The 55,700-nt window shown below is 61.6% G+C and carries 54 protein-coding genes and 1 pseudogene (1 of these 55 running past the window's edge); 22 read left to right on the top strand and 33 right to left on the bottom strand.

Translation table 11 applies throughout. The annotated features are described in order from the left end of the window. The 4 genes from NA619_RS21315 to NA619_RS21300 form a co-directional block, all read left to right on the top strand. On the top strand, positions 1–491 hold the end of the coding sequence (locus NA619_RS21315; RefSeq protein WP_255963823.1) for an MFS transporter. Its footprint begins 877 nt before the window's first position; 491 of the gene's 1,368 nt are visible here — the last part of the coding sequence; the start codon falls outside the window, past its left edge; it ends in the stop codon at positions 489–491. Between the two features lie 167 nt (positions 492–658). After that, positions 659–1,153: a single-stranded DNA-binding protein gene (locus NA619_RS21310; protein ID WP_255963822.1), complete on the top strand. Its 495-nt coding sequence runs from the start codon at positions 659–661 to the stop codon at positions 1,151–1,153. A gap of 10 nt (positions 1,154–1,163) precedes the next feature. Beyond that, complete coding sequence (locus NA619_RS21305) at positions 1,164–2,048, top strand: sugar nucleotide-binding protein (RefSeq protein WP_255963821.1); 885 nt, start codon at positions 1,164–1,166, stop codon at positions 2,046–2,048. Further along, positions 2,041–2,970: an NAD-dependent epimerase/dehydratase family protein gene (locus tag NA619_RS21300; protein WP_255963820.1), complete on the top strand. Its 930-nt coding sequence runs from the start codon at positions 2,041–2,043 to the stop codon at positions 2,968–2,970. Before NA619_RS21305 ends, NA619_RS21300 begins: the two co-directional genes overlap by 8 nt. A gap of 73 nt (positions 2,971–3,043) precedes the next feature. Here the strand turns inward: NA619_RS21300 and NA619_RS21295 are convergent, their stop codons facing one another. After that, positions 3,044–3,706, bottom strand: coding sequence for an OmpW family outer membrane protein (locus NA619_RS21295; protein WP_255963819.1), 663 nt, complete (start codon positions 3,704–3,706; stop codon positions 3,044–3,046). 276 nt (positions 3,707–3,982) lie between these two features. On the opposite strand from NA619_RS21295, the gene NA619_RS21290 reads away from it, so the two are divergent. The 6 genes from NA619_RS21290 to NA619_RS21265 are packed head-to-tail and all read left to right on the top strand — an operon-like array spanning position 3,983 to position 8,852. Further along, positions 3,983–4,753: a DUF3450 domain-containing protein gene (locus NA619_RS21290; protein WP_255963818.1), complete on the top strand. Its 771-nt coding sequence runs from the start codon at positions 3,983–3,985 to the stop codon at positions 4,751–4,753. Continuing rightward, positions 4,750–6,096, top strand: a complete 1,347-nt coding sequence (locus NA619_RS21285) for a MotA/TolQ/ExbB proton channel family protein (protein WP_255963817.1) — start codon at positions 4,750–4,752, stop codon at positions 6,094–6,096. Before NA619_RS21290 ends, NA619_RS21285 begins: the two co-directional genes overlap by 4 nt. After that, positions 6,089–6,634: a MotA/TolQ/ExbB proton channel family protein gene (locus NA619_RS21280; protein WP_255963816.1), complete on the top strand. Its 546-nt coding sequence runs from the start codon at positions 6,089–6,091 to the stop codon at positions 6,632–6,634. Before NA619_RS21285 ends, NA619_RS21280 begins: the two co-directional genes overlap by 8 nt. A 10-nt stretch (positions 6,635–6,644) precedes the next feature. Beyond that, complete coding sequence (locus NA619_RS21275) at positions 6,645–7,058, top strand: ExbD/TolR family protein (RefSeq protein WP_255963815.1); 414 nt, start codon at positions 6,645–6,647, stop codon at positions 7,056–7,058. Then, the gene (locus NA619_RS21270; protein ID WP_255963814.1) at positions 7,058–7,759 is read left to right on the top strand and encodes an energy transducer TonB; all 702 of its coding nucleotides are present in this window, start codon (positions 7,058–7,060) and stop codon (positions 7,757–7,759) included. The genes NA619_RS21275 and NA619_RS21270 overlap by 1 nt, the downstream gene beginning before the upstream one ends. 1 nt (position 7,760) lies before the next feature. Continuing rightward, complete coding sequence (locus NA619_RS21265; protein WP_255963813.1) at positions 7,761–8,852, top strand: tetratricopeptide repeat protein; 1,092 nt, start codon at positions 7,761–7,763, stop codon at positions 8,850–8,852. Between the two features lie 308 nt (positions 8,853–9,160). On the opposite strand, the gene NA619_RS21260 is transcribed toward NA619_RS21265, so the two are convergent. The 4 genes from NA619_RS21260 to NA619_RS21245 form a co-directional block, all read right to left on the bottom strand. After that, positions 9,161–9,673, bottom strand: a complete 513-nt coding sequence (locus NA619_RS21260) for a DUF3299 domain-containing protein (RefSeq protein WP_255963812.1) — start codon at positions 9,671–9,673, stop codon at positions 9,161–9,163. 8 nt (positions 9,674–9,681) lie between these two features. Next, complete coding sequence (locus NA619_RS21255) at positions 9,682–10,947, bottom strand: ABC transporter permease (protein ID WP_255963811.1); 1,266 nt, start codon at positions 10,945–10,947, stop codon at positions 9,682–9,684. A 3-nt stretch (positions 10,948–10,950) separates the two neighbouring features. Next, positions 10,951–11,658: an ABC transporter ATP-binding protein gene (locus tag NA619_RS21250; protein WP_255963810.1), complete on the bottom strand. Its 708-nt coding sequence runs from the start codon at positions 11,656–11,658 to the stop codon at positions 10,951–10,953. A gap of 70 nt (positions 11,659–11,728) precedes the next feature. Next, complete coding sequence (locus tag NA619_RS21245) at positions 11,729–12,295, bottom strand: DUF2796 domain-containing protein (RefSeq protein ID WP_255963809.1); 567 nt, start codon at positions 12,293–12,295, stop codon at positions 11,729–11,731. A 111-nt stretch (positions 12,296–12,406) separates the two neighbouring features. Here NA619_RS21245 and NA619_RS21240 point away from each other — a divergent pair, with 111 nt between their 5' ends. Continuing rightward, positions 12,407–12,754, top strand: coding sequence for a hypothetical protein (locus NA619_RS21240; protein ID WP_255963808.1), 348 nt, complete (start codon positions 12,407–12,409; stop codon positions 12,752–12,754). A gap of 3 nt (positions 12,755–12,757) precedes the next feature. Here the strand turns inward: NA619_RS21240 and ypfJ are convergent, their stop codons facing one another. Both ypfJ and NA619_RS21230 read right to left on the bottom strand, forming a co-directional pair. Beyond that, positions 12,758–13,618, bottom strand: a complete 861-nt coding sequence (gene ypfJ, locus NA619_RS21235; protein ID WP_255963807.1) for a KPN_02809 family neutral zinc metallopeptidase — start codon at positions 13,616–13,618, stop codon at positions 12,758–12,760. Between the two features lie 89 nt (positions 13,619–13,707). After that, positions 13,708–14,142 (bottom strand): DUF411 domain-containing protein, encoded by a 435-nt coding sequence (locus NA619_RS21230; RefSeq protein ID WP_255963806.1) that lies wholly within the window; start codon positions 14,140–14,142, stop codon positions 13,708–13,710. 171 nt (positions 14,143–14,313) lie between these two features. Here NA619_RS21230 and NA619_RS21225 point away from each other — a divergent pair, with 171 nt between their 5' ends. Continuing rightward, on the top strand, positions 14,314–14,850 hold the full coding sequence (locus NA619_RS21225) for a DUF4345 domain-containing protein (RefSeq protein ID WP_255963805.1): 537 nt from the start codon (positions 14,314–14,316) through the stop codon (positions 14,848–14,850). A gap of 28 nt (positions 14,851–14,878) precedes the next feature. Here NA619_RS21225 and NA619_RS21220 read toward each other — a convergent pair whose 3' ends face one another. The 3 genes from NA619_RS21220 to NA619_RS21210 all read right to left on the bottom strand — a co-directional run bounded on the left by NA619_RS21220 (position 14,879) and on the right by NA619_RS21210 (position 18,499). After that, on the bottom strand, positions 14,879–15,664 hold the full coding sequence (locus tag NA619_RS21220) for a type IV pili methyl-accepting chemotaxis transducer N-terminal domain-containing protein (protein ID WP_255963804.1): 786 nt from the start codon (positions 15,662–15,664) through the stop codon (positions 14,879–14,881). 342 nt (positions 15,665–16,006) lie between these two features. Beyond that, on the bottom strand, positions 16,007–17,095 hold the full coding sequence (trmA, locus tag NA619_RS21215; protein WP_255963803.1) for a tRNA (uridine(54)-C5)-methyltransferase TrmA: 1,089 nt from the start codon (positions 17,093–17,095) through the stop codon (positions 16,007–16,009). Between the two features lie 108 nt (positions 17,096–17,203). Then, positions 17,204–18,499: an NCS2 family permease gene (locus NA619_RS21210; protein WP_255963802.1), complete on the bottom strand. Its 1,296-nt coding sequence runs from the start codon at positions 18,497–18,499 to the stop codon at positions 17,204–17,206. Positions 18,500–18,832: 333 nt separating this feature from the next. Here NA619_RS21210 and NA619_RS21205 point away from each other — a divergent pair, with 333 nt between their 5' ends. The 4 genes from NA619_RS21205 to NA619_RS21190 all read left to right on the top strand — a co-directional run bounded on the left by NA619_RS21205 (position 18,833) and on the right by NA619_RS21190 (position 23,376). Further along, positions 18,833–19,435: an NTP transferase domain-containing protein gene (locus tag NA619_RS21205; protein WP_255963801.1), complete on the top strand. Its 603-nt coding sequence runs from the start codon at positions 18,833–18,835 to the stop codon at positions 19,433–19,435. Positions 19,436–19,658: 223 nt separating this feature from the next. Further along, the gene (locus NA619_RS21200; RefSeq protein WP_255963800.1) at positions 19,659–20,192 is read left to right on the top strand and encodes a (2Fe-2S)-binding protein; all 534 of its coding nucleotides are present in this window, start codon (positions 19,659–19,661) and stop codon (positions 20,190–20,192) included. Further along, positions 20,189–21,175, top strand: coding sequence for an FAD binding domain-containing protein (locus NA619_RS21195; RefSeq protein ID WP_255963798.1), 987 nt, complete (start codon positions 20,189–20,191; stop codon positions 21,173–21,175). The genes NA619_RS21200 and NA619_RS21195 overlap by 4 nt, the downstream gene beginning before the upstream one ends. Beyond that, entirely contained in the window at positions 21,172–23,376 is a 2,205-nt protein-coding gene (locus NA619_RS21190) for a xanthine dehydrogenase family protein molybdopterin-binding subunit (protein ID WP_255963797.1), read from the top strand. Before NA619_RS21195 ends, NA619_RS21190 begins: the two co-directional genes overlap by 4 nt. A 109-nt stretch (positions 23,377–23,485) precedes the next feature. Here the strand turns inward: NA619_RS21190 and NA619_RS21185 are convergent, their stop codons facing one another. The 4 genes from NA619_RS21185 to NA619_RS21170 form a co-directional block, all read right to left on the bottom strand. Next, positions 23,486–24,712 (bottom strand): MFS transporter, encoded by a 1,227-nt coding sequence (locus NA619_RS21185; RefSeq protein ID WP_255963796.1) that lies wholly within the window; start codon positions 24,710–24,712, stop codon positions 23,486–23,488. Between the two features lie 439 nt (positions 24,713–25,151). Continuing rightward, positions 25,152–25,556 carry a carboxymuconolactone decarboxylase family protein gene (locus tag NA619_RS21180; protein WP_255963795.1) on the bottom strand — a complete coding sequence of 135 codons (405 nt, stop codon included), beginning with the start codon at positions 25,554–25,556 and terminating at the stop codon, positions 25,152–25,154. A 56-nt stretch (positions 25,557–25,612) separates the two neighbouring features. Continuing rightward, on the bottom strand, positions 25,613–25,990 hold the full coding sequence (locus tag NA619_RS21175) for a MerR family transcriptional regulator (protein WP_255963794.1): 378 nt from the start codon (positions 25,988–25,990) through the stop codon (positions 25,613–25,615). After that, a complete protein-coding gene (locus NA619_RS21170; RefSeq protein ID WP_255963793.1) occupies positions 25,987–27,114 on the bottom strand; it encodes a methyltransferase in 1,128 nt (375 codons plus the stop codon). Before NA619_RS21170 ends, NA619_RS21175 begins: the two co-directional genes overlap by 4 nt. 273 nt (positions 27,115–27,387) lie before the next feature. On the opposite strand from NA619_RS21170, the gene NA619_RS21165 reads away from it, so the two are divergent. Next, the gene (locus NA619_RS21165) at positions 27,388–28,164 is read left to right on the top strand and encodes a ferredoxin--NADP reductase (protein WP_255963792.1); all 777 of its coding nucleotides are present in this window, start codon (positions 27,388–27,390) and stop codon (positions 28,162–28,164) included. A gap of 25 nt (positions 28,165–28,189) precedes the next feature. Here the strand turns inward: NA619_RS21165 and NA619_RS21160 are convergent, their stop codons facing one another. Further along, complete coding sequence (locus NA619_RS21160) at positions 28,190–29,110, bottom strand: choline sulfate utilization transcriptional regulator (RefSeq protein ID WP_255963791.1); 921 nt, start codon at positions 29,108–29,110, stop codon at positions 28,190–28,192. Positions 29,111–29,221: 111 nt separating this feature from the next. Here NA619_RS21160 and betC point away from each other — a divergent pair, with 111 nt between their 5' ends. Next, positions 29,222–30,727, top strand: a complete 1,506-nt coding sequence (gene betC / locus NA619_RS21155; RefSeq protein ID WP_255963790.1) for a choline-sulfatase — start codon at positions 29,222–29,224, stop codon at positions 30,725–30,727. Between the two features lie 69 nt (positions 30,728–30,796). After that, positions 30,797–31,732 carry a choline ABC transporter substrate-binding protein gene (gene choX / locus NA619_RS21150; protein ID WP_255963789.1) on the top strand — a complete coding sequence of 312 codons (936 nt, stop codon included), beginning with the start codon at positions 30,797–30,799 and terminating at the stop codon, positions 31,730–31,732. A gap of 429 nt (positions 31,733–32,161) precedes the next feature. Here the strand turns inward: choX (NA619_RS21150) and NA619_RS21145 are convergent. The 10 genes and pseudogenes from NA619_RS21145 to NA619_RS21100 all read right to left on the bottom strand — a co-directional run. Then, positions 32,162–32,245 (bottom strand): annotated as a pseudogene (locus NA619_RS21145) (hypothetical protein); the annotation flags it as partial. A 308-nt stretch (positions 32,246–32,553) separates the two neighbouring features. After that, the gene (locus NA619_RS21140) at positions 32,554–32,727 is read right to left on the bottom strand and encodes a hypothetical protein (RefSeq protein ID WP_255963788.1); all 174 of its coding nucleotides are present in this window, start codon (positions 32,725–32,727) and stop codon (positions 32,554–32,556) included. 39 nt (positions 32,728–32,766) lie between these two features. Continuing rightward, positions 32,767–34,473 (bottom strand): choline dehydrogenase, encoded by a 1,707-nt coding sequence (gene betA, locus NA619_RS21135; protein WP_255963787.1) that lies wholly within the window; start codon positions 34,471–34,473, stop codon positions 32,767–32,769. A 97-nt stretch (positions 34,474–34,570) separates the two neighbouring features. Beyond that, positions 34,571–36,043 (bottom strand): betaine-aldehyde dehydrogenase, encoded by a 1,473-nt coding sequence (gene betB, locus NA619_RS21130; protein WP_255963786.1) that lies wholly within the window; start codon positions 36,041–36,043, stop codon positions 34,571–34,573. A 33-nt stretch (positions 36,044–36,076) separates the two neighbouring features. Continuing rightward, positions 36,077–36,670 (bottom strand): transcriptional regulator BetI, encoded by a 594-nt coding sequence (gene betI / locus NA619_RS21125; protein WP_255963785.1) that lies wholly within the window; start codon positions 36,668–36,670, stop codon positions 36,077–36,079. A gap of 176 nt (positions 36,671–36,846) precedes the next feature. Next, positions 36,847–38,157 carry an OprD family porin gene (locus NA619_RS21120; protein WP_255963784.1) on the bottom strand — a complete coding sequence of 437 codons (1,311 nt, stop codon included), beginning with the start codon at positions 38,155–38,157 and terminating at the stop codon, positions 36,847–36,849. A gap of 74 nt (positions 38,158–38,231) precedes the next feature. Further along, the gene (locus tag NA619_RS21115) at positions 38,232–39,086 is read right to left on the bottom strand and encodes a glycine betaine ABC transporter substrate-binding protein (protein ID WP_255963783.1); all 855 of its coding nucleotides are present in this window, start codon (positions 39,084–39,086) and stop codon (positions 38,232–38,234) included. Between the two features lie 230 nt (positions 39,087–39,316). Next, positions 39,317–40,261, bottom strand: coding sequence for a choline ABC transporter substrate-binding protein (gene choX / locus NA619_RS21110; protein ID WP_255963782.1), 945 nt, complete (start codon positions 40,259–40,261; stop codon positions 39,317–39,319). 34 nt (positions 40,262–40,295) lie between these two features. Next, positions 40,296–41,183 (bottom strand): ABC transporter permease, encoded by an 888-nt coding sequence (locus tag NA619_RS21105; RefSeq protein ID WP_255963781.1) that lies wholly within the window; start codon positions 41,181–41,183, stop codon positions 40,296–40,298. Between the two features lie 2 nt (positions 41,184–41,185). Beyond that, on the bottom strand, positions 41,186–42,382 hold the full coding sequence (locus NA619_RS21100; RefSeq protein WP_255963780.1) for a quaternary amine ABC transporter ATP-binding protein: 1,197 nt from the start codon (positions 42,380–42,382) through the stop codon (positions 41,186–41,188). A 792-nt stretch (positions 42,383–43,174) separates the two neighbouring features. Here NA619_RS21100 and NA619_RS21095 point away from each other — a divergent pair. Both NA619_RS21095 and NA619_RS21090 read left to right on the top strand, forming a co-directional pair. Beyond that, positions 43,175–44,551 (top strand): L-serine ammonia-lyase, encoded by a 1,377-nt coding sequence (locus NA619_RS21095; protein ID WP_255963779.1) that lies wholly within the window; start codon positions 43,175–43,177, stop codon positions 44,549–44,551. A gap of 422 nt (positions 44,552–44,973) precedes the next feature. Then, positions 44,974–46,062, top strand: coding sequence for a GlxA family transcriptional regulator (locus NA619_RS21090; protein ID WP_255963778.1), 1,089 nt, complete (start codon positions 44,974–44,976; stop codon positions 46,060–46,062). A gap of 156 nt (positions 46,063–46,218) precedes the next feature. Here the strand turns inward: NA619_RS21090 and NA619_RS21085 are convergent, their stop codons facing one another. From NA619_RS21085 to NA619_RS25265, 8 genes are all read right to left on the bottom strand, one after another. Further along, the gene (locus NA619_RS21085) at positions 46,219–46,464 is read right to left on the bottom strand and encodes a hypothetical protein (protein ID WP_255963777.1); all 246 of its coding nucleotides are present in this window, start codon (positions 46,462–46,464) and stop codon (positions 46,219–46,221) included. Positions 46,465–46,504: 40 nt separating this feature from the next. After that, positions 46,505–47,278, bottom strand: coding sequence for an electron transfer flavoprotein subunit beta (locus tag NA619_RS21080; protein ID WP_255963776.1), 774 nt, complete (start codon positions 47,276–47,278; stop codon positions 46,505–46,507). A gap of 41 nt (positions 47,279–47,319) precedes the next feature. Continuing rightward, positions 47,320–48,552, bottom strand: coding sequence for an electron transfer flavoprotein subunit alpha/FixB family protein (locus NA619_RS21075; RefSeq protein ID WP_255963775.1), 1,233 nt, complete (start codon positions 48,550–48,552; stop codon positions 47,320–47,322). Continuing rightward, positions 48,552–50,531 carry a dimethylglycine demethylation protein DgcB gene (gene dgcB, locus NA619_RS21070; protein WP_255963774.1) on the bottom strand — a complete coding sequence of 660 codons (1,980 nt, stop codon included), beginning with the start codon at positions 50,529–50,531 and terminating at the stop codon, positions 48,552–48,554. The genes NA619_RS21075 and dgcB overlap by 1 nt, the downstream gene beginning before the upstream one ends. A gap of 163 nt (positions 50,532–50,694) precedes the next feature. Continuing rightward, the gene (gene dgcA / locus NA619_RS21065; RefSeq protein WP_255963773.1) at positions 50,695–52,767 is read right to left on the bottom strand and encodes a dimethylglycine demethylation protein DgcA; all 2,073 of its coding nucleotides are present in this window, start codon (positions 52,765–52,767) and stop codon (positions 50,695–50,697) included. Between the two features lie 154 nt (positions 52,768–52,921). Next, positions 52,922–53,452: a 4-vinyl reductase gene (locus NA619_RS21060; RefSeq protein ID WP_255963772.1), complete on the bottom strand. Its 531-nt coding sequence runs from the start codon at positions 53,450–53,452 to the stop codon at positions 52,922–52,924. A gap of 63 nt (positions 53,453–53,515) precedes the next feature. Further along, positions 53,516–54,493: a dipeptidase gene (locus NA619_RS21055; RefSeq protein ID WP_255963771.1), complete on the bottom strand. Its 978-nt coding sequence runs from the start codon at positions 54,491–54,493 to the stop codon at positions 53,516–53,518. 221 nt (positions 54,494–54,714) lie between these two features. After that, the gene (locus tag NA619_RS25265) at positions 54,715–55,029 is read right to left on the bottom strand and encodes a hypothetical protein (RefSeq protein ID WP_423836858.1); all 315 of its coding nucleotides are present in this window, start codon (positions 55,027–55,029) and stop codon (positions 54,715–54,717) included. A 29-nt stretch (positions 55,030–55,058) separates the two neighbouring features. Here NA619_RS25265 and NA619_RS21045 point away from each other — a divergent pair, with 29 nt between their 5' ends. Further along, entirely contained in the window at positions 55,059–55,526 is a 468-nt protein-coding gene (locus NA619_RS21045; protein WP_255963770.1) for a thioesterase family protein, read from the top strand. Positions 55,527–55,700 lie beyond the last annotated feature (174 nt).

Here is a 55,700-nt window from a genome sequence, read left to right as displayed (position 1 = left end):
TCGCAGAATTGTTCTTCTGGTGGTTTGGTGTCGGGTTATGGCCGCTGGTCGGCGGCATGATCATCTTTTTCGTTGCATTCAATCTGCTTGAAGCATCGCTGCCCTCGCTGATCAGCAAGGTCGCGCCAGCGGGAGGGAAGGGCACGGCGATGGGCGTCTACTCCACCAGCCAGTTTCTCGGTGCCGGCGTAGGCGGTGTGCTTGGTGGGTGGTTCTATCAACAAGGTGGTCTGGCTCTGGTATTTGCAGGCTGTGCCATATTGTGTGTGCTGTGGCTGTTGGTTGCCTGGCGGATGAATGAGCCGCCTTACGTGACAGGCTTGCGATTGCCTCTGTCAGCCAAGGCTGCGCTCGATCCGGCATTGGCCGAACAGATGATGGCTTTGCCCGGTGTCTCGGATGCGGTCGTCATTGCCGAAGAGTCGGCCGCTTACGTCAAGGTCGACATGCAGGTGCTTGATCGGGCGGCGCTAGATCGTCTGGTTGCCTGAGCTCGGTTTGTTCCCATACCGGGCGTCCGCTGTTATCAATCCGAGCCCGCGCCGGTTGGCCGGCATGGGGTGGTAAGGTAAGATTCGCGGTCACCGGCGATTTCCGGTTTTCGGGATGCACTCCAGTGAGCCCACCCAATATTCATGTCTGATTAAAGGAGTTACCCATGGCCAGAGGGGTGAACAAAGTCATCTTGGTCGGCAATGTCGGCGGCGATCCGGAAACCCGCTACATGCCCAATGGCAATGCGGTGACCAACATCACGCTCGCCACCACCGATAGTTGGAAGGACAAGCAAACAGGACAGCAGCAGGAGCGCACCGAGTGGCACCGCGTCGTACTGTTTGGCAAGGTTGCTGAGATTGCTGGTGAGTACCTGCGCAAGGGTTCGCAGTGTTACATCGAAGGGCGCCTGCAGACGCGCGAGTGGGAAAAAGACGGCGTCAAGCGCTACACCACTGAGGTGGTCGTGGACATGGGCGGCACCATGCAGCTGCTCGGCGGCCGTGGTGGAAGCTCAGATGACGCGCCACGTCAGTCCCAGCCGCGCCCTCAGCGTGACTCCCAGCCGCAACAGCAGTCGCGCCCGCAGTCTCAGCCGCAGCCTGCTCAGCAGCCAGCGCCTGACTACGACAGCTTCGACGACGATATTCCGTTCTAGAGTCCACTCCATGCGAATGCGCCTGATGCTGTTGGGCGGCGGTAATGCCCTGGGTCAGGCGCTTATCCGCCTCGGAGCCGAGGAAGACATCGGCTTCCTCGCCCCGCGTCCGCCCGATCAGGGTTGGGATGCGCCAAGTTTGACAAACTTGCTTGACGATAACCGACCGGATGTCGTCATCAACCTTGCTTACTATTTCGACTGGTTCCAGAGCAGTCACGTCGATGACGCCGTGCTTGCCAAACAGGAACGCGCGGTAGAGCGGTTGGCCGAGCTCTGTCAGCACCATCAATTCGTCCTGATGCAGCCATCCAGTTATCGGGTATTCGATGGTGCGCGCACCACTGCCTATAGTGAAAAGGATGAGGTGGCCCCGCTAGACGCGCGCAGCCGCGCGCTCTGGCGAATGGAGCAAAGTGTTCGCGCGCTTTGTCCTCGGCACGTCCTGCTCCGGTTCGGCTGGTTGCTCGACGACAGTTCGGGCGGACTGATGGGGCGTTTCCTTCAGCGCCTTGAGCAAAGCGACGAGATTCCCCTGGCCGACGACCGTCGCGGTAATCCGACGCCTGTCGAAGATGCGGCTCGGGTCATCCTCGCGGTATTGAAACAGCTCGACTGTCAGGCACCGCTCTGGGGGACCTATCACTATGGCGGTCATGAGGCGTCAACTCCGCTCGTGGTGGGGCAGGCATTGATGGCTGAGGCTGCACATCATCGACAGCTGAAAATCGAGACCTTGACGGCCGTTGCCCATGCCGCGTGCACCGATGCGGCCGATGAGCCGCAGCATGGCGTGCTTGCCTGCAAGAAAATATTCAATACCTTTGGCATCAAACCGCGTGCCTGGCGCACCGGCCTGCCCAACCTGCTGGAGCGTTATTACCGTCATGGCTGAATTGCCGATTCTGGTGACTGGGGGCGCAGGCTTCATTGGCTCCAATCTGGTCGATGCACTTGTAGCTCGCGGCTACGCCGTTCGAGTCCTTGATAACCTCTCGACAGGCAAACGCAGCAACCTGCCGGTCGCAGGGAATGTTGAGCTGATCGTTGGTGATGTTGCAGACGCTGACACTGTCCAGCGTGCGGTTCAGGGGTGTCGCGCTGTTGTGCATTTAGCTGCTGTGGCGTCGGTGCAGGCCTCTGTCGATGATCCGGTTGGCACGCACCAGAGCAATCTGGTAGGCACGCTGAACCTCTGTGAGGCGATGCGTGATGCCGGCGTTCGCCGAGTTGTCTTCGCATCGAGTGCGGCGGTATATGGGAATAATGGTGAGGGTGAGCCCATCGGCGAAGATACCCCGAAGGCGCCATTAACTCCGTATGCGGCAGACAAGCTGGCCAGTGAGCACTATCTGGATTTCTATCGGCGTCAGCATGGGCTTGAACCTGCTGTCTTTCGCTTCTTCAATATCTATGGTCCACGCCAGGATCCATCCTCGCCCTATTCGGGGGTGATCAGCATTTTCACCGAGCGTGCTCAGAAGGGCTTGCCTATCGCTGTGTTCGGTGACGGTGAGCAAACCCGAGACTTCGTCTATGTTGGAGATCTCGTCGAGATTCTGGTCCAGGCTCTTGAGTCATCAGAGACACAGGAAGGCGCAGTGAATGTCGGGCTGAATCAGGCGACTTCGTTGAACCAGCTGCTGGAAGCGGTCGGTGATGTGCTCGGCGGATTGCCCGCGGTGAGCTACCAGGCGGCGCGTCAGGGAGATATCCGTCATTCGCGTGCGGATAACGCTCGCCTGCTGCAGCGCTATCGTTTGCCGGAGCCACCTACCGACATGCGCAGCGGTTTGGCGAAATTGCTCGGTATGTAGCCGTTTACCAAGCATAGAAAAGGCGCCGGTTCGGCGCCTTTATCTTTTCTGGATTCCGGCGTATCCGGTGTTCTCAGAACTTGTAGCCCAGGCCGACCATGTAGACGAACGGGTCGACATCTACGTCGACGGACACTTTGGTTGAGCCCGCGTATGTGGTGCCGGTTGTGTCGATGTCGATGTAGCGTACCTGAGCGTTAAGCATGATGTTATCGGTGAGCATGTAATCCATGCCTGCCTGGGCAGCCAGACCCCAGGAATCCTTCATATCCAATCCGCGGAACCCGGCGGCTTCAGCTTCACTGGACAATTCGTCGTCGAAAAACCAGGTGTAGTTGATGCCTGCACCCACATAGGGCTGGAAGGCTGAACTCTTCTCTAACGGGTAATAGACCACGCTAAGAGTCGGCGGCAGGTGCTTAAGCTCGCCTAGTTTCAAGCCGCCCAAGCCCTTCGTGCCTACCTCGTGGCTGAAGGGCGTGGCGGCCAGCAGTTCTATGCCGATGTTATCGCTGACCATGTACGCGAAGTTCAGGCCAAGTTGAGTGTCACTGTTCAGCGTTGCGCCGGTGCCGGATACGCCTGCGCCGCCGATTTTGACGTTACCGCTATCTTCGTGTGGATCAACAGTAATGGCACCAGCGCGGAGGATCACGTCACCAGCCTGATGGGCCTGAGCGAAAGGGGCGGCGAGGGCTACGGCCAGCACTGAAGCGGTAAACAGGGTCTTGCGCATGGTGGAACTCCATTCAGACATGGTGTTGTTGCGTGTGGGGCCTATGGTAGAGCGCTCGCCGGCAGCCATTTTGATCCAGCTCAATAAAGCTTCACCCGCTGCGCAGAGCCGTTGAGTAGGTTGCTTTGTGTCTTGGTTGCGGATGATAATGTTTCTCTTTCTGAATCCGCCGTAGCAAGACTGGTGGTGCCGCATCTCCTCGTGACTGCGACATAGATCAGAAAGTGTTATAACGTAACGCTTTAAAAGCTGCTGTGAACTGAGGGTCCGCTCCGCATGAATCTGTACCCGACTCGCTTGCTGGCAAGCGTGCTTTTGTTGTTATGCCTGCCATTACAAGCTGCTCCACTTGATGCCGCCCTGGATGAAAGCCAGCGACTGGCTGCCGAAGCCAAGGCCTCACAGGCGCGTATCGATCAGCTCGATGACGCAACCAGGCAGATGCTCAATGATTACCGCAATGCAGTGCAGCAGGCAGAGGCGCTTGAAGCCTACAACGAGCAGCTGACCGAGCTCACCGCAGCGCAGCGTAAGGAACTGGATGGTTTTCAGCGTCAGCTGGATAGTATCGAGCGCACCCAGGAAGCTGTTGCGCCCCAGATGGGTCGCATGATCGAAGTGCTTGAAGAGTTCATCGCAGCAGATCTGCCTTTCCTTCCTGATGAAAGAGCTGATCGCCTGGCCAGTCTGCAGGACATGCAGGCGCGCGCTGATGTCAGCCTGGCTGAAAAATATCGTCGCATCCTCGAGGCTTATCAGATCGAGAGTGACTATGGCCGTACCCTGGAAGCCTGGCGCGGTGAGCTTCCCGCTGAGGGGGGCAGCCGCAGCGTCGAATTCCTGCGGCTCGGCCGCACCATGCTCTATTACCAGACCCTCGATGCTCACGAGAGCGGATGGTGGAACCCGCAGGCTAGGACTTGGGAAGTCCTGGACGGCAGTGCCCGTCGTCCAATTACCAAGGCGATCGCGATTGCCCGACAACAGCAGGCGCCTACCTGGCTTGAATTGCCAGTGAAGACTTTGGCCAAGGAGGCTGTCCAATGAATCGTTTGCTGACGTTGCTGCTCATGGGCGTGCTGCCTGCATTCGTCCAGGCGGCCGAACCCTTGAGTCCCGAGCAGTTGCTGCAACGGATCCGCAGCGAACGGGCTGCTGAAGTAGGCGCCATGCAATCGCGGGAGCAGGCATTCATCCAGAACCGCAGTGAACAGGCTCAGCTGCTAGCGCGGGCAAACACCGCGCTTGAGCAGCAGAAGGCCGAAGCCGAACGCCTGAAAGCCGAGTTTGATAGCCAGGAAGCCGAGCTGGCAGAACAGGAGAAGCTCCTGGCGCAACGAGTCGGTCATCTCGGAGAACTCTTCGGCGTAGTTCGCCAGAGTGCCGGCGACATTGCCGGCCAGTGGCAGGACAATCTGCTTAATGCGCAGTATCCGGAGCGGCTTCAGCGCCTCAAAGCGCTGGCCGAAAGCCGCACACTGCCCTCCGCAGAGGATCTGGACAGCTTCTGGATGACGCTGCTGGAAGACCTTACCGCCAGTGGACAAGTCCAGCGCGTCGAGCTGCCGGTAGTGGGTGTCGACGGTCAGCGTAGCGAGCAGTCAGTGCTGCGTGTCGGCAACTTCTCAGTCTTCACCGATGACAACTTCCTTCGCTACGACAGTGATACCCGCCAGTTAGTGACGCCTAGCCGCCAGCCCGCAGGGGTGGGGATGGTCAGCGACTACCTGAGCAGCAATGACGCGCTGTCCACTCTGCCGATCGATCCAAGCCGCGGCTCTTTACTGGCTCAGTTGCAGCGCCAGCCGCAGCTGTGGGATCGGATTCAGCAGGGTGGACTGGTCGGCTGGGTCATTCTTGTCCTGGGTGCCATTGGTCTGCTGCTCGCGATCTGGCGCATGGTGTATCTGGCGGGTGTCAGCCGCGCGGTCAATCGGCAGGTTCGCGAGATCAATCAGCCGCGTGACGATAACCCCCTTGGGCGCATCATCGGTGTGCTTGGTCCCAAGCCTCAACTGTCAGATCTTGAAACCTTGGAGCTGAGGCTCGACGAGGCGATTTTGCAAGAGACGCCGCCACTTGAACGCGGCCAGCCCCTCCTCAAGCTGCTCAGCGCCGTTGCGCCACTGCTAGGCCTGCTGGGTACCGTGACGGGCATGATCGTGACGTTCCAGGCGATCACTCAGAGCGGCGGCGGCGATTCGCGCCTGATGGCGGACGGCATCTCGCAAGCCTTGGTCACCACTGTGCTGGGTCTGGTGGTGGCGATCCCGCTGCTGTTCCTGCACAGCCTGCTGGCCAGCCGTAGCAAGTCGCTAATTCAGCTACTCGAGCAGCAAAGCGCCGGTCTGATCGCTCTTCACCTGTCGGGGACGCCACGTCGTGACTGATCTGCATGTGCGCTGGCTGAGCCTGGTCGACAGCGCCTATGCGCTGCTCGACTTCATGGCCGCGGGTGGCGCCGTTATGTGGGCGCTGGCGGCGCTGTGCGTGCTCTATTGGACAATGGTATTCGAACGGCTCTGGTTCATGCGGCGGGTGTTTCCGCGTTGGGTAGACGCACGTCGCCAGGCGTGGACCCAACTGGGCAGCGACACTGGCAGCTGGCAACGTGCGGTTCGCAGTGCCTGGCTTGCCCAAGCCCAGCAGCAATTGACCGGCCCGCTGCGAATGAGCAAGACGCTGGTGGCGATGTATCCGCTGCTAGGCCTGCTTGGCACCGTCAGCGGCATGATCGCGGTTTTCGATGTGCTGGCGCTCAACGGCACCGGCAACCCCCGTGGCATGGCCGCGGGCGTCTGGCAGGCGACCCTGCCGACCATGGCTGGCATGGTGCTGGCCATTACTGGACTGTTCAGCCTGGCGCGTCTCGAACGTATTTCACGCCAGGCTCTCGACCGGCTGGCTGACCAGCTGCGTCACGATTGAGGATTAACGGATGCGTATGCGTCGTCACCATTACCAGCAGGAAGAAGACACCGGCATCGACCTGACGCCGATGCTTGATGTGGTCTTCATCATGCTGATCTTTTTCATCGTCACCAGCTCCTTTATCAAGGAGTCCGGTGTCGAGGTTCAGCGGCCCCAGGCCGATACTGCTAGCGCCCAGGACAAGGGCAACATCCTGATTGCGGTGACTGCGGATGGACAGGTCTGGATCGACAAGCAGACCGTCGACGTCCGTAGCGTGCGTGCCCATGTCGAACGTATGCGTGTGGATCAGCCCGAGGGGGCTGTCGTGGTTCAGGCCGATGAGGATGCCCGCACCGGGCTCGTGGTCCAGGTCATGGATCAGGCACGCCTGGCCGGCGTCCAGGACGTGGCGCTCGCCGCCAGTTCGGGAGCGCAGTGATGGTTCGTGGACTGACCCGCGTCGGGTTGTCCTTTGTCGCCGCCTGCGTGGTGGCGCTGCTGCTTTTTGCCTTGATGCTGAGCATGGTCAATCCGCCGCGCAGCGAGGTCACCGATGATCCGGTGGCCATCGCCAACTTCGTGCGCATGGACAACAGCCAAGAGAGTACTTCGACACGCTCGCGGCAGCAGGCACCCCAACCGCCACAGCCGAAGACGCCTCAGACACCCACCCCGCCGACGCCCAGCATGGCCAGCCCAAGCGCCAATCTGCCCAAGCTCGATCTTCCGCTACCGAACATCGATACCGGTGTATCGGTCGCCAGTGCGCCAGCGCCCAGCCTCGCCGGCGTGACTGCCGCGTCCGCCCCAGCGGCACCGGCTGCGCCATCGGAAGCCGAGACGGCGTCCCAGTCTGGCCCCGAGCAAGAAGTCATGCCGCTCAATGATGTCCGTCCCGAATATCCCTATCGGGCTCGTCAACGGGGCATCGAGGGTCATATCAAGCTTGCTTTCACCATTACAGCTGCCGGCAAGGTCGAAAACATCCGGGTGATGGAAGCATCACCGTCTAATGTGTTCGACCGCGAAGCTCGCCGCGCTGCCTCTCGCTGGCGCTTTGCGCCGCGTACCGAAAACGGTGCTGCGGTATCACGCGAAGCCGTTAAAACCCTGCACTTCCGCCTGCAAGGAGAACGCTGACATGCCCCGTTTGCTGTTGCTGATCTCGTTGTTGTTCGCTGTATCCGCTCATGCTGCGCAGAGTATCGATCCAGCTGTATTCAAGGCATTGGAGCGCGCCCAAAGCGCTCAGGAAAAAGGCGACTACGGCGCTGCGCACCGGGCACTCAAACAAGCCGAGGCCAAGCCGGGCAGCGCCGAAGAAGCGTTGCTATGGCGCAGCCGCGCTTATCTGGCCTGGGCAGAAGGCAATAATCGACAGGCGCTCGAGCTACTCGATAGAGCGGTAGCCAGCGGCAAGCTGGACGAGTCGATACTGGCGAATGAGCGACTCAATCTGGCCAAGCTCAATCTGATCGAACGCCGATACGCAAAGGTCGTCAGCCTGTTGGGCTCGCCTGCCCAGGCCAGTGAAGAGGTGTTACAGATGCTGGTCCAGGCCTATCAGGGGCTTGGGCAGCACAGCAAGGCGTTGCCACTGGCGGAGCGCTACGTCCAGGCCAACCCCAACGCTGCGGATACCTGGCTGCAATTCCTTGTCGCTGGTAATGCCGAGCTCAAGCGCTACGAGACTGCCGAGCGCTGGCAGAGCAGACTGCTGGCGCGTCATCCGGATCAAGCCAAGAGCTGGCGCCAGTTGGCCGGGCTGCAGCAGATGGCGGGCGACGAAGATAAAGCGCTTGCGACCCTGCGTGCGGCACATGCCAAGGGGCTGAGTTTCAGCGAGGCCGAGCTGGATAATCTGGTGCTGCTGGCTGGTGCTGCTGGTCAGCCCTGGCAGGGCGCAAAGTTGTTGCAGGGCCTGCTCGATTCACGCCTGTTGTCCGGTGACGCCACACGACGTGAGCGCTTGGGCATGCTGTGGTGGCAAGCGCGGGAGCGGTCGGAAGCGGCTCAGATCTACCGGAATCTGGCGACGCAGTCCGGCAACGCCAAGTTCTGGTTGAATGTTGCACAGCTGGAGCTCGAGCAAGCGCATTGGCAGGCTGGTCTTGATGCGCTGCAGCAGGCCGAGCGCGCAGGCGCAGAGCGTCGCAAGGTGCGGGCGTGGCGTGAATGGGCTGAAGGCGAGTTGAGCTTCGAGCGTCAGCGCCAGGTTGCCAGCACTCGTTGAGCGAAATTGCCTTGCTTTAGAAGCCGCACTGCCGCTCGCGATTAGCCATTGAGTAGCGCAGTGTCTGGCTGCACGAACAAAAAAACCCGCCATTACGGCGGGGTTTTTTTGTTTATGGGCCTGCGATCGTAGACCGGCCCGTCAGAGGAGCTAATTCGGCCGGAGACTGTAATCGGATAAACCCACGCGGCTAACTGGCTGAACGCGGGGAACGCAAGGCCTGATCAGGGGGCAAGGTTGGCCGGAGCGGCCGGAAGATGTCGAGCGGGCAGGAGAGCCACGCTCCTGTCTGTCAGCCTTTCCTCAGGCTACTCAAGCTCGTACAGATAGATCTTCTGCGCTTCCATGCTGTAACCCGCTTCAGCCAGCTCGCTGCTGGTGTGCTCGATGGATATCGGGCCTTCGATCCAGAAGGGCTGGTACAGCTCTTCCACTTTGACGCCCAGTTCGCTGGTGGCATGGACGATCTGGTTGGACGGTGGCGGCGGCACATGGATGCAGGCGCCGAAGTAGGGCACGAGCAGGAACTCGGTGACCCGGCCGTCTTCGCTCATGTCCAGCGGCACGATGTAGCCAGGCAGCTTGGCCTGAACGCCGTCGAGTTCTTTGACCACCGGCTCGGCTGGGGATTGCTGAGCGGCGGCAGGGCCTGCTTCGGAGGCGAGCGCGTCTGCCAGTTGCGACATGTCGTGAATCGCCATCGGTGGCGGTGGGGGTGGGGCGTCCGGCGGGATGAGGTCCGACCATTGCAGTTCGCGAACATCGGCAGTTGCGAAAGGCATCGCCAGGGCGAGCAGCGCGGCAAACAACAGGCGAGACATGGCATTCCTCATAATCTGATCGACAGGCCGTCGGCCAGGGACTGCCGGTAAGCGCGCCAGGCCGGCACGCTGCCCATCAGCAACCCGGCAAGCAGTATGCCTCCAAGCAGGGACCACTCATAGGTACTGGGCAGGGCCAGCGGTAGGTAGAGCCCGTAGCCGCTCTGCAGCGGCCCTTGTGCGGCGGCGATGGCAACATACAACAGCAGCAATCCAAACAGGACGCCAGCCAGGGCCAGGCTGAACGCTTCGAGTATCAACAGCCCGGCGATGTGCCAGGGACGAGCGCCAACCGAGCGCAGGATCGCCATTTCACGTCGACGCTCGTTGAGGCTCGTGAGGATCGCGGTCAGCATTCCGATAAGTCCCGTCAGTACGACGAAAAGAGACACTACGAACAGTGCCTTTTCCGCCGTGCCCATCAGGCTCCAGAGTTCCTGCAGTGCAACGCCCGGGAGGATCGCCAGTAGTGGTTCGCCGCGGTACTGATTGATGTCCCGCTGCAGGGAGAAGGTCGCGATCTTGCTGTTCAAACCAAGCAGGAACGCGGTGATCTGTGCGGGTTGCAGGTCCATCTGTCGCGCCTGTTCGGCGTCGATGCGGGCTGCGCCACGGGCTGGCATACCGTTCTGCCAATCGATGTGCAGCGCTTCCATGCCCGCCAGGTTGATGTGCAGCGTGCGATCCACCGGCGTGCCGGTGCGCTTGAGGATGCCCACCACGCGGAAGGGCTTGTCGTCATGCTTGACCAGGCTGACCATGGCAACGCCGTGGGCCAGCACCAGTTCATCGCCCAGCTTGTAACTCAGCGCTTGCGCCACCTCGGCGCCCAGTACCACTTCGAACGGGTCCTCGGCAAAAGGGCGGCCATCAGCCAACTGTAAAGGTTGCTTACGGCCGTAGCGGAAGTGCTCGAAATACGCCTCGCTGGTGCCCATCACGCGATAGCCGCGGTGCGAGTCGCCCAGCGAAATGGGTATGGCCCAACTGACGCGCGGGTGGTTGGAGAAATGTTCGAAACTGTCCCAACGGATATTGTTCGTGGCGTTGCCAATCCTGAAAACCGAGTACAGCAGCAGGTTCACCGAGCCGGAGCGGGCGCCGACGATAAGGTCGGTACCGCTTATCGTGCTGGCGAAGCTGGCTCGGGCTTCGGTTCGCACGCGTTCTACAGCAAGCAACAGGCACACCGATAGCGCTATGGCGAAGACCGTGAGCAGGGCGGTGAAGCGGCGGTTGTTCAGGCTCGCCAAGGCCAGGCGCAACAGATACATGGCCTAAATCTCCGGTGCGCGGGCGGCGCGATTCAGCTCCGCCAGCGAAAGGCTGCGGTCAAAGAGGGGCGCCAGGCTCTGATCGTGGCTCACGAACAGCAGGCTCGAACCTGCCTCGCGACATTCGGCGAACAGCAGTTGCAGGAAGGCCTCCCGACTGTCGGCGTCGAGCGCCGAGGTGGGCTCGTCGGCAATCACCAGCTCTGGCTGGCCGATCAGCGCACGGGCCGCAGCGACGCGTTGTTGCTGGCCGATCGACAGGGCTTCGGCGCGCCGATCAAGCAGTTCGCTGGGTATTCCAAGATGCGCCAGCAGACGCGTCGTTGCCTCGGCAACGCTGCCATGGCGCTGACAAGCGCGCGCTGCGCGGGATTTCGAAAAGTGGCAAGGCAATCCGACGTTCTCGGCCACCGACAAAAAAGGCAGCAGATTGAACTGCTGGAAGATGTAGCCGGTGTGATCGACCCGAAAGCGGTCGCGTGCACCGGCCGAAAGCGCCCCCAGGTCCGTACCCAGCAGGCGAACCGTGCCACGCTGGGCTTTCTGCACACCGCCGATCAGGCCTAGAAGGGTGGTCTTGCCGCTACCGGACGGCCCCTTGAGGAACAGGCTCTGGTTTTGCGCGAGGGCGAAGCTGGGAATGTCGAGCAGCTCGGCCTGGCCGGGCCAGGCGAAACCCAGTTGATGAAGCTCAAGCAGCGGTGCGGTCATCAGTGAATCCGTGTCAGGCGAGCCGGGGAGTTTACTGCGTTGGGCCAGGCGGCGGCAGACAGCGGATAGATCAGAACTCTGCGCTAGGCTGCGTGGCGCTGAGCTGTGCACCGCGTTGACCGTTCGGGCCGATCAGCTGTGCCTGGATTTTCTCGGTGCCTGGAAAGGTCTTGAACAAACCCTGCAGGTCGAGCCCCGTAAGTGCCTGAGGCGTCGCGCAGTCGAAATGGTAGTGCGCATGGATCTCGCTGTGCTGACTGGCATGATCCTCTTCATGTTCATGCTCGTCGCTTTCGAACAGCGGGCTCTCAAGCTCGGTTTCCGCCAATGTGCAGCCTGCCGCGGGTGTCAGTCCGAATAGCCTGTCGGGCTGCTCCAGTTGCTTATGTGCATCGGCAATCTTGCGCTTATCCGCTTCGCTGCTCGGTGCATGTTCGAAGCCCACCAGGTTCATTGCCGGGCTGCGCAGTTCAATTTCCAGCTTTGCGCCATCCAGCGCGGCGTCCAGCTCGGCTGCGCCGTGTTCGTGCGCGTCAAGGCTATCGTGCGAGTGGTCATGATCATGGTCGTGGTGTTCGGCGGCTTGGACGAAGCCTGGAAGCAAAGCAAAGGGTAGAGCGAGCAGCAGACTGCGCATGGTGAACTCCGGCGTGCTTTAAGTTAGTTACGTTATAACAAAGGTTGCGGGGCGCTGGCCAGTCTGCGGGCAGCATGGGAGCATTGCTGATGGCATTTCAGGAGGGTGACGATGATTCGAATTCGTGGGCAGATCGGTGAATGGCCAGTCGATCTCAGTATCAAAATGGACGACCAAGACTGGGCGCAGCTGGCGAAACAGCTACCGTTGAGTGCTAGCGCGCAGGCCGCCCCGGCAACCGTTGCTGAAAGCGCGGACTCGCTATGGGTCGGTGCCCAGGAGGTACTGAAGGACGCGGGAAGCATGGACGGCCCGCAGCTGCTCGCCGAGCTGGAAACACTGAGCGGCAGCGCTGCGGCCGGCAAACGGCTTTTGGTACGCCTGCGCCACAGCGCCCAAGTCAAGGTACGGAGCGACGCTGACGCGCCAATCTACAGCTGGATCGCAGAAACGAGCTAAGCGCTAAAGACTACTGGCCTGGAAGGTGTCGCAACGTGCGGGCTCACCACTTTCGAAGCCGGTACGGAACCACTTTACCCGCTGCGCTGAGGTGCCGTGGGTGAAAGCGTCCGGTACTACGCGGCCCTGGCTCTGCTTCTGCAGATGATCATCGCCGATGGCATTAGCCGCCTTGAGCGCCTGTTCCAGATCGCCTTCTTCGAGCCAGTCGTGGCGCTGCTGCGCGTGATAGGCCCAGACGCCGGCGAAGCAGTCGGCTTGCAATTCCTGGCGAACCAGCAGGCCGTTATCTCCTTCCATCTTGGCGCCGCGCTGACGCGCTGACTGCATTTGCTGAGAGACACCGAGCAGGGTTTGGACATGATGACCCACTTCATGAGCGATGACGTAGGCCTGGGCAAAGTCCCCGGCGACCGAGAAGCGGTTGGCCATTTCATCGAAGAACTGGAGGTCGAGATAGACCTGGCGATCGCCCGGACAGTAGAACGGGCCCGTTGCGGAGCTGGCGAATCCGCAGGCTGAATTGACGCCACCGCGGAACAACACCAGTTTCGGGTCCCGGTATTGCTCGCCCGACTGCTGAAACAATGCACGCCAGGTGTCTTCGGTATCACCGAGAATCGACTGTACGAAAGCCACCTGCGGGTCGTCCCCGTTCGCGGGTGCGCTGCTCTGTTGCGTCGGTGCCTGTCCGGATTGGTTAGCCAGCTGACCCAGGATCTGCATCGGGTCCTGCCCGGACAGCAGCCCGATCACTACCACAATGGCAACGCCCGCCAGGCTCAGGCGCCCGCCGCCAATGCCGCCGCTACGTCCGCGGGCATCCACCACATTGTCACTGCGACGACCCTTCTTCCAACGCATGCCTGAATCCTTCTGCCAGTTATCGTTCTGGTCAGACCTGCGCTACGGGATGCAAATTCAAAGCGGTATCGGGCGTTTCGTCTGTTGCATCAATCCGCCGGATATTCCGTCATGACGGACTGCTTGCCCTCACGACCTACGGCGATCACGTTATAGGCATCCTTGCGGTCACCCATTTCCATTCCCGGCGAGCCCATCGGCATGCCCGGAACGGCTGCACCGATCAGGTCAGGTTGAGCGCGCAACTTGAGGATGTCCGATGCCGGCACGTGGCCTTCGACAAACTTTCCGTCAATGACGCCGGTGTGGCAGGACCCCAGACTGTGGGGGACGCCAAGCCGTGTCTTGACGGCAGCCATGTCGGCTTCGACGTGGTCATTCACCTGGAAGCCGTTGGTTTCCAGATGCTCGATCCAGGCCTTGCAGCAGCCGCAGTTGGCGTCGCGATGTACATCGATGGCAATGGGCTCGGCGGCTTGGGCGAGTCCGGCGAACAAGGCAGTGGCGATTAACAGACGGCGCATGGCGGTTCCTCCGAGTGATGCGCGCAGCATATCCCCATGGCTGTACCGGCCCAAGCGCCGCGATGTGAACGGATGTCACAAGCGCTCTCACGATGGTGGGAAGCGAACCAATGGCAGTTGGTTCGGTCGCATATCCATGGTGGTGCGGAGCCGCAATCAGGGGAGCTTTCGATGCGTTTTGCCCGTTTCGTTCTGGTCTTACAGGCCGTAATCATGATCGGCTTCAGCCTTGCCTACTGGCTACGCCCCTACGAGATGGCCAACCTGAACGGGATGCTGTTGATGGAAACGGCTTCGGTCAGCCATATGCGCGTCTATTACGGTGGATTACAGCTGGGGCTGGCGCTATTTCTGATATGGGCAGTAAGGGCTCCGGATCGAGCAAGGGCGGCACTGGTGATGCTGGTTATCACCATGTTGGCTCTCGTCGCCGGTCGGCTTGGCTCAATGTGGCTCGACGGCGGTGAACTGATCGGATTCGATCTGGTTTCGCTGGCCTACCGAATCCTGGCTGCCGTGCTGGCCGGCGCCGCATTGATGATGATCCGCGAGCGTCCCGCGCCTGAGCCCGAACGGATCGAGCCCGCCGCCCGCCGCTTGGTCAGCGAACCGCCGAAGCCGTTCCAGGTCGGTAATACCCCACCGGATGCCGAGCCATCGGTGGATGCCGTGCCGCAACCTTTCCGTCGCGGCGACCCTGGCGCCTGACTCGAAGATCGCAATCGCCCTCTGCCCGTTAGTGGGTCTCGTCTGCCAAGCGCTTATAGTCCTCAGTCAGTTGCTCCATCTTGCGCAGCAGCGAGTCGCTGGTCGTGACGATGACGGTGGGGACGTACTGTGAGTTCTCTGCCAGATCGAAACCTGCCCGGGCGAAACGCCATTGTGCGGTGACCTGCTCGAGCTGACGTACCACCGACTCGGTGTTTTGCGGCGCCTTGCGTAGCTCATCCAGGCCGCGCTCGAATTCGGCCACGGCTTCATCGAATTGACTGTGCAGCTGAGCATCCGGCAGCTTCCACGCCATGGCCAGATAAAGCATGGCGATGCGTTGGCTGAGCATACGTTGACGCCCGCTGCGGTTTACCAGGCCAGCGGCCTGATTGCCGCTATGGCGCTCGATTGCCTGGACCAGGGCTTCGCTCTGAGCCAGAAAGCGCTCGGACAGGCGCAGCACTTCGATGGAATGCTCGGCATCGGGCTTGCTCAACGCCAAATGACGGTATTGGTGCCATGTCTCGCTGGCGCTGTTCAGTAACTTACGAACACTGTCGTTCGGCGCGTAGCCCTCAAGCAGCTGGGTGTTTTCCTCAACGCTCGCGATGCTGCTGTCCAACTGACTGGCCGCCTGCTCGACACGCGTGTCGGTGCCGATCATCAGGTAGCTTCTGGCGATTCGCTGGCCAAGCATGCGCTGCATACCGGCACGGTTGATGGCCTCTGCATCGCTGATGGCAGCGTGACCGCTGATGCTGGTCATGAGCAGCGCTAACAGCAGCGAAGCGCAAATGGGGGTTCTGGACATGGTCGCTCCTCGTCTGAGTTGACCATCCGGTCAACGGGCGGGGCGACGATAGTGCGCATCCCGCTGCGACCCTTGATGATGGTCAAAGTCGAGCCGGGAAATTTTGCGGTTGGGCGTTCGCGCACAGAAACCGTGGGTGTCGATAGGCTTCAAGGCGCCCGGACCGACACGTGAGCGGCGGGCTAGAGCTTCTGAGGTTGCCGCCGACGCCAAAGAGTCCTAACCCACCGATCTGGGCATGGCGAGATCGAGCAGGCTTATTGTTCGACGTGATTGCCGTCGTGAAAGGGCTTCATCGCTGCGCCGGCACGCTGGTAGAAGCCGGCGACAGCACAGCACCTGTCAGCGCCGCACCAGCAGCACACCCGACTCCATGTGATGGGTGTAGGGAAACTGGTCGAACAGCGCGCAGCGCTCGATGCGGTGGGTGTCTTGCAACTGGGCGATGTTCGCGGCCAGAGTTTCGGGGTTGCAGGAAATGTAGAGGATGCGTTCGAAGCGGCGGGTCAGCTCGCAGGTGTCCGGGTCCATGCCGGCGCGGGGCGGGTCGACGAAAACGCTGCCGAAGTTGTAACTCTTGAGGTCGATGCCGGCCAGACGGCGAAAGGGGCGAACCTCGTTCAGTGCCTGGGTCAGCTCCTCGGCGGAAAGTCGAACCAGAGTGACATTGTCGATGCCGTTGTCATCCAGGTTGGCCAGCGCCGCATTCACCGAGGATTTGCTGATTTCGGTGGCCAGCACCTTGGGCACTCGGGTCGCCAGGGGCAGGGTGAAGTTGCCGTTGCCGCAATACAGCTCGAGCAGATCGTCGCTGCGCTCGCCAAGGACGTCATACGCCCAGTTCAACATCTTCTGGCACACGTCGCCGTTGGGCTGAGTGAAGGCGCCTTCAGGTTGCCGGTAGCTGAAGGTGCGGCCGGCAACGGTCAGCTGCTCGGTCACGTAGTCGCGGCCGATGACGATGCGCTTGCCTTTGGAGCGGCCGACGATGCTGGCGCCTAGGGTTGCAGCCAGCTGCTCGGCTTCGGCCTGCCAGGCATCGTCCAGCGGGCGATGGTAGGCGAGGGTGATCAGTGCGTCGCCGGAAAGCGTGGTCAGGAATTCGACCTGGAACAGTTTGAAACTCAGGGTCTCGCTGGCTTGCCAGGCGGTCTTAAGCAGCGGCATCAGCTCATTGATACGGCGGCTGGCGATGGGGAATTCGTCGATCAGGATGGGCGTGTGCTTGTCGCCCTGCGCGAACATCGCGTAGTGGCGCTGTCCGTCCTCACGCCACAGGCGGAATTCGGTGCGCAGCCGGTAATGCTCCCGCGGCGAGTCGAAAACCTCTGGCGCTGGCGCATCGAATGGCGCCAGCAGTTCCACCAGCCGGGCGGCTTTCTTAGCTAGTTGGGCATCGTAGGTGGCGGGGTCGAATTGCGGAGCGCTCATGAAGACTCTTGGAGTGGTAGGTGAATCGTAGGGTGGATCGGGGCGCGCAGCTGATCCACCTTGCTATGCGATCTGGTGGATGGATGAAGCGTCATCCACCCTACGACGTCAGCCGGCGAACCAGCCGAGCTTGATGACGAACAGGATCGACAGGATCCACATCGCCGGGCTCAGGTCGCGCCAGCGTCCGGCGAGCAGCTTGATAGCGGTCCAGGCGATGAAGCCGAAGGCGATGCCGTTGGCGATGGAGAAGGTCAGCGGCATAGCCAGCGCGGCGATGGCCACCGGCGCGGCGACGGTGAGGTCTTCCCAGTCGATATTGGCCAGGCTGCTCATCATCAGCACCGCTACGAACAGCAGTGCCGGCGCGGTGGCGTAGGCTGGTATGGCGCCAGCCAGGGGGGCGAAGAACAGGCTGAGCAGGAACAGCAGCGCGACCACGCAGGCGGTCAGACCGGTGCGGCCACCGGCGCTGATACCCGCTGCAGATTCGATGTAGCTGGTGGTGGTCGAGGTGCCGAGGGCGGCGCCGGCCATGGTTGCGGTGCTGTCAGCCAGCAGCGCGCGGCCCAGGCGTGGCATGCGGCCGTCCTTGTCCAGCAGGTTGGCCTTCTGCGCGACGCCGATCAGGGTGCCGGACGTATCGAACAGGTCGACGAACAGAAAGGCAAAGATCACGCTGATCAGACCGATGTCCAGCGCGCCCATGATGTCCAGTTCCATGAGCGTTGGGACCAGCGAAGGCGGCATCGATACGACACCGTTGAGCTCGGACAGGCCGAGCAGGATCGAGAGCCCGGTGACAACCAGAATGCCGATCATGACGGCGCCAGTGACCTTGCGGTAGGCCAGTGCAGCGATCAGGAAGAAGCCCAGGCAGGCCAGCAGCGGGCCGCCGGCAGTGAGATCGCCAAGGCCTACCAGCGTGGCCGGGTTGTCGACCACGATCCCGGCATTCTTAAGGGCGATGATCGCCAGGAACAGGCCGATACCCGCCGCGATGCCCGAACGCAGCGCCAGCGGAATGCTGTGGATGATCCACTCGCGAATCTTGAAGATCGACAAGAGAAAGAAGATCGCACCCGAGAGAAATACCGCACCCAGCGCGGTCTGCCAGGTGTAGCCCATGGTCAGGACCACGGTGTAGGTAAAGAAAGCGTTCAGCCCCATGCCCGGTGCCAGCGCGATCGGGTAGTTGGCGACCAGGCCCATGATCGCAGAGCCGATGGCGGCCGCCAGGCAGGTGGCGACGAACACAGCGCCGTGATCCATGCCGGTCTCGGCCAGGATGCTTGGGTTGACGAAGAGGATGTAGGCCATCGTCAGAAACGTGGTGAGTCCGGCGAGGATCTCGGTGCGCGGCGTGGTGTTGTGCGCCTTGAGTTGGAACAGCTTCTCCAGCATGGTGATTCCTCTTCTTGCCGGTCGTTGGTGCGTTGGGGGTTGTCTCTGTGGAGGACTCGCTAGCTACAGCAAAGCTTATTCGGGCGATGCCCGCAAAAGCCGCGCATCTTACACCGTCGCCTTACCGGGTTGAATTTGATTAGGCTGACCCGCCGGTTCTGGTTTGCTGGCGCAGCGACATTGTGCGTCTACGCCGGTCCAGATGGCTTGTGGGGCGCATCCACGCGTCCCGGCCGCATGCCTGAGGAAAGCATGACCACCGATCCAGACGAGAGCCGCTGCTTTGCAATAATGGTGCTTATTCAGGCGACGTACGCACGACGGAGCATTGCCATGCCTGAGCCGATTGTTGGCGTCTGTTCGCTGGTGCTGGCAGCCGGTCAGGGCAGCCGGTACCGCGAGCGGGTTGACGAAGACAAACTGCTGGCCACCAGCCGTGATGCCCCCGGCGCACCCGAAGTGCTGGCCGCGACGCTCGCGGCGCTGGCTGGCGTAACCGAGCGGCTGGTCGTCGTCACTCGTGAAGACAATTTCGCATTGCGCAGCTGGCTGGATCAGCAGGCCGACCGATTCGGCGCGGAGGTGTTTACGGTGCGCACGAATGGCCTCGGCCATAGCCTGGCGCAGGCCGTTGCCCGGTATCCGGCTAGCCGCGGCTGGCTGGTGGCGCTGGGCGACATGCCCTACATCCGACCCGATACCGTCCGCCGGATTGCGTCCGAGATTCAGCCCGAGCGGCTCGTGGCGCCGCTTCACGATGGGCAACGCGGCCACCCTCGAGGCATCGGCAGTGCTCACAGCGCACAGCTGCTGGCAATGGCGGGCGAGCGGGGTGCACAGGCTCTTTTCGGCGACCCGTCAGTGATCGAGGTCCCGGTGGATGACGCAGGGGTGCTGGAGGATATCGACCGTCCCGAGGACCGTCGTCCTGCCTGATCGGCCGCTCTGTTGCTCGTCCTCGAGGCAGGCCGATGCCAGATCCGTCGATTGACTGCACTGCCACCTCTAGCACGAGAAGCCTTCCAGCACGCCGGCTGAACGATTTTTCCGCCCTGGCAGTCGTACCCCTAGGCGCACGGAAAGCGCATCCAAATGCCTGAGGTCTTCGGCGATCCTGCATAGAACAGGCATCCGAAGCCCCCCAAACCGTGAGGCTGTCATGAGCGAAACGTCTACCGCTGCAGGTGGGATTGCCGCCTGTTCCATCACGCTTCAACTGAACGGCGAGCGCCGCGAAGTCGAAGTCTATCCCTGGACCACTCTGCTCGATCTGCTGCGCGAACAGCTGCACCTGACCGGCACCAAGAAAGGCTGTGACCATGGCCAGTGCGGTGCCTGCACGGTGCTGCTCAACGGTAAGCGCATCAACAGCTGCCTGACCCTTGCCGTAATGCACGACGGCGCCGAGTTGACCACCATCGAAGGGCTGGCGCAGGGCGAAGAACTGCATCCCATGCAGGCCGCTTTCGTCAAACACGATGCGTTTCAGTGCGGCTACTGCACCCCGGGCCAGATCTGCTCAGCCGTTGGGATGGTCGCCGAAGGGCGAGCCCAGACCCGTGACGACCTGCGCGAACAGATGAGCGGCAACGTCTGCCGCTGCGGCGCCTACCCGAACATTGTTGCGGCCATCGAGGATGCCACGGCTGAAACCCGCGAGCGCCTGGCCGGTGCGAAGGAGGTGACGCCATGAACCCGTTCAGCTATGCCCGCCCGAGCAGCGTTGAAGAGGCGATCGGTCAGTTTCGACCCGACAGCCGCTACATTGCCGGCGGCACCAACCTGCTCGATCTGATGAAGGAAAACGTCACCCGTCCTTCACAGCTGATCGACATCTCTCGGTTGCCACTGGCGGATATCGAAACAACCGCCAACGGAGGCCTGCGCATCGGTGCGTTGGTCAGCAATGCGGATCTGGCCTGGCATCCCCTGGTTGAGCAGCGGTATCCGTTGCTGTCTCAGGCGATCCTGGCAGGTGCCTCGCCACAGCTGCGCAATATGGCGACCACTGGCGGCAATCTTTTGCAGCGCACCCGTTGTTACTACTTCTATGACAGCACCACGCCGTGCAACAAACGCGAGCCGGGCAGCGGTTGCTCCGCCCGCGATGGCCTCAATCGCATCCATGCGATCCTCGGGCACAGCGACGCCTGCATCGCCGTGCACCCCTCCGACATGTGCGTCGCCATGGCTGCACTCGATGCCGTGGTGCATGTGCAGGGTCCGCAGGGTGAGCGGCGGATCGCTTTCGCCGACTTCCATCGGCTGCCAGGGGATGCCCCAGAGCGCGACAACACGCTGATGGACGGCGAGCTGATCACCGCCGTCGAGCTGCCACCGCAGGATTTCTCCGCACATAGCAGCTATCTCAAAATACGTGATCGTGCGTCCTACGCCTTTGCGCTTATTTCGGTCGCCGTTGCACTTGAGATGGACGGCAGCAACATACGCAGTGCCCGCATCGCCATGGGTGGCGTGGCGCACAAGCCCTGGCGCAAGGCTGACGCGGAGGCGGCGCTTGTTGGCAAGCCCGCTGACGAGTCCGCGTTTACCGCCGCAGCAGACATCCTGCTCGAGGGTGCCAGCGGCTTCGAACACAACGCCTTCAAGATCGAACTGGGCCGGCGCGCCATTGTTCGTGCCCTGACCGACGCTGCCAAAGGAGCCGCTCAATGAAACCCGCCACTTCCCCTTTCGGTCAGCCCCTGAATCGCGTCGACGGCCCCAAGAAGGTCACCGGCCAAGCGCACTATGCGGCTGAATTTGACGTCCCCGGCCTGCTCTACGGCAGTGTGGTCAACAGCAGCATCGCTCGTGGGCGGATCATCAGCATCGATGCCAGCGCGGCGGAAGCCGTGCCCGGTGTCGCGCTGGTGCTGACCCATCAGAACCGTCCGCCCATTGCCAGCTACGACGAGCCCTATGAGGACGACGATGCCGCCGATGGCTCGCCGTTCCGTCCGCTGTTCAACGACCGCATTCTCTACAGTGGTCAGCCAATCGCTCTGGTCGTCGCTGAGAATCTGGAGCTGGCGCGCTATGCCGGCAGCCTGGTTCGCGTCGAATATGATCGCGAGCCGCACCACACCGACCTGCTCGATCAGCTCCAAACCATGCACAAGGCGCCGGCCGAACTGCCGGAGCCGCGTGGCGATGCGGACGGCGCCCTGGCCAGCGCCCAGTACAAGGTTGACGTGCAATACACCACGCCGGTCGAGCACCACAATCCGATGGAGCCGCACGCGTCCACCGTTCACTACTTTCCCGAAGGCAACCTGGAGATCTACGACAAGACCCAGGGCGTGCAGAACTGCATGCGCTATCTCGAAGGCGTATTCGACATGGAGGGCAAGATCCGCATCCTCTCGCCCTTCGTCGGTGGTGCCTTCGGTTCGGGGCTGCGGCCCCAATATCAGCTGACGCTGGCCGTAATGGCCGCGCTAAAGCTCAAGCGCTCGGTACGCGTGACGCTCAAACGCCAGCAGATGTTCACCTTCGGCTACCGCCCACGCACCGTGCAGCGCTTGTCGATTGGCGCAAATGCCAGTGGTGAGCTGCAGGCGATTACCCACCAGGCGATCGGCCAGACTTCGCGCTTCGAAGACTTCACCGAACATGAGGTGGAGTGGTCCGGCATGCTCTACAAATGCCCGAACGTGCGGCTGGAGTACCAGCTGGTCCCGCTGGACGTCTACACCCCGCTGGACATGCGAGCACCGGGGGCAACCATCGGCGTATACGCGCTGGAAAGCGCCATGGATGAGCTGGCCTACGCTGCCGGCATCGACCCTGTGCAATTGCGTCTGGCCAACTATTCCGATCGCAACGCCAACGAAGACAAGCCGTACTCCAGCAAGGAGTTGCGTCAGTGCTACGAGCAGGGTGCAGAGCGCTTCGGCTGGTCGCGTCGCACGATGGAGCCGCGCTCCATGCGCGACGGCAATCAGTTGATCGGCTGGGGCATGGCCACCGGTGTATGGGAGGCCATGCAAATGCCTGCCGCCGCCAAGGCCTGCATGGAGCCGGATGGGCGTCTGATCGTCAGCAGCGCAACCTCCGATATCGGCACCGGTACCTACACGGTGATGACGCAGATCGCTGCCGCGGCCATGGGGCTGCCGATGGAGCAGGTGGAGTTTCGTCTGGGTGATTCGAGCTTGTCGAAGGCGCCGCTGGAGGGCGGGTCTTTTACCGTTTCATCCGTAGGTACGGCGGTGCAAAAGGCCTGCGAGGGGTTGCAGCAGAAATTACTGGATGCGGCCCAGCAGTCGCCCGTCTCGCCTTTTACGGGCGCCAAGCTTGAGGATGTGGAATTTGCCGACGGTCAGATGCGGCTGAAGGCGTCGCCGGAAAATGGCGTCGAGCTGTCACAGATCGTCGCGGTGACCGGTCTGGTGGAAGCGGAGGTCAGCGCCGAGCCTGGCGAGAAGCGCAACGACTATTCCACTGCGACTCATTCGGCGATCTTCGTCGAGGTTCGCGTGGATGAGTCCTTGGGCACGGTGAAAGTCAGCCGAGTGGTCAGTGCGGTGGCCGCCGGGCGCGTGGTCAATCCCAAGACCGCTGGTAATCAGATCGTCGGCGGTGTGGTGTGGGGCATCGGCCAGGCACTGCACGAGGAAACCATGATCGACCACAACCTCGGTCGTTACATGAACCACAACCTGTCCGAGTACCACGTTCCGGTGAATGCCGATATTGGCGAGATCGACGTGATCTTCGTGGAGGAGAAGGACGAGATCGTCAACGCGCTCGGCTCCAAGGGTGTCGGCGAAATTGGCATCGTCGGCGTAGGCGCGGCCGTGGCCAACGCGATCTTCCATGCCACCGGCAAGCGCGTGCGCGATTTGCCGATCACCATGGATAAGTTGTTGTAACAGACGGAGCGCGTGGAAAAGGCGTTGCCGTTTTCCACCCTACGAGTGCGCGACTTTCGAGTGTGCGGGCGTAGGGTGGAAGACCGCGAAGCGTCTTCCACCGAAACCGCTAATCCAAATCCCGATGCAGCTGGTCACGATTGGCCAGCGTCGGGAACAGCTTCATCCAGGCGCCGGTGATTATCAGCGTACCGACGCCTCCGATTACCACGGCCGGCACGGTGCCGAACCAGTGCGCGGTCAGGCCGGATTCGAATTCGCCGAGCTGATTGGAAGCCCCGATAAACAATCCGTTGACCGCACTCACGCGGCCGCGCATGGCGTCGGGCGTCTCCAGCTGCACGAAGGCGCCGCGAATCACCATGCTGATCATGTCCGCAGCGCCCAGCACCACCAGCACACCCATCGACAGCCAGAACGAGGTGGACAGGCCGAAGGCTATGGTTGCCAGGCCAAAGACGCCGACGGCCGCGAACATGACCCGGCCGACCCGCCGATTGATCGGGTAACGCGCCAACCAGAACGACATCAACAACGCACCCACGGCGGGCGCTGAACGCAGCAGCCCGAGACCTGAAGGGCCGGTGAGTAATATGTCCTTGGCGAACACTGGCAACAGCGCGGTGGCGCCGCCAAGCAGCACCGCGAACATGTCCAGAGAGATGGCGCCAAAAATGTCCGGTCGGCTTCGGATGAAGCGCATGCCAGCGAGCAGATTGTCCATCGCAGGGCCGGTCTGCTTCGGCGGAGCAGGACGCTTCGGCAGGCTGAGCATCAGGCCGCAGGCGAGGGCGAAGAGCAGCGCGACCGGCCCGTAGACCCATAGCGGGCCGATGGCGAAGAGCAACCCGCCGAGCGCGGGCGCGACGATGGTGGCTGTCTGCATGGCGGATGATGAAGCCGCGACCGCAGCGGGAAACAACTGGGTCGGCACAAGGCTGGGCAATAACGCCTGGGTCGCCGGCCCCTCGAACGCGCGTGCAGTGCCCAGCAGAAACGCCAGCACGAAGATCATCTCCCTTGTCACGCCCAGCCCACCGGCGCCGAGCACCAGCGCCAGTGCGATCAACCCCTGCAGGCCCTGACACAGTGCAGCGACCCGTCTTCTGTCGAAGCGATCGGCGACGTGTCCGGTCCAGAGAATGAACAGCAGCCGTGGGAAGAATTCCGCCAGCCCGACCAGTCCGAGGTCCAGCACGCTGCCGGTCAGTTCGTACATGTGCCAGCCGATCGCCACGGCCAGCATCTGGAAGCCACTGGCGGTGAGTACACGGGCGAACCAGAACTTGATGAAGGGGCGTTGGTGGCGCAACAGCAGCTTGGCGTGTGTGGACATCAGGCAGGCGCAAGGAGGGCGGTCGGGCAGATTAGCATGCAGCTGCAGTAACGCTCATGTCCGGTTGCAGGGGGGGCGACCGAAACGTTAACGAGGCAATTCACGACCCCCTTGATGCACGCGCACCCACATGTAGGGGCGAACTTGTTCGCCCACGTTCTAGGATCAACGGCGAATGAATTCGCCCCTACCGAACCAGCAGTAGGATGGGTTGAGCCTGCGATACCCATCGGTGCCCCAAGGTCAGATGGGTATCACTTCGCTCAACGCCATCCTACGCGGGCACCGGCCGTGAACGGTCGCGTCCGTACAAGGAGTCGATCAATCTGAAGCCCACCCTACGAAGAAAAATACGCGTTGGCTTTTCCCGTAGGGTGGGCTTTAGCCCACCGTTGACCAGTGTTGATAGCTATGGCGGTGAGGCGCCGTGCGTACGCAATCAGGCATCGGGTTTCATGTCAGGCAACAGCCCGCGCTCGGCAAACACCGCCTTGGCGGTCGCCATACCGTTCAATGCTGCAGGAAAACCGGCATAGACGGCCATCTGGATGATCACTTCGATGATCTGCTCCGGCTTGCAGCCAACGTTAAGCGCCCCATGAATGTGTACCGCCAGCTGTGGTTGGCAATGCCCGAGCGCTGTCAGCGCCGCCACCGTGGCGAGCTCGCGTTGGGGAAGGTCCAGTCCGGGGCGCTGGTAGATATCGCCGAACGGAAATTCGATGACGTAACGCGCGAGATCGGGTGCGATGGCCTGCAGGCTGGCGATGACCTTGCGGCCGGCTTCACCGTCGATCTGTTCGAGTTTGGCCAGGCCTTCGGTATAGCGGATGGATGCGGACATGAGCGTTCCTCTCGATTGGGTAGAGGAAGAGGCTGCGGCTTGGAGTGCACTCCAGGTCAAGCGCTCGTTTGCTGCCGGTAGATCTCGATCTTTGCCTGCAGCGCGTCGAGGTGATCGCGGTCACGCTCCAGTCGTAGCTGCAGCGTTGCGGCATGGATTTCGAGTAGCGCCTGGCGCGCCATCAGCGTCGAGTCGCCACGTTCGCGCAGATCGGCGTAGCGGATGATGTCCTCCAACGGCATGCCGGTGTCCTTCAGGCGTAGGACGAAGCCGACCCACTCAAGATCGCGTGAACCGTAGACTCTGTGGCCACTGGCATCCCGTTTGACGTGGCGCAGCAGACCGATCTTCTCGTAGTAACGCAGGGTGTCCGCGGACAGGCCGGTACGGGCCGCAAACTGCTGAACGCGCATCCCAGCGGCGGCCTCGCTCATGGCTTGATGGCCCGCAGAATCACGAACTTCGGTGTTGCGGCGACCTGTTCGACTTTGCCGAACAGACGCTTGAGCTTGAGGTGATAGCCCAGATGGCGATTGCCGACGATCCATAGTTCGCCACCCTTGGCCAGTGCCGTTTTGGCCTGGGTGAACATCCGCCAGGCGAGAAAATCGCCCACCACCTGTTGCTGATGAAAGGGCGGATTGCACAGCACGAGATCCAGCGAGTCCATCGGCTGCTCGGCGAGCCCATCACCCGCGCGGATATCCGTTGGACGATCTCCAAGAATCGCCTGCCAGTTCTCCCGTGCCGATTGCACTGCCATGTAGCTCTCATCCACCAGGGTCAGCTGCGCCTGCGGGTTGCTCAGCGCATAGACGATGCCGAGCACGCCGTTACCACAGCCCAGATCCGCCGCGCGCAGAGTGCCGAGCGCCTTGGGCAGGTGCGGAAGAAAGGCGCGAGTGCCGATGTCGAGGTCTTCACGGCAGAACAGGTTGGCGTGGTTGACGAGTTCCAGGCCTGGCTGATCCAGACGGTAGCGTGTCGGATATGGCGAGCGCGGGGCCGGCTTTTCGCTCGGAGTCGCGGTCAACAGCCGAGCCTTCTTCACCGCCAGCGAGGCCTGCACCGGTCCGATGTACTTTTCCAGCAAATCGCCGGCAGCCCTCGGCAGGTGCTTGATCATGGCGGCGGCGATCACCTGAGCACCCGGCGCGAGTTGGCCGTGCAGGCGGATCAGTTGCTCCTCCAGCAACGCGAGGGTCTTGGGCACGCGAATCAGCACCCGGTCGAACGGCCCCTGCGCGGCCTCGCTGGCCGGGATGAAAGTCACCGCGTCACTCGGAAGACCGTTGCGTTGCAAATTCTTCTTGAGCGCCAGGTGTGCGAGATGGGAGTCACCACTGCTGAACACCAGTGCATGCTGGGCCAGCGCGCAGGCGAGCGCGCCGAAGCTGTCGTTGAGCACCAGCACACGGCTGCCGGTGGGCAAACCTTGCTCATGAAGCTGCGCCAGCAGGTATTCATCCGCGGCATCGAACGCTTGCAGCGGCTCGTTGGGCTGTTCGGGCTGGCGGATCAGGTCGAGGCGGGCGTAGGGCGATTCGAGAATAGGCATAAGAACTGGCGGTGTTTGTGGGCGTCGGAAAGGAGTATCAAGGGGCCAGGCCGTGAAAACTACCGGTGTTGGCAGTGCTGCACTGAAGACAGCCTCAAATTGGCGCTTGCGATTAACGCGCTTCGGCGCATCCAGAGGGCGAACGAACTGCGTCCATGCTCTCCATCCAAGCTAGTACGAGCCTGCTCTTTTTACGGTGCATTGCCTGCCTCGCTTACGTTTACCAGAGCCTGGTAACTCTCGAATCCGCAGAATTTACGAAGGGAGCGAAGTATGACCGTCAGCGAAGAGAAGTTCACCCGCCAGCGTCTGCTCGATGTTCAGACGCTGACCCCCAGCCTGTTCACGCTGCGCACGACGCGCGACCCCGGTTTCCGTTTCACCGCTGGCCAGTTCGCCCGCCTCGGCGTGCGCAAACCCAGCGGCAGCATTGTGTGGCGTGCTTATTCGATGGTCTCGGCGCCCCATGATGAGTTTCTCGACTTCTTCTCCATCGTGGTGCCGGACGGTGAATTCACCAGTGAGTTGAGTCGCCTGAAGCCTGGCGATGAGCTGCTGGTGGACAAGCAGGCCTTCGGCTTTCTCACACTCGATCGCTTCATCGATGGCCGCGATCTGTGGCTGCTGGGCACGGGTACGGGGATCGCGCCGTTTCTCTCGATCCTGCAGGACTTTGAAGTCTGGCAGCGCTTCGAGCGGATCATCCTTGTGTACAGCGCCCGCACCGCATCCGAGTTGGCCTATCAGGACCTCATTCGCGAACTGCCGCAGCGCGACTATCTGGAAGGGCTGGGCAGCAAGCTGACCTACCTGCCGGTGGTTACCCGCGAGGAAATCCCTGGGGCGCTGCATGGTCGCATCACCACGCTGCTCGATACCGAAGAGTTGGAACGCGCCGCAGGTCTGGCGCTGGAGTCCGAACACTCGCGCATCATGCTTTGCGGCAATCCGCAGATGATCGAAGACACCCGCACCCTGCTCAAGACCCGCAATCTGAATCTCGCCTTGACCCGCAAGCCCGGTCAGGTAGCGGTGGAGAACTACTGGTGAAAAGCTTCGTGCAGATGGCTGGAGTTCACTGCTCGAATCCGTCATTTGCCAGTTCAGCTTGCAACCAGGTCACGAAGCACTCGATCAGGCGCTGGCGGCGTTTGCGTTCCGGCAATACCACGTAATAGCCGTAGTCAGTCCGCACGCTTTCAGTGCAGACGGAGCAGAGCAGGCCTTGAACGATCAAGTCGTCGACCAGATGACGCCAACCGATGGCGACACCCTGACCGGCAATTGCCGCCTGGATCAGCAGCGTGTAGTTGTCGAAGCGAAGCATGCCCGAGCTGGGCGTCTCGATGATGCCGAACGCGCGAAACACGCCGTTCCAGTCGAACCACCGTGAGCGGCTTTCCGGCCGCAAATGCAACAAAGGCAGGCGTGCCAGTGCTGTTGGCGGCAAGGGCGGCCGTTGCTCCTTGAGCAGCAGCGGACTGCAAACGGGGTACACCTCTTCGTGAAACAGCAGATGCGCCTCACCATGTTTGGAGCGACCGTCGCCGAAAACGATGGCGACATCGGTTTCCGACGGCAGAACGCCCAGGCCGCGCTCGCTGGTTACCAGGCTGACGTCCACTTCGGGATGGGCCTGATGGAAGCGCTCCAGGCGTGGCATGAGCCAATACGCGGCAAAGGCAAAATCGGTAGCGACCTGCAGAACCTCATGTTGCTGCTGCATGGTGACTGCCGCGAGACCGGTGTCCAGCGTCGTTAGGCCTTGCTGCACGTAACCGAACAGCAGCTCGCCGGCCTCGGTAAGGACGATGCCACGGTACACACGGTCGAACAGGCGGACCGCCAGTTGCTGTTCCAAACGTTTGATCTGCTGGCTGATCGCCGATTGAGTACTACCCAGCTCCAGCGCGGCTGCGGTGAAGCTCTGCTGGCGCGCAGCGGATTCGAATACCCGCAGCGCATCAAGGGGAATCTGATCGAGCCGGTTTGGCATTAGCTGTGCTTATCCTAGGCATAGGCTGCAGCCGGGTTTACCGCAGCGTTACAGGGTCCAGACTGTGTTGCAGCCAATCTCGCATAAAAACCAGTCATGGACCATTCGCATATGAAGCGCCCCAACATACTGCTCATCATGGCCGACCAGATGGCCGCGCCAATCCTTCCGATACATGATTCGACCTCCCCGATGAAACTGCCGAACCTCTCGCAGCTGGCCGCCAGCGGTGTGGTCTTCGACTCTGCTTATTGCAACAGCCCGCTCTGCGCGCCGTCCCGCTTCACGCTGGTCAGTGGCCAACTGCCGAGCAAGATCGGTGCATACGACAACGCCGCCGACTTTCCTGCGGATGTGCCGACGTACGCGCACTACTTGCGGCGGCTCGGTTATCACACGGCGCTGTCCGGCAAGATGCACTTCTGCGGGCCTGACCAGCTGCATGGCTACGAGGAGCGGCTGACCAGCGACATCTATCCGGCTGACTATGGCTGGGCGGTGAACTGGGACGATCCTGACCTGCGCCTGAGCTGGTACCACAATATGTCCTCGGTACTGCAGGCCGGGCCCAGCGTACGAACCAACCAGATGGATTTCGATGAGGAGGTGGTGTTCAAGGCGCAGCAGTACCTCTACGACTTCGTCCGCTCCGATAGCGCTCAGCCGTTCTGCCTGACGGTATCCATGACTCATCCTCACGATCCCTACACCATTCCAGAGGAGTACTGGAACCGCTACCAGGACGAGGACATCCCGCTGCCGCGCCAGCACATCGCCCAGGACGAGCAGGACCCTCATTCGCAGCGCCTGCTCAAAGTCATCGACCTATGGGGCAAATCGCTGCCCGAGCAGAAGATCAAGGATGCCCGTCGCGCCTATTTCGGCGCCTGCAGCTACATCGACGACAACGTCGGCAAGTTGCTGAAAACGCTCGAAGCGTGCGGCCTGACCGAGGACACCATCGTGGTGTTCTCCGGTGACCACGGTGACCAGCTGGGCGAGCGTGGCCTCTGGTACAAGATGCACTGGTTTGAGATGGCGGCCCGCGTACCGCTGATCATTCGAGCCCCTGGGATCGATCCGGCACGTGTCGGCGCCTCGGTGTCGACCGCCGACCTGTTACCGACGCTTGTCGAGCTGGCGGGCGGCACGCTGGAGACCAACCTGCCGCTCGATGGCCGCTCGCTGCTGCCACACCTGACTGGCCACGAGGGCCATGACGAAGTGATCGGTGAATACATGGCCGAAGGCACCACCAGCCCGCTGATGATGATCCGCCGCGGCGCCTACAAATTCATTTACTCGGAGCAGGACCCCTGCCTGTTGTTCGATGTGGCCAACGATCCGCTTGAGCGCGAGAACCTCATGAACTCCCCGGATCACCAGGGGCTGGCCGACGCTTTCCAGGCCGAGGCCCGGCAGCGCTGGGATATCCCAGCCATTCATGACCAGGTGCTGGCCAGCCAGCGCCGGCGACGTCTGGTCAGCGAAGCGCTGAGCCTCGGCAAGCTGACCAGCTGGGATCACCAACCCTGGGTCGATGCCAGTCAGCAGTACATGCGTAACCACATCGACCTGGACGATCTCGAGCGCAAGGCACGTTACCCACGACCTTGATAGCGGAGCGCGGCGGCGAATCAGCCGGGGCCAAGGAATCTTTTTGAATAGCAGAAAGGAAGGACGGAAATGAAGAAAACAATCAGCGCGGTTGTTGCCGGTAGCCTGTTGCTGGCCGCCACGAGTATCCAGGCGCAGGGCGCAGTCGAAGACAAACAGTGCGCCACGGTGCGCCTGGGTGATCCGGGCTGGAGTGACATCGCCGTCACCAATGGCATCGCCAGCCTGCTGCTCGAGGGCCTCGGCTACAAGCCGCAGATTATGACGCTGGGCGTGCCGATCATCTTCGCCGGGCTGACCAAGAACCAGCTCGATGTATTCCTCGGTAACTGGATGCCGGCGCAACAGGACAATTACGACAAGTTCGTGGCCAGTGGTGAAATCGATGAGCATAGCGTCAACCTGACCGGAACCGAATACACCCTGGCGGTGCCGACTACGGCCTGGAATGCCGGGGTGAAACGTTTTGAAGACCTCGACGCGAACGCGGAGCTTTTTGAAAAGACCATCTACGGGATCGCCGCCGGTGCGCCGGCCAATCTGTCGATCCAGAAGATGATCGATCAGGATGAGTTCGGCCTTGGCGATTGGCGTTTGGTTGAGTCCAGCGAGCAGGCGATGCTGGTGCAGGTCGGGCGTGCAGTGAAACGTGACAAGGGCGTGGTCTTTCTTGGCTGGACGCCGCACCCGATGAACGTGCAGCACGACATCAAGTATCTCAAGGGTGGCGAGGCCTATTTCGGCGAGAGCGGGACGGTCAATACGCTCGTGCGCAAGGGCTACGCCGCGAAGTGTCCGAATGTCGGCAAATTGCTGAGCAACCTGAAATTCACCCAGGACATGGAAAACGACATCATGGACGAAGTGCTTGCCAAAAAAGCCAACAACGAGGCGGCGGTGAAGGCTTGGGTCCAGGCCCATCCCGAGGTCCTCGACGGCTGGTTGCAAGGCGTCACCACCCGCGACGGCAAAGAAGGCCTGGCAGCGGTGAAAGCCTCGCTTTAAGGCTGCGCGGCAGGGTTGGGTAGAGCATAAGGTGGGCGCGCGGCGCGGCGCTCGCCAGCTCCGTAGGGTGGATCACGCTCCACCGATCCACCGAGCGGTGGCAAAGGTGGATGAAAAGAGCGTCATCCACCCTACGATCACTCCACAGCTCGTCTTCGTAGGATGGCGTTGAGCGCAGCGATACCCATCAATTCATCTGAGATCAATGCAGCGCCTGGTACAGCCTGCGGCAATAGGTGGTAACCAGCGGCTGATTGCTGCCCAGCAGGTCGAACACCATCAGCAGCTCGTAGGGTGGATCCCGCTCCACCGATCCACCAAGCGGTGGCAAAGGTGGATGAAAAGAGCGTTATCCACCCTACGATCAGTCCACTGCACGCCGTCGTAGGATGGCGTTGAGCGCAGCGATACCCATCAATCCATTCAGGATCAATACAGCGCTTGGTACAGCCTGCAGCAATAGGCGGTAACCCGCGGCCGATCGCTACCCAGCAGGTCGAACACCTGCAGCAGCTCGTAAGGGTGGATCACGCTTCACCGATCCACCAAGCGGTGGCAAAGGTGGATGAAAAGAGCGTTATCCACCCTACGGATCAGCTCACTGCACGCTGTCGTAGGATGGCGTTGAGCGCAGCGATACCCATCAATTCATCTGAGATCAATACAGCGCCTGGTACAGCCTGCGGCAATAGGTGGTAACCCGCGGCCGACCGCTGCCCAGCCGATCGAACACCATCAGCAGCTCGTAGGGCGGATCCTGCTCCACTGATCCACCGAGCGGTGGCAAAGGTGGATGAAAACAGCGTCATCCACCCTACGGATCAGCTCACTGCACGCTGTCGTAGGATGGCGTTGAGCGGAGCGATACCCATCAATCCATCGGGCGATCCATACAGCGCCTGGTACAGCCTGCGGCAATGGGTGGTAACCCGCGGCTGACCGCTGCCCAGCAGGTCGAAGACCCGCAGCAGCTCGTAGGGTGGATCACGCTTCACCGATCCACCGAGCGGTGGCAAAGATGGATTAAAAGAGCGTCATCCACCCGCCATTTGCGCGCTAACTGGCTGTGTCTGCGACACGTTGCGCGCCGGGGCGTTTCCGGCCACGTAGTAGGGCGCGGTGCTGCGTGGCAGCGGCGCGCGACCGCGAATCCTGTCGGCGAGCTTCTCGGCCATCATGATGGTCGGTGCGTTGAGGTTGCCGGTGGTGATCAAAGGCATGATCGAAGCATCGATCACCCGCAGCCCGTCAATGCCGTGCACCCGGCCCTGGCCGTCGACCACGGCCATTTCGTCTTCGCCCATCTTGCAGGAGCAAGACGGGTGGAACGCGGTTTCGGCATGCTGCCGGACAAAGGCGTCCAGCTCGGAGTCGCTCTGGACCTCGGCGCCGGGGCTCAATTCGCGGCCGCGATACGGATCAAGCGCCGACTGCGCAATGATTTCCCGGGTGATCCTGATCCCATCGCGAAACTCCTGCCAATCCTGTTCGCATGACATGTAGTTGAACAGGATGCTCGGATGCTGGCGCGGGTCCTTCGACCGGGCATGCACGCGCCCGCGGCTGGGCGAGCGCATGGAGCCAACATGGGCCTGGAAGCCGTGTTCCTTCACTGCGTTGCTCCCGTTGTAGTTAATGGCTACCGGCAGGAAGTGGTACTGGATGTTGGGCCACTCGAATTCGGCGCGAGAGCGAATGAAACCGCCGGCTTCGAACTGATTGCTGGCACCCACGCCTGAGCCGAGAAGCAGCCATTCGGCGCCTATCTTCGGCTGGTTGTGCATCTGCAGAGCGGGGTAGAGCGAGACCGGCTGTTTGCAGGCGTACTGCAGGTACATTTCCAGATGGTCCTGCAGGTTGGCGCCCACGCCCGGAAGCTCATGTACCAGCGGAATGTCGAGCTCGCGCAGCAGCGCGCCGGGGCCTACGCCGGATCGCTGCAGGATTTGTGGCGAGGCGATGGCGCCGCTGCAGAGCAGCACTTCCCGGCGGGCATGGGCGATCACTGGTGTGTCGCTGTTGCCCTGCAGATAAGTCGCGCCGATTGCCCGCTTGCCGCTGAACAGGATGCGGTCCGTGAGTGCATGGGTGACGATGGTCAGGTTCGCTCGGCCGCGGGCCATGTCCAGATAACCGCGAGCGGTGCTCGCACGCCGGCCCTTCGGCGTGACCGTGCGATCCATCGGGCCGAAGCCTTCCTGACGGTAGCCATTGAGGTCGTCGGTTTCCGGATAGCCGGCCTGCACGCCGGCCTCGATCATGGCGCGGAACAAGGGGTTGTTGCCGGGCTTGGGCGTTGTCACGCTCACCGGACCGTCGCCGCCATGGTAGTCGTTCGCTCCCATGTCACGGCTTTCGGCCTTGCGGAAGTAAGGGAGGCAGTCGAGGTAGGTCCAGTCCTCCAGACCGGGCGCCTTGGCCCAGCCGTCATAGTCCATTGCGTTGCCGCGGATGTAGCACATGCCGTTGATCAGCGAGGAGCCACCCAGGCCCTTGCCGCGCCCGCACTCCATGCGGCGGTTGTTCATGTAGGGTTCCGGGTCCGTCTCATAGGCCCAGTTATAGCGTCGGCCCTGCAACGGGAAAGCGAGCGCGGCAGGCATCTGGGTACGGAAGTCCATCCGGTAGTCGGGACCTCCCGCTTCGAGCAGCAGTACGCTGACATCAGCGTCCTCGGTCAGGCGCGTCGCCAGAACGTTACCGGCCGAACCGGCACCGATGATGATGTAATCGAATTCCATAGAGCGGCATCCTTTGGATGAGCGCAGCAAGCTTCAAGCCGCACCTCCGCAAGGGAGTAATGCAAGCCTTCTTGCAGCTCGCGGCTTGAAGCTGTTGCTAGAACACCGAGGTGAAATCACCCAGTTCGACCTGGATAGATTTGGTTTGGGTGTAATGCGTCAGGGTGGCAAGGCCGTTCTCACGGCCCACGCCGGATTGCTTGTAGCCTCCGACCGGCATCTCGGCAGGCGACTCACCCCAGGTATTGACCCAGCAGATACCTGCTTCCAGCTGATGAATGACGCGATGGGCTCGGGCCAGGTCATTCGTCACCACGCCGGCCGCGAGGCCGTAATCGGTATCGTTGGCGCGACGGATGACTTCCGCTTCGTCATCGAAGATGAGGATGCTCATCACCGGCCCGAAGATCTCCTCGCGCACGATGCGCATGTCATCGCGACAATCGGTAAAGACGGTTGGCGCGACATAAGCGCCCTTGGCGTATTCGCCATCAGTCACCCGTGTTCCGCCACACAGCAGACGTGCACCTTCGGCCCGGGCCGACTCGATGTAGCTCAGCACGCTGTCCATGTGGGCATAGCCAACCAGAGGCCCAAAGTTGGTCTGCTCATTCAAGGGATCACCCAGGCGGATGCGTTTTACCCGCTCGAGCACCTTGGCTTCGAACCGTGCCTGTAGCGAGCGGGGTATGAACACCCGAGTGCCGTTGGTGCAGACCTGACCCGAGCTGAAGAAGTTGGCCATGACCGCGATGTCAGCGGCGCGGTTGAGGTTGGCGTCCTCGAAGATGATCAGCGGTGACTTGCCGCCCAGCTCCATGGTCACGTCCTTTAGCGATGAGCTGGATGCGCTTGCCATGACCTTCTTGCCGGTGCTGGTGCCGCCGGTGAATGAGATCTTCGCGATACCCGGGTGTTCGGTGAGCCAGGTGCCGACCTCGCGACCGCTGCCGGTGAGTACGTTGAATACGCCATCGGGAACGCCGGCCTCGGTGTAGATTTCGGCCAGTTTGAGCGTGGTCAGAGACGTCATCTCGCTGGGCTTGAAGATCATCGCGTTACCGGCTGCCAACGCCGGCGCGGACTTCCACAGCGCAATCTGGATCGGGTAGTTCCAGGCGCCGATGCCCGCCACCACACCCAGCGGCTCGCGGCGGGTGTAGACGAAGCTGGTATCGCGCAAAGGGATCTGCTCGCCCTCGATGGCGGGAATAAGCCCGGCGTAGTACTCGAGTACATCAGCGCCGGTAACGATATCCACCGTGCGGGTTTCGGCCAGCGGCTTGCCGGTGTCGAGCGTTTCCAGCTCAGCCAGTTCATCGTTGCGCTCGCGCAAGATGTCTACCGCTCGCCGCAAGATTCTGGAGCGCTGCATGGCGGTCATCGCAGCCCAGACCTTTTGCCCGGCGTTAGCGCTGGCGACGGCCTTGTCCACATCCGACTGCGACGCGCGCTGCAGCTCGGCCAGCACTTCACCGGTCGCGGGGTTCACTGTCTCGAGCGTAGCGCCGCTGGTTGCATCGACATAGCGACCGTTGACGTACAGTTTCTGCTGCTCGAAGCGGGGCATGGTCATCCTCACGCGGCGTGGTTGAAATGGGGATCAGTGCACCTGTTTGGCCAGTTGCTGATCCAGATACTCATAGGCGAGGGAAAGCGCCTGGTCGATATCGAAGTCGTCACCGGCCAACGCGCCACGCAACCAGAGACCGTCGATAAGTGCCGCCATGCCCCGTGCCGCCGAGCGGGCTTGTTCCTGGGGCAGGACGCGTGTGAACTCGCAGCAGAGGTTCGAGTAAAGACGGTGATCATTGACCCGCTGCAACCGGTGCAGGGTGGGCTGATGCATGCTGAACGCCCAGAACGCCAGCCAGGTTTTCATGGCGGGACCATTGACCTGGCTATCGTCGAAGTTGCCGTCGATGATCGCCTGCAGATGCGCACGGGGGCTGCTGTCGCCGAGCGTCTCGCGACGTTTGCGAACCGCCTGGTTCAACGCCTTCATCAGGTGCCGCATGGTGGCTTCGAGCAGGCCGTTCTTGTCCTGAAAGTAGTGCGCAATGATGCCGTTCGACACCCCCGCCAGGCGCGCGATCATGGAGATGCTGGCATCACTCATTCCGACCTGGTCTACGGCCTCGAGGGTGGCGTGGATCAGTTGCTTGCGCCGGATGGGCTGCATTCCAACCTTGGGCATTGGGTGATTCCGGTCAGGGGTTTGGCTGGCAACCACCCTAATGAGTTTTTATTGAACGCTCAATCAATAAAAGACCCGGGGTCGATTATGGGTACGTAGACGTCGCGCGTGAGCGCGGGTAGGTGGTGTGCTGGGCGTTGATTGCGGGCGAATGCGGCGGCACCGCCCGCAGGTGATCAGAGAATGTCCAGTGGGTACTCGGTGATCACACGCAGTTCGTCGATGTCGCCGGCGAAACCGCGGGCCGTGGCGTAACGCACGCGCACGGAGAGGTCTTTCAAGTCACCGTCCTGAACGACGTACCTGGCCTCCAGGTCTCGCTCCCACTCTTTGCCCTTGCCGGCATCGCCCGCGTAGTAGGCGTAGGCCCCATCGGGATCAACGCTCGCACCATCGATGTCGCCCTTGATGTACCGGGCCATCAGGCTCAGCCCCGGCACTCCGTACGCTGCCATGTTGAGATCGTAGCGGGCTTGCACCGACTTCTCGCCCGGTGCGTTGAAGTCCGACCATTGGGAGGAGTTGGCCAGATAGATGGAGTCGCCGGCATTGGTCCCGTCCATGCTGATGTAGTCCATCGGCGAGTTGCCGTTCACCTGCTGATGGGACAGGGAGACCCTATGGGCGCCGAACGTATAGCCGGCGGCTAGGGACCAGGCAGTGGTGTTGATGTTGCCCGCCTGGGCCGATCCTTCGTCGCGGGTGTCGTAGACGTTGAAGTCGAACGCCAGCGACTGGTCGTCCGCCAGCGGCAGTATGTAGTTCAGGTTGCCGTAGTACTGGGTCCAGACATCCTCGTACTTGGAGCCATAGAGGGTGGCGCTGAGGCTATCGGTCAATTGATAAGTGCCGCCCAGGTAGCCAACGCGCTGCGCATCGATGCCGCCGGCGTAGACCAGGGATATGTCGCCGTCGCGGTTGAGCGAGCGGTTGCGATCACGGAGCGAGGTAAAGTAACCCGCATCGATGGTCAGGCCTTCCAGCTCATTGGAAGACAGCTGGAAGCCGTTGGCGGTGCTGGCGAAGATGCGTCCAGTTCCGGGCGAGAAGACCGGTGCGGTGGGTGTCAGGTCGCCGTACTTCAGGGTGGTATTGGAGACGCGCACCTTGGCTGCGCCGCCAGCAAATCCAAGTTCATCGGCGGCTCGGCCGTCACTGTCCACCGGCAGCAGACCAGTGCCACTTGTACCGCGACCGCTGTCGAGCTTGATCGCGCCCCCGGCGTGGAGGTCGACGCCGAAGCCTACCGTGCCCTGGGTGAAGCCAGATTCATAGGTGAGCAACATGCCGTGGGCCCACTCTTCGATGCGGCTCTTGGCGGCGCCGGAGGCACGGTTGTCACGGGCGAAGTAATAGTTTCTGTTCAACAGCGTCAGGTTGCTATCGGCGACGAAGCCTGCGGATTCGGACTGCTCGCTGGCCACGGCAAGCTGTGAGGTAGCGGCGGTAACAGCAAGCGCCAGGGCGCTCCATTTCATTGCCTGCATTGGAAAGTGCTCCATGATTTTTGGAAGGGCGCCCGCCGGGGCGCCGTGTGGATGAGGAGGTAGAAGGGAGGGCGTTATTCGAGCCAGCCGGCGACGCGTTCCGGGTTGTTCTTCACCCACTCGCGGGCGGCCACGTCCGGCTTGACGCCGTCGCGAATGGCCAGCATCACCTCGCCGACTTCCTCGGCGTTCCAACTGAACTTCTTCAGGAATGCCTCGGCCTCGGGGGCCTTGCTGGCGAGTGCCGGATTGGCGACGGTATCGACGTGTTCGTCGTCGCCGAAGACCTTCTTCGGGTCGTCCAGGAAGCGCAGCTTCCACTTGGCGAACATCCAGTGCGGGATCCAACCGGTGACGACGATGGGCTCCTTCGCCTTTTCCGCACGGGTCAGCGCGGTGGTCATGGCCGGACCCGAACTGGGCATCAGCCGGATGTCCAGATCGTATTGTTTGATGGCGTCCTCGGTGCGGCGCATGACGCCGGCTCCGGCATCGATGCCGGTGATCTTGCCGCCGAACGAGTCGCTGTGCTGGTTGAGGTCCTCGATGCTCCTGGCCGCGACATAATCCGGCACGATCAAGCCGATCTTGGCGCCTTCATAGTTGGTGCCGAGCACCACGACCTTGTCCTTCAATTTCTCGAAATACTCACCGTGAGTCGCTGGCAGCCAGGCGGAGAGGGTCGCGTCCAGATCGCCGCGAGCGACGCCTTGCCACATGATTGCTGGCTCGACCGGCTGCAGCTTGACCTTATAGCCCAGGTTGCTCTGCAGGATTTCGCCCGCCACGTGGGTGGCTGCGACGCTATCGTCCCAGCCGTTGACATAGCCGATCTTCAGCTCGGGTTTGTCGGCTGCCATGCTGGCCGCCATGCCGAGCGCCATGCTGGCGGCGCCGAGGCCACAAAGAAGGTGCTTGAGTAGACGCATGCGTTTTAGCTCCATGTCGGTGGGTGGCATTGATGCCGACCGTGACCCCGGTCAGCCGGGATCGCGATTTGGTGCAGGGCCTCAGCCGTTAAGCGAAGACCCAGGCGCGGTCGGGCGCGGGCTGATGCACGCGCCGGCAATAGGGATGATTGATTCGGGCGGCGGCTGCCAAGCGAGGCATGGTCTGGGACTCGCCACGCCTGGACGCGCCTCGCTTTAGGTGCTGATGGTCAAAGGCCGACGAATTTCTTTACGGCAGCAACGCCGTCCTGGCCGTCATAGGTGGTCACGCCGTCGAGCCACTGATCGAGCGCGGCTGGGTTGGCCTTGATCCAGTTCTTCGCAACGGTCTGTGGATCACCCTTATCGAGGGCCATCTGCATCAGCTCACTCTCGATGGGGACAGTGAACTGCAGGTTCTTCAGCAATTTCCCAACGTTTGCGCAGCGGTCGAGATAGTCCGACGCGACAACGGTGAAGACCTTGGCCGCGCCGTAGTCAGGGCCGAACACGTCGTCACCGCCGGCCAGGTAGGTCAGGTCGTACTGGGCATTCATCGGATGGGGCGCCCAACCAAGAAAGACCACGGGCTCTTTCTTGCGGATCGCACGTTGCACCTGGACCAGCATGCCGGCTTCGCTGGACTCGATCATGCGGAAGCCGCCAAGCCCGAACTGGTCGCTCTTGATCATTTTCTCGATTAGCAGGTTGCCGTCGTTACCGGGCTCGATCGCGTAGATCCGTCCGCCCAGTTGCTCTTTGAACTTGGCGATGTCCTGGAAACTTTTCAGCCCGGCTTCAGCTGTGTAACTCGGCACCGCCAGGGTGTATTTGGCGCCCTCCAGATTGGGCGACTCCAGCACCCGGACACCGTCGTTTTTGGCGAATGGCTCGATCACCGCATCCATCGACGGCGACCAGTAGCCGAGGAAGGCATCGATCTGCTTGTTCTTCACGCCGGTGAAGGCAATCGGAACCGAGGCCATCACCTTGCTCGGGTCGTAGCCCAGGCCTTCGGTCAGCACCATGGCCACGCCCGTGGTGGCCGCAATATCGGCCCAGCCGATTTCAGCGAAGCGCACCTTCTCGCAGCTCGCCGGCTCTTGTGCCCATGCGCTCTGCAGTAGCGCGCACGAGAGCAGCCCGATACCCGTTATCGTCTTGAATGTGGCCATTCTGATTTCCTATCTCTGAGTGGGATCGTTGCGGTTACTGGCCCTGTGGCCTGAGCTTGGCCGTCACCCAGGTGTACCAGGTGGCTTTCTGTGTGGCCCGTTTGGCCGTGCCGAAGCTTTCGGTGATGCGATCGAGAATGATGGCCAGCAGCACCACCGCCATGCCGCTTTCGAATCCAAGGCCGATGTCCAGCCGCTGGATGCTGGCCAGCACGTCGTTGCCCAGGCCACCGGCGCCCACCATCGAGGCGATGATCACCATCGACAGCGCCATCATGATGGTCTGGTTGACCCCGGCCATGAGCGAGGGCATGGCATTGGGCAGCTGCACTTTGAACAGCAGTTGCCGGCTGTTGCAGCCGAAGGATTGTCCGGCCTCGACGATCTCTTTATTGACCTGGCGGATGCCCAGGTTGGTCAGCCTTACCGCCGGCGGCATGGCGAAAATCACCGTAGCGATGATGCCGGGCACTCGACCGAGGCCGAACAGCATCGCCGCCGGGATCAGATAGACGAACGCTGGCATCGTCTGCATGAAATCCAGGATCGGACGGGTGATCATGGCGACCCGCTCGCTACGCGCGGACCAGATGCCCAATGGAACGCCCAGCGTCAGGCTGATCAACGTGGCGGAAAATGTCAGGCCGAGGGTCACAACGGTCTGCTCCCAGAAACCGGTGAGCACGATGAGAATGAAGGAGACAGCGGTGAAAGCTGCGAATCGGGCACCGATGCGCCACAGTCCAAGGCCGACGAAAATGACGATGAGCAGCCAGGCCGGCGGCAGCATCAGCAACGCCTCGATTCCTTCGGAAAACCCACTGACCACGCCGCCGAGACTATCGAAGGCTCCGCTGTAGTTCTCCAACAGATGCTGGACGACGTCGTTGACCCAGCTACCCAGATCCAGTTCTTTGCTCATGTTCATTCCTCCTGCAGGCGAGTCAGAAGGCGACCTTTACTGATGGCGCCCGCGTAAAACCCTTGGCTGTCCACCACTGGCATCGGTCCCTCGTTGTCCACCAGCCGCTCGATCACCTGGTCGAGGGGCTGGTCTTCAGTAAGGGGGGCGATCTGTTTCAACACGTTCGCTTCGAGGGCACAGGTCTGGCCGTTCTCGACCAGCAGGGCGATCCGCTCCAGGCTGATGGAGCCGCGGAACTTCCTGTTCTCATCGACGATGAAGGCGTAGTGCTTGTCCAGCGCCTGCAGCTCCTGGCAGACCTGCATGGCGTCCGGCGCCTTGCCGTTGTGCACGTAGAGCGGGACGCTATCGGTCTTGAGCTGGCCGGCAGTGAGGTAGCGGCTGGTATTGACCGTCTCGAAGAAGTTGCGCACGTAGCTGTTGGCGGGGTTGTCGATCAGCTCCTGGGGCGTACCGACCTGCACCAGCTTGCCGCCTTCCATGATCCCTATGCGATTGCCAATGCGCATGGCCTCTTCGATGTCGTGGGAGACAAAGATGATGGTGCGTCTGTGGGTCTTCTGCAGCTCCAGCAGCACGTCCTGCATTTCCCGGCGCTTGAGCGGGTCGAGGGCGGAAAAGGCCTCGTCCATGATGATCATCGAAGGATTCACCGCCAGCGCGCGGGCCAGGCCGACGCGCTGCTGCATGCCGCCGGACAGCTCGTGGGGAAACTTGTCGGCGAAGGTATCGAGGCCGACCTGTGCGAGCACCGTCATGGCGCGTTCCTCGCGCTCTCTTCTGCCGATACCGGCAACCTCCAGGCCGAATGCCGCATTGTCCAGGACCGAGCGCGACGGCATCAGTGCGAAGGACTGGAACACCATGCTCATGTCACGGCGGCGCAGGTCGATGAGTTGGGCGTGGGGCAGTTTCGCGACGTTTTGCCCGTCAATGAATACGTCGCCGGCGCTTGGCTCGATCAGGCGGTTGATCAGGCGTATGAGGGTGGACTTGCCAGAACCGGACAGCCCCATGAGGACGAATATTTCGCCTTCGTCGACGCTGAACGAAACGTCGCTGACGCCTATCACGGCGCCACGCTCGGCGAGAATCTTGTCCTTGCTCCAGCCTTGCTTGAGCAGCGCAATGGCTTCTTGTTCTTGTGAGCCGAATACCTTGTACAGGTTCTCGACGACGATTTTTCCAGACTGCATGGGATTGTTCCCCTCAGTAGGCATTCAGGCCAGCTAAACGGGGCCGCAAGCACCTGCAGCGCTTGTCGGCTGAAGCCATGGGTTATGGCTCTTTTATTGACTTGGTCTTCGGATAAAGCGGTGCGGCAGCAGGCTCGACGACCCGCAGCAACAGGTAGCGGATGAGGGCATCCGCTCTTAGGCTGTTTCGGCGTCGTTTTATGATCCTGGTTGCGTTAGTCGCTTTCGTCCTGGCAGTTCTAGCTAAATCATCGTGGCTCCCCGCTTGGGAGGCGCGGAGCATGTATTCATTATTGTTATTAAGCAGCCGTTGTAGTGGGCGGCTTTGTGTAACTACGCAAAGCGTTTCAGCTGAGCCGGCACGTTCCGAACGAGGGCGCTGAGTCATACATGCTTTAACGATAAGCCCCTACAAGCCTGGCGGTTGTCGGGTTGCGACCCCTACGTACTGCGCGGCGACATCAGCCGATTAAAATTCACAGACTGAAACGATTGATCAATGCCGTTGAATGCCTTTTACGGGCTTCACGGGCTCTGATGAATCAGTCATGCGGATAGCCCGCGATGCCGTGGCGCCGGGGTTGCAGGAACACGACGAGCCAGGGTGGCGGTGCGGTGCCGGTCGAGGTTTCGAGCGTGTATGCGGGTCTGTCTGTCGGGCCAGACGCCGCAATCGACGCTGGCCGACGCCGCTGACGGGTTTGGATAAGCGTGCGTCGGTGCCAGACCTCATTCAGCCAGTAAAAGACCGATGATGAATTCTGTCTTGTGGCATCTCGTGGAGTGTTCAGCGTGGCGATCAGCGTATTCGACCTTTTCAAAATTGGCATCGGCCCATCCAGCTCGCACACCGTTGGCCCAATGCTAGCGGGTGCGCTGTTCATCGGTGCGCTGCGCGAACGGCAGCTGCTGGAACGCGTTTGCCGAGTAGAGGTGCGCCTTTACGGCTCGCTGTCCGCCACGGGTGTCGGGCATGGCACCGACAATGCCGTGCTGATGGGGCTCATGGGCGAACGCCCGGACCTCATCGATCCGCAACAGATAGTTCCTCGCATCGAGGCGCTTCGTGCCTGCGGTCAGTTGCGCCTTGATGGTCATTGGCCGATCCAGTTCGACTGGGATACGGATCTGCTTCTGCTCGAAGAGAGCCTGCCTTATCACCCTAACGCGGTGACCTTCAGCGCGGAGGGCCATTCCGGGCTGCTCTATCAGGACACGTTCTACTCGGTTGGTGGCGGCTTCGTGGTCAACGCCGAACAAGCGGCAGCTGGGCAGCTGGACCAGGACCACACAGAGCTCCCCTATGATTTCTCCAGCGCCGTCGAACTGCTGCAGTTATGCAAGCGGCACGGATTGCGCGTCAGCGAACTGATGATGGCCAATGAAAAGGCCTGGCGCAGCGAGGCGGAGGTCCGCAGCGGCTTGCTGCGCCTGTGGGAAGCGATGCAAGCGTGTGTTGCCAACGGGCTGCGTCATCAGGGTGTATTGCCCGGCGGGCTTAACGTAAGGCGCCGCGCCGCCAGACTGCATCAAAACCTGCTGGAGCTCGGCAAACCCAACGTTATCGGTTCCACCATGAGCGCCATGGAGTGGGTGAACCTGTTTGCCCTGGCGGTCAACGAGGAGAATGCGGCCGGTGGTCGAATGGTAACGGCGCCGACCAACGGGGCGGCCGGCATCATTCCGGCAGTCCTGCATTACTACATGAAGTTCCATCCCGAGGCCTGTGATGACGATGTGGTCAACTACCTTCTCTCCGCTGCGGCGATCGGCATCTTATGCAAGAAGAATGCGTCCATCTCTGGCGCAGAAGTAGGGTGCCAAGGGGAGGTGGGTTCCGCATGCGCCATGGCTGCAGGTGGTCTGGCGGAACTGCTGGGTGCAACGCCCGAGCAGCTGGAAAACGCCGCTGAGATCGGCCTGGAACATAACCTTGGGCTGACGTGCGACCCGGTCGGCGGATTGGTTCAGGTGCCTTGCATCGAGCGCAACGCCATCGCGGCCATGAAGGCGATCAATGCCGCACAAATGGCTTTACGCGGTGACGGCGAGCACTTCATCTCGCTGGACCGAGTCATCCGCACGATGCGTGATACGGGCGCCGACATGCATGACAAGTACAAGGAAACCTCCCGCGGTGGGCTGGCGGTGAATGCCATCGAGTGCTGAATCGAATGCGTGCATGACCGTGAGCTCGGTGGTCGCTTGCGGTGCAGGCGACTGGTTGCAGGACCGGTAGCAGTGCCTCGCCGCTCATCTGCCCCAGCCTGATCACCGATTGTTACCTGTGTGTTACCGCCGGTTTTTCAGTACTCAAATATTGTCGATGACGGGTCCTGGGACTGCTACGAAAGTGCTCAGGCCCCGCAATCGCAAGGCTGGCGGTAGATCCCGTGGAGCTGCCCCTGCCTGTTGCCAGGCCTCTATCGAGGGCTTTAAGCAGATCCCAATTCTTTTATTGAACGCGCATTCAAAATAGGCACGCAGTTTGCCTTGCTATATTCATGATTCGACCAGTGAGTCGGAAATATAAAAAAGAGCCTCGTCGAAGGCTCATAAATGCCTTACGTGAGGGTTCGCCAGTGTCAGAGATGAATCAAGGTTTACAGCCTCCGAGTCGACTCCCGCAAACCATCGGCTTCTTGCTGCTGGACAACTTCACCCTGATTTCTCTGGCCTCGGCCGTGGAGCCCTTGAGGATGGCGAACCAGCTGTCGGGCAAGGAGCTTTATCGCTGGTTCACCTTGAATCATAACGGTCAGCCCGTGATGGCAAGCGATGGGCTGCAGATCACTCCAGATGCCAGCTTCGAAACCGCCCCTGCGCTTGATTCCGTGGTCGTTTGCGGCGGTGTGGACATCCTGCACAGCATTACTCGCGAGCACCTCCATTGGCTGCAAGGGCAGGCCCGGCATGGCCGCCAGATGGGTGCGGTCTGCACCGGTAGCTGGGCGCTGGCCAAGGCCGGATTGCTCGATGGCTACGACTGCAGCGTGCACTGGGAATGTCTGGCTGCAATGCAGGAGGCTTATCCGCGCACATCCGTTACGTCTCGCCTGTTCACGATGGACCGTAACCGTTTCACTGCATCCGGCGGTACTGCGCCGATGGACATGATGTTGCACCTGATCGGCGCGCAGCATGGACGCGAGCTGGCCGCGGCAATTTCCGACATGTTCATGTGCGAACGCATTCGTAACGAGCAGGATCACCAACGAGTACCGCTCAAGCATATGCTCGGCACTAACCAGCCGAAGCTTCTTGAAATCGTGGCGCTGATGGAAGCGAACCTGGAGGAGTTGATCGACCTCGACGAGCTGGCCTGCTACGTCAATGTTTCGCGACGGCAGCTCGAGCGACTGTTCCAGAAATACCTGCACTGCTCGCCGTCGCGCTATTACCTCAAACTGCGGTTGATCCGCGCCCGTCAGCTGCTCAAGCAGACGCCCATGTCGATCATCGAAGTTGCCTCGGTGTGCGGCTTCGTCTCGACCCCGCATTTTTCCAAGTGCTACCGGGAATATTTCGGCATTCCGCCGCGTGACGAGCGCTCCGGCCAGCATCTGGCGCAGGTTGTGGCATTGATTCCGCGTCCGGACGAAGGCAGCAAGAATCCAGCCGTGATGGCTGCGCTGCAACGTGCCCAGGGCGAGTCTACCTACGCCAGCGTACGCATCTGAGCGCCTGAAAAATTTTTGATGGGACCGGGCGGGCATTCCGCCCGGCTTCCATTGAGCTGCCGCCTGTCATTCGGGAGCAGGCACGACGTGGCCTGTCACCCTGTGAGCAAGCACAATTTTTGCTCAACCCGCCGTTAAATCCGCTTCTGCGTTGCGCTAGGGTCGCACCAATGCCGGCAACAGCTTTGTGCAGATAGCTTCTCGAACCGAGGGCAGCAGGGTTGCGGAACCGCCCAGGAGTTCTTCGATCAGCCGGCGCAGCACATGTGCGCGGTCCTGTGACAGGCCGATAACGGCCCGCTCGCAGGCTTGCTCTGCGGTAACGCCGCTGGGTATCTCAAAGCCCAGCGACACGAGGCGATCGCGGAAATCGTCCTGATCGATCAGATCGGCGTGCATCATCGAGTTTGCTCCTTTGGCTTCGATACAAGGTGGGATGCGCTCAGCGCAGCACCCCTTCCTCGCGCAATAATTTGAAAATCGCTTCGGCGCCGACTTGTGGCGACACGCCTTCGAGTACCTGGCCTCCGCCGCCGGAGGTTTTGGCGGTGGCGGCCTTCATCCGCTCGGCGCCGGTCTTGGCCTTGATCACCTTGAGACGTTTGGGCCGAGGCCTCGCCGGTTGCAGATGAGCCTCTAGCAACAGGCCGTCCTCGATCACGGCAACGTCCTCAGCATTGAGCTGCCCGCGACGAGCAGGGCCGAATGCGCTCTGGCGCGCCGCTGGCCCAGCGTTATCGACACTGGCGACGAAGGGTAGACGCACCTTGAGCCGCCGCCGTTGACCGCGAGGCAACGCCTGCAGCACCTGGGCCATGCCATTTTCGATCTTTTCCACCTCGGCCAGGCCAACCACCAGGGGCCAGCCCAGGCGCTCGGCCAACAGATAGGGCAGCAGCCCCGAGCCTTCGCCGGTTTCTGCCTGGCTGCCGGTCAGCACCAGATGCGCGCCGGCATCCTGCAAATAGTTGCTCAACAGTGGCAATGCATCGCAGTTGCTCGGCTGCTCAAGGATTGTCACTTCGTTCAGGCCCATGCCCAGGTAAGCACGCAATGCCGGTTCCTGCGGGTCGCCGGCGTGCAATACATTCAGCTGCTCGCCGACCAGGCGCAGGCCCAGCTCGACGGCACGGGCGTCCTGCTCGGCGCGGCGGGTGCGTCCCGAGGTCGGATGTGCGCCGACCGAGACCAGGGTAATGATGTTCAAGTCAGTCATGGTCCACCCGTTGCCCGGAGTGCAACCGGGTCCCACTGTCGTTATGCCGCATCGCGCTCGCCTCCTTGTCGATATTGGTTCGCCAGATCGATTAGCGCAGCGAGAATTGCGGTGGAGTCGCCGATCACGGCCAGGTCGGCACGTTTGATCATGTCGCAGCCAGGATCCATATTCACCGCCACCACCTTGTCGCAGGCACCGATACCCTGCATGTGCTGAATGGCGCCGGAAATCCCGATCGCCAGGTAAACCCGCGCGGTAACCCAGGTGCCGGTGGCACCGACCTGACGGTTGCGCGGCATGAAGCCATCGTCCACCGCTACCCGGGACGCGCCTTCTGTGGCCCCGAGGGCCACTGCGGCCTGGTGGAACTGATCCCAGTCCTTGACCCCATTGCCCCCGGACAGAATGAACTCGGCTTCGGCCATGGGCGTCAGGGCCGGGTCGACTGCTACCGCGCCGAGGTCTTCGATGCGCGGCAAACAGCGAGCAATCTTGTCTTCGAGCGAGAGCGGGCGAACTTCGTGGCGGGTATCGCTGACCGGGTCGGCGCATTCGACTGCGGCCAGAATCAGGCGCGGTGCGCTACGCACCAGATCCTGCTGGCCGGCACCGGCGCGTCCGATGCATTGACCGTCGGCGACCTGCCAGATACGCGTGGCCGGGCGCTCACCGAGCTTGGCCGCAAGACGCCGGCCAAGCTCGCCGCCGCCTGTTCGGCTGTCCGGGAGCAGCCAGTGTCGCGGGGCCAGCTGGCTTTCCACTGCGCTGAGGGCCAGCACGCGTGCTTCCGGTGCGTAGCCATCGAAGGCCTCGCCCTCTATGTGAAGCAGGCGGTCTACGCCGGCGTTGTCGAAAGCAGTTTCCTTGTGGTCGCCGAATACGATGGCAACCACTGCAGCTGTTTCGCCGGCCAGCTTGTTGGCCAGTCCGAGCAGGTCCTTGTCATGGCTGCTCAGGCGGCCACCGACCATGTCCGGCACCACGGCGATATAGAAGGCCGGTTGTTCGACCACGTGCAGCGGTAGCTGCACCACTGCGGCGGCGCTGCGCTGGGTGCTGCCGCCTTGCTGAGCACCGCTGCGGTCGATTCGCTTGAGCCCGTTGGCGCCGATGAAGCCAACCCCATGCGGGTCCTTGCGGATGATCCCATTGGGTCCCATCCAGCTGGTTTCGCCGCCCGCTGCGGCCGAGGCCATGGCGGCGTGCAGCGGGTGCAGGCGGTTACGGGCGATCCACTCAACGCGTGGATCGCGGCGGATGATGTCGCTCATCAGTGCACCTCCAGGGCTTCAGGCTTGGCTGCTGCTGGCTTTTTTGCTGGCGCAGGTTTCTCCAGCAATACGTCAGCGACCAGCTCGGCGATGTCCTTGATATCCGGTCGCGGCGATACCACGCCTTCGAGCATTGCGGTGCACTGAGGGCAACCCACGGCCACCACTTCGGCACCGGTCTCCTTGATGTCAGCCATGCGCATATCGGGGATACGTTGCTTACCGGGGATGTCAGTGATCGGCGCACCGCCACCGCCACCACAGCAGCGCGACCGGAAGCCGGAGCGGGCCATTTCCTTCACCTCGATGCCGATGGCCTTGAGCACGGCGCGGGGTGCTTCGTATTCCCCGTTGTAGCGGCCGAGGTAGCAAGGGTCGTGATAAGTCACGCTGGCACTCTGGTGCTTGCCAAGATCCAGTTGGTCGCGGGCGATGAGGGTGGCGATGTAGGTGCTGTGGTGCAGCACCTCGTAGCGACCACCCAGCTCGCCGTACTCGTTCTTCAGCACATGGAAGCTGTGCGGGTCGCAGGTGACGATGGTCTGGAAACGGTACTGAGCCAGGGTTGCGATGTTGCGTTTGGCCAGTTGCTGGAAGGTCGCCTCGTCACCGAGTCTGCGTGCGACGTCGCCGCTGTCGCGCTCCTCCAGGCCGAGCACGGCGAAGTCCACCTCGGCGGCTTTCAGGACTTTGACGAAGGCGCGCAGGGTGCGTTGGTTGCGCATGTCGAAGGCGCCGTCGCCGACCCAGAACAGCACGTCGGCCTGCTTCTTTTCGCTCATCAGCGGCAGGTTCAGGTCAGCTGCCCAGTTGAGTCGCCCGCCTGGCGCGAAGCCGCCGGGATTGTCGGTGGCGATCAGATTGTCCAGCACCTCGGCACCCTTGTTCGGCGTGGCGCCTTTCTCAAGGGTGAGATGACGGCGCATGTCGACGATGGCATCGACGTGTTCGATCATCATCGGGCATTCCTCGACGCATGCCCGGCAGGTGGTGCAGGACCACAGGGTTTCCGCCTCGACCAGCCCTTTGCCCTCGGCAAAGACAATGGGTTGGTGCGGATTGCCGCCATGCTCGCCGACGGGAATACCCGGATAGGGGCTGCCGAAATAGCCCTTGTCGCTGCCGCCCGCGAGGCCGATGACCATATCCTGAATCAGCTTCTTAGGGTTCAGCGGCTGGCCCGCGGCAAACGCCGGACAGGCGGCTTCGCAGCGCCCGCACTGCACGCAGGCATCGAAGCCGAGCAGCTGGTTCCAGGTGAAATCCTTGGGTTTCTCTACACCGAGTGGTGCGTTCGGGTCTTCCAGGTCGAGGGCTTTCAAACCGCTGGAGCGCGCCGCGCTTGCATTGTGCGGGCTACGGAAACGCTCCGGGCGACGATGGAAAGCCAGGTGCAGGGCGCCGGCGAAGGCGTGCTTCATCGGCCCGCCCCAGGTCATGCCGAAGAACATCTCGGACACGCCCCACGCCACGCCGAGCGCCAGAACGGCGGCCAGTATCCAGCCGCCAAAGTCCTGCGGCAGGATGCCGGCGACCGGCAGGGTGGCGATGAAAAAGCTGAACGAGAACATCAGGAGGCTCTTCGGCAGGCGCATCCAGGGGCCTTTCGACAGCCGCGCTGGCGGGTTGCGCCGGCGTTTGGCAACGAATAGCGCACCGACGAACATCAGCACACAGGCACCCAACAGGGCGAAACCGAGGATCCGGTTCTGCAGACCGAAGCCATGCACGACGATCGCCAGTATCGAGGCCAGCACGAAGCCGCCAGCGGTGGCGACGTGCGTCTTGGACATGTACTTGTCGCGCTCGACCACGTGGTGCAGATCGACCAGATAGCGACGCGGCATGGCCATCAGGCCGCCCAGCCAATCGACCTTCGAGGGACGCCCGCGACGCCACATGGCGAAGCGCTTGCCGGCGCCGAGTACCGCTAGCCCGAGGGCGGCGAACAGCAGGATGGGGAGTAGGGTGTCTAGCATGATGGCTCCTAGCGAACGCATCGAAACTCAAAAAGCGCCAACTGGCCGAGGCCGGCGCGTGGGAGCGAGCGTGCTCGCGATGGCGGTGCCGACGACGTGTCCGTCAGCCATCGCGAGCAAGGACAACCGTCTCGCTCGCTCCTACAGGGCCCGGGCTGGAAGGTCAGAAGTCCTTGCAGATCCGCAGCGCGTCATATATCGCCGCATGGGTGTTGCGCTGAGCCACGCAGTCGCCGATGCGGAACAGCACATAGCCATCGGCAGTCTTGCCATCAAGGGTGCTTAGGCAGGGCTGCGGTTGGATGGCGAACAGCGCGTCGACATCGATCTGCCCTTTGTTGAGCGAGCCTTCCTTGAGTGAGTAGTAGAGCGTTTCGTCCGGCCGTACACCGTTCTCAACGACCACTTGATCGACAACTCGCTCTTCTTTGGCGCCGGTGTATTCGTTCTCCAGTACCGCCACCAGCTTGTCACCTTCGCGGTAGACCTTTTCCAGCACCATGTCGCCGGTCATGATCACTTCCTTCGGGTACAGGCTGCGGTAGTAGGTCGGGAAACTTGTACCGCCGATGGCCACGCCGGGCTTGATGTCGTCGGTGACGATCTCGACCTTCGCGCCTTTTTCGGCGATGAAGTCAGCCACTGACATGCCGGTGAATTCGCAGATGGTGTCGTAGACCAGCACGTTGTTGCCTGGCGCTACCTTGCCATCGAGCACGTCCCAGCTGCTGACGATCAGGCCTTCTTCAGCGCCCCAGTGCTCGTTCTGTTCGATATACGGATGGCCACCGTTGGCCAGCACCACGATGTCCGGGCGCAGGTCGAGGATGGTGTCGACATCCGCACCGGTGCCCAGGCGCAAATCGATGTTCAGGCGCGCCAGTTCAAGCTGGAACCAGCGAGTGATGCCGGCCATCTGGTCACGCTGGGGCGCCTTGGCGGCAATGCTGATCTGCCCACCGAGGCTGTCCTTTTTCTCGAATAGCGTCACGTCATGGCCGCGTTCGGCCGCAACGCGTGCCGCCTCCATGCCTGCCGGACCGCCGCCGACGATGACCACTTTGCGCTTGGGCCCGGTGGTCTTTTCGATGATGTGTGGTAGGCCCATGTATTCGCGGCTGGTTGCAGCGTTCTGGATGCAGAGCACATCCAGGCCCTGATATTGGCGGTCGATACAGTAGTTGGCGCCGACGCACTGCTTGATCTGGTCCACCTGGCCCATCTTGATCTTGGCGATCAGGTGCGGATCGGCGATATGCGCGCGGGTCATGCCGACCATGTCCACGTAGCCGCCTTCGAGTATGCGCTGCGCCTGGTTCGGGTCCTTGATGTTCTGCGCATGCAGGACGGGCGCCTTGACCACTTCCTTGATGCCGGCGGCCAGATGCAGGAACGGCTCCGGCGGATAGCTCATGTTTGGAATGACGTTGGCGAGGGTGTTGTGGGTATCGCACCCGGAGCCAATCACGCCGAAGAAATCGATCATGCCGGTAGCATCGTAGTACCGGGCTATCTCTTTCATATCTTCGTGGCTGAGACCATCCGGGTGAAACTCATCACCACAGATACGCATCCCCACGCAGAAGTCGTCACCGACCTCTGCACGTACGGCCTTGAGCACTTCCAGGCCAAACTTCATGCGTCCTTCGAAGGTGCCGCCCCATTCGTCGGTGCGCTTGTTGACCCGCGGCGACCAGAACTGGTCGATCATGTGCTGGTGCACGGCAGATAGCTCGACGCCGTCCAATCCGCCTTCCTTCGCCCGACGAGCAGCCTGGGCATAGTTGCCAATCACCCGCCAGATCTCTTCCGGCTCGATTGTCTTGCAGGTCGCACGGTGTACCGGTTCGCGTACTCCAGACGGCGACATCAGGGTCGGCCAGTTGAAACCATCCCAGCGTGAGCGACGGCCCATGTGAGTTATCTGGATCATGATTTTGGCGCCATGCTTGTGCATGGCGTCGGCAAGGTTCTGGAAGTGCGGGATGATCCGGTCGGTGGCGAGGTTCACCGAAGACCACCACTCCTGCGGGCTGTCGATGGCTACTACCGAGGATCCGCCGCAAATCGCCAGGCCGATGCCGCCCTTGGCTTTCTCTTCGTAATACTTCACGTAACGCTCGGTGGTCATGCCGCCATCGGTGGCATAGACCTCGGCATGCGCGGTGCTGAGCACACGGTTGCGGATGGTCAGCTTGCCGATCTGAATGGGTTGGAACATTGCTTCGAAAGCCATGGCGGCATCCTCTGAAAACTACTGCGCTCGGTTATGCGGCGTTGGAGGCTGGAGCGAAAATGCTCATTTACAGCAGTAAACTCCGCTTTTCGCTCCAGCCTCCGCCTTGCCTATCCCTCGCTCGCTACGTTTTCGATCACGGTTGACGTTGTTTTTAGAGTGGTTTTACGCGGAACAGGCCGTGGTCGTGGCCTTCCTGCGAGGCGCCGTAGACCTGTTCGGCGACGGTGCGCATGCTGCTGCCCCGGGCCTGGAGGATCTGGTCCATGGCGCCGGCGAACCAGCCGGTAAACATGTAGTCCACGGGACGTCCGCATTTGCCGTAGACGTAGACGAAGGCCGAGTGGTCCAGGCGCACCTCGCAGGTGCCCGCATCCAGGTCGATCGACTGGATCTTGAACAGACCCCAGCCGCGCTGTGACAGGCGCTTCATGTAATGCTCGAAGACTTCGATCCCGACCAGGCCGTGGCACTCGGCTTCTTTCTCGCACCAGTGCCAGGCCGACTTGTAGCCAGCCTTGTAGAGAATCTCGGCGTATGCCTCGGCGCCGAGGACTTCCTCGATGCCCATGTGGTTGTTGACGAAGAAATGCCGCGGCACATACAGCATTGGCAAGGCGTCAGTGGTCCAGACGCCGGTTTCGTCGTCGACCTGGATGGGCATTTCAGGGGCGTGGGTGGACATGTTTCAGGTACTCCAGAATTCGTTGATTTGGCCCCTCTCCCCGTGAGAGAGGGGAGACAAGCCTTATTCGCCCCAGACGTCCGCGAGAACCCTCATCCAGTTTTCGCCCATCACCTTGCGCACCGTGCGCTCGGGCATGCCGCGCTTGAGCAGGGTCTCGGTGAGGTTGGGGAATTCGCCAACGGTGCGGATGCCCAGCGGGTTTACGATCTTCCCGAAGCTGGTCAGACGGCGCGCGTAACCCTTGTCGTGAGTCAGCCACTCGAAGAAGTCCTGGCCATGGCCCTGAGTGAAGTCGGTGCCGATGCCGATGGCGTCTTCGCCGACGAGGTTCATCACGTACTCGATGGCTTCGGCGTAATCGTCGATGGTCGAGTCGATGCCCTTGGCGAGGAAGGGCGCGAACATGGTCACGCCGACGAAACCGCCGTGGTCGGCGATGAATTTCAATTCTTCGTCGGACTTGTTACGCGGATGTTCCTTGAGGCCGGACGGCAGGCAGTGCGAGTAGCAGACCGGTTTTTTGGAGGCCAGGATGACTTCCTCGCTGGTCTTGCTGCCGACGTGCGAGAGGTCGCACATCACCCCGACGCGGTTCATCTCGCCAACGATTTCATGGCCAAATCCGGACAGCCCGCCGTCGCGTTCGTAGCAGCCGGTGCCAACCAGATTCTGGGTGTTGTAGCAGAGCTGTACGATGCCTACGCCGAGCTGCTTAAAGACCTCTACGTAACCGATCTGGTCTTCGAATGCATGGGCGTTCTGGAAGCCGAACAGGATGCCTGTCTTGCCCAGTTCCTTGGCCTTACGGATGTCGGCAGTGGAACGCACTTGCATGACCAGATCGCTGCTCTCGCGGATCAGCTTCTGGCTGGCAGCGATATTGTTGACCGTTGCCTGGAAGCCTTCCCATACCGAGACGGTGCAGTTGGCGGCCGTCAAACCACCCTTACGCATGTCCTCGAACAGTTCGCGGTTCCATTTAGCGATGACCAGTCCGTCAATGACGATGCTGTCAGCGTGCAGTTCGGTTGGGTTCATCAGGTAACTCCCCAGTGCGGCGCATCGAAACCTTTGTCGACGCTTTGCGGCAGCTTATCCCTGGGGGGAATGTCGTCCCGATGCAAAAACGACTGGGGTATTGCTTAAAACGTCAGGCGTGGTTCCGCGAGATAGATCATCGACTTACGCAGCCAGTTAAAGCGTCATCCCGCGCCTGGAATGGATTCACTGATTCAGCGCCAAGCTGGGCTATGCGGGGGTCAACAGCCGCGACGCTCGTGCGGAGGCACGCTCCGAACACCGCCGCGTGCAGCCTGATCAGATATCGCAACGGCCAGGGCTTCGCCATGATCACGGCCGAGCAGCAGGGTGGGCGCGGCATCTCCGGGCTGGGGCGCTGTCGGGACGACTGCCTGCTGGACGTATTGGCGGCGATCAGGGCAACCAAGAAGCGCCACGGCTCCGGATTCGCGCAATGACGACGCTTCACGTCCAATCACTGGCGGGGGGTAGGGCCATGCGCCGTTCGCTGCTAGATTGCCCGTTACGTCTTCGAGCCCGCTGTGGGCGCTCATCCCATTCCACTTCCTAGTCGAGGATGACCATGCTCCTGACCAGCTACCGCACCGCCATACCCGCCGAATGGGTGGACTACAACGGGCACCTGCGCGATGCCTTCTACCTGCTGATCTTCAGCTATGCCACGGATGCGCTCATGGATCGAATTGGCCTGGATGAGGCGGGTCGAACTCGAACGGGGCATACCCTCTACACCCTTGAGTGTCACCTCAACTACCTGAACGAGGTGAAGCTCGGCAGCGAGGTCGAGGTGCGTACCCACTTGCTGGCGTACGATCACAAACGACTGCACCTTCACCTGGGTCTTTATCGTCCGAATGACGAACAGTTGCTGGCGGCCAGCGAGCAGATGCTGATGAACATCGACCGTAGCGTCGGGCGCTCGGCGCCGTTTGACGAAGCGGTGCTGGCGCTGGTGCAGGCGCTGCACGAGTCGCAGCTGGGTTTGCCCAGGCCCATCCATATCGGACGGGTCATCGGTCTGCCAGGCTGAACGGCGTTCGCTTCGGAAAAAAAAGAGGAGCCGTAAGGCTCCCCAAAGTGCTTGTAAGGGGCCTGCGGTGCCGATCCGCAGGATGAGTCACCTGCGCCGCGAAGGAGCAGACGGGTCGATCAGGCGGCGCTGAACATCTTGTGCGGGTCGATGACGAATTTCTTCGGCACGCCG

Origin of the sequence: Stutzerimonas stutzeri, from assembly GCF_024448895.1 — a bacterium.
GTDB classification, from domain to species: Bacteria; Pseudomonadota; Gammaproteobacteria; order Pseudomonadales; family Pseudomonadaceae; genus Stutzerimonas; species Stutzerimonas stutzeri_Q.
This window is presented reverse-complemented; position numbering and strand designations above follow the sequence as displayed.

What these genes read in the sequence shown, in the direction of transcription:
- NA619_RS21310 (WP_255963822.1), top strand. Translation starts at nt 659, where the DNA reads ATGGCCAGAGGGGTGAACAAAGTCATCTTGGTCGGCAATGTCGGCGGC.
- NA619_RS21305 (WP_255963821.1), top strand. Translation starts at nt 1,164, where the DNA reads ATGCGAATGCGCCTGATGCTGTTGGGCGGCGGTAATGCCCTGGGTCAG.
- NA619_RS21300 (WP_255963820.1), top strand. Translation starts at nt 2,041, where the DNA reads ATGGCTGAATTGCCGATTCTGGTGACTGGGGGCGCAGGCTTCATTGGC.
- NA619_RS21295 (WP_255963819.1), bottom strand. Translation starts at nt 3,706, where the DNA reads ATGCGCAAGACCCTGTTTACCGCTTCAGTGCTGGCCGTAGCCCTCGCC.
- NA619_RS21290 (WP_255963818.1), top strand. Translation starts at nt 3,983, where the DNA reads ATGAATCTGTACCCGACTCGCTTGCTGGCAAGCGTGCTTTTGTTGTTA.
- NA619_RS21285 (WP_255963817.1), top strand. Translation starts at nt 4,750, where the DNA reads ATGAATCGTTTGCTGACGTTGCTGCTCATGGGCGTGCTGCCTGCATTC.
- NA619_RS21275 (WP_255963815.1), top strand. Translation starts at nt 6,645, where the DNA reads ATGCGTATGCGTCGTCACCATTACCAGCAGGAAGAAGACACCGGCATC.
- NA619_RS21270 (WP_255963814.1), top strand. Translation starts at nt 7,058, where the DNA reads ATGGTTCGTGGACTGACCCGCGTCGGGTTGTCCTTTGTCGCCGCCTGC.
- NA619_RS21265 (WP_255963813.1), top strand. Translation starts at nt 7,761, where the DNA reads ATGCCCCGTTTGCTGTTGCTGATCTCGTTGTTGTTCGCTGTATCCGCT.
- NA619_RS21260 (WP_255963812.1), bottom strand. Translation starts at nt 9,673, where the DNA reads ATGTCTCGCCTGTTGTTTGCCGCGCTGCTCGCCCTGGCGATGCCTTTC.
- NA619_RS21255 (WP_255963811.1), bottom strand. Translation starts at nt 10,947, where the DNA reads ATGTATCTGTTGCGCCTGGCCTTGGCGAGCCTGAACAACCGCCGCTTC.
- NA619_RS21250 (WP_255963810.1), bottom strand. Translation starts at nt 11,658, where the DNA reads ATGACCGCACCGCTGCTTGAGCTTCATCAACTGGGTTTCGCCTGGCCC.
- NA619_RS21245 (WP_255963809.1), bottom strand. Translation starts at nt 12,295, where the DNA reads ATGCGCAGTCTGCTGCTCGCTCTACCCTTTGCTTTGCTTCCAGGCTTC.
- NA619_RS21240 (WP_255963808.1), top strand. Translation starts at nt 12,407, where the DNA reads ATGATTCGAATTCGTGGGCAGATCGGTGAATGGCCAGTCGATCTCAGT.
- ypfJ (WP_255963807.1), bottom strand. Translation starts at nt 13,618, where the DNA reads ATGCGTTGGAAGAAGGGTCGTCGCAGTGACAATGTGGTGGATGCCCGC.
- NA619_RS21230 (WP_255963806.1), bottom strand. Translation starts at nt 14,142, where the DNA reads ATGCGCCGTCTGTTAATCGCCACTGCCTTGTTCGCCGGACTCGCCCAA.
- NA619_RS21225 (WP_255963805.1), top strand. Translation starts at nt 14,314, where the DNA reads ATGCGTTTTGCCCGTTTCGTTCTGGTCTTACAGGCCGTAATCATGATC.
- NA619_RS21220 (WP_255963804.1), bottom strand. Translation starts at nt 15,664, where the DNA reads ATGTCCAGAACCCCCATTTGCGCTTCGCTGCTGTTAGCGCTGCTCATG.
- trmA (WP_255963803.1), bottom strand. Translation starts at nt 17,095, where the DNA reads ATGAGCGCTCCGCAATTCGACCCCGCCACCTACGATGCCCAACTAGCT.
- NA619_RS21210 (WP_255963802.1), bottom strand. Translation starts at nt 18,499, where the DNA reads ATGCTGGAGAAGCTGTTCCAACTCAAGGCGCACAACACCACGCCGCGC.
- NA619_RS21205 (WP_255963801.1), top strand. Translation starts at nt 18,833, where the DNA reads ATGCCTGAGCCGATTGTTGGCGTCTGTTCGCTGGTGCTGGCAGCCGGT.
- NA619_RS21200 (WP_255963800.1), top strand. Translation starts at nt 19,659, where the DNA reads ATGAGCGAAACGTCTACCGCTGCAGGTGGGATTGCCGCCTGTTCCATC.
- NA619_RS21195 (WP_255963798.1), top strand. Translation starts at nt 20,189, where the DNA reads ATGAACCCGTTCAGCTATGCCCGCCCGAGCAGCGTTGAAGAGGCGATC.
- NA619_RS21190 (WP_255963797.1), top strand. Translation starts at nt 21,172, where the DNA reads ATGAAACCCGCCACTTCCCCTTTCGGTCAGCCCCTGAATCGCGTCGAC.
- NA619_RS21185 (WP_255963796.1), bottom strand. Translation starts at nt 24,712, where the DNA reads ATGTCCACACACGCCAAGCTGCTGTTGCGCCACCAACGCCCCTTCATC.
- NA619_RS21180 (WP_255963795.1), bottom strand. Translation starts at nt 25,556, where the DNA reads ATGTCCGCATCCATCCGCTATACCGAAGGCCTGGCCAAACTCGAACAG.
- NA619_RS21175 (WP_255963794.1), bottom strand. Translation starts at nt 25,990, where the DNA reads ATGAGCGAGGCCGCCGCTGGGATGCGCGTTCAGCAGTTTGCGGCCCGT.
- NA619_RS21170 (WP_255963793.1), bottom strand. Translation starts at nt 27,114, where the DNA reads ATGCCTATTCTCGAATCGCCCTACGCCCGCCTCGACCTGATCCGCCAG.
- NA619_RS21165 (WP_255963792.1), top strand. Translation starts at nt 27,388, where the DNA reads ATGACCGTCAGCGAAGAGAAGTTCACCCGCCAGCGTCTGCTCGATGTT.
- NA619_RS21160 (WP_255963791.1), bottom strand. Translation starts at nt 29,110, where the DNA reads ATGCCAAACCGGCTCGATCAGATTCCCCTTGATGCGCTGCGGGTATTC.
- betC (WP_255963790.1), top strand. Translation starts at nt 29,222, where the DNA reads ATGAAGCGCCCCAACATACTGCTCATCATGGCCGACCAGATGGCCGCG.
- choX (WP_255963789.1), top strand. Translation starts at nt 30,797, where the DNA reads ATGAAGAAAACAATCAGCGCGGTTGTTGCCGGTAGCCTGTTGCTGGCC.
- betA (WP_255963787.1), bottom strand. Translation starts at nt 34,473, where the DNA reads ATGGAATTCGATTACATCATCATCGGTGCCGGTTCGGCCGGTAACGTT.
- betB (WP_255963786.1), bottom strand. Translation starts at nt 36,043, where the DNA reads ATGCCCCGCTTCGAGCAGCAGAAACTGTACGTCAACGGTCGCTATGTC.
- betI (WP_255963785.1), bottom strand. Translation starts at nt 36,670, where the DNA reads ATGCCCAAGGTTGGAATGCAGCCCATCCGGCGCAAGCAACTGATCCAC.
- NA619_RS21120 (WP_255963784.1), bottom strand. Translation starts at nt 38,157, where the DNA reads ATGCAGGCAATGAAATGGAGCGCCCTGGCGCTTGCTGTTACCGCCGCT.
- NA619_RS21115 (WP_255963783.1), bottom strand. Translation starts at nt 39,086, where the DNA reads ATGCGTCTACTCAAGCACCTTCTTTGTGGCCTCGGCGCCGCCAGCATG.
- choX (WP_255963782.1), bottom strand. Translation starts at nt 40,261, where the DNA reads ATGGCCACATTCAAGACGATAACGGGTATCGGGCTGCTCTCGTGCGCG.
- NA619_RS21105 (WP_255963781.1), bottom strand. Translation starts at nt 41,183, where the DNA reads ATGAGCAAAGAACTGGATCTGGGTAGCTGGGTCAACGACGTCGTCCAG.
- NA619_RS21100 (WP_255963780.1), bottom strand. Translation starts at nt 42,382, where the DNA reads ATGCAGTCTGGAAAAATCGTCGTCGAGAACCTGTACAAGGTATTCGGC.
- NA619_RS21090 (WP_255963778.1), top strand. Translation starts at nt 44,974, where the DNA reads ATGAATCAAGGTTTACAGCCTCCGAGTCGACTCCCGCAAACCATCGGC.
- NA619_RS21085 (WP_255963777.1), bottom strand. Translation starts at nt 46,464, where the DNA reads ATGATGCACGCCGATCTGATCGATCAGGACGATTTCCGCGATCGCCTC.
- NA619_RS21080 (WP_255963776.1), bottom strand. Translation starts at nt 47,278, where the DNA reads ATGACTGACTTGAACATCATTACCCTGGTCTCGGTCGGCGCACATCCG.
- NA619_RS21075 (WP_255963775.1), bottom strand. Translation starts at nt 48,552, where the DNA reads ATGAGCGACATCATCCGCCGCGATCCACGCGTTGAGTGGATCGCCCGT.
- dgcB (WP_255963774.1), bottom strand. Translation starts at nt 50,531, where the DNA reads ATGCTAGACACCCTACTCCCCATCCTGCTGTTCGCCGCCCTCGGGCTA.
- dgcA (WP_255963773.1), bottom strand. Translation starts at nt 52,767, where the DNA reads ATGGCTTTCGAAGCAATGTTCCAACCCATTCAGATCGGCAAGCTGACC.
- NA619_RS21060 (WP_255963772.1), bottom strand. Translation starts at nt 53,452, where the DNA reads ATGTCCACCCACGCCCCTGAAATGCCCATCCAGGTCGACGACGAAACC.
- NA619_RS21055 (WP_255963771.1), bottom strand. Translation starts at nt 54,493, where the DNA reads ATGAACCCAACCGAACTGCACGCTGACAGCATCGTCATTGACGGACTG.
- NA619_RS25265 (WP_423836858.1), bottom strand. Translation starts at nt 55,029, where the DNA reads ATGAGCGCCCACAGCGGGCTCGAAGACGTAACGGGCAATCTAGCAGCG.
- NA619_RS21045 (WP_255963770.1), top strand. Translation starts at nt 55,059, where the DNA reads ATGCTCCTGACCAGCTACCGCACCGCCATACCCGCCGAATGGGTGGAC.